We start from the raw sequence: 57,671 nt of genomic DNA on the forward strand, positions 1-57,671 counted from the left end.
CCCCGTACCCCGTACCCCGTACCCCGTACCCCGTACCCCGTACCCCGTACCCCGTACCCCGTACCCCGTACCCCGTACCCCGTACCCCGTACCCCTCAGTAACTTCCACTTTTTCTAACGGACACCAGCGCCGTTATTTATGGAAATCAGCCTGTTTAATCAGGCTAACGGACCGTAATACCTTTATTTCCAGCTCAAGAGTGCTTTTTACGCGGAAAGACAGGAAATAAGGTCGCTGGTGTCCGTTAGCCTGCAGAAACACGCCTTTTGCTGCAAATAAGCGCATCAGAGTCCGTTAGCCCGAACGTTGGTAATAATATTACTTAACTTCGCAACGACATATTGTGTTTAGAACAGCGACGTACCAACCGAGTCCTGCCTTTACAGGAGGTCTGCGCTGCAGGTGAGCATTTTTGTTGCGTACCCCCTATTTTGCAGCCACTACGTCCACAAGCCACGCATACCTCAGCTTTATAAGCTACTCCCATTCCCGCGCCCCAGCCTATCTGCGTACTACGTCCACACGCTACGCATACCTCAGTTCTATAAGCAACTCCCATTGCCGCGCCCCAGCCTCTCTACGCACTACGTCCACAAGCCACGCATACCTCAGCTCTATAAGCTACTCCCATTCCCGCGCTCCAGCCTATCTGCGCACTACGTCCACACGCCACGCACACATCTGCTCTATAAGCTACTCCCATTCCCGCGCCCCAGCCTCTCTACGCACTACGTCCACACGCCACGCACACATCTGCTCTATAAGCTACTCCCATTCCCGCGCCCCAGCCTCTCTACGCACTACGTCCACACGCCACACACACATCTGCTCTATAAGCTACTCCCATTCCCGCGCCCCAGCCTATCTACACACTACTGCCACATCCCACCCACACAACCGCCCCATACACCACTCCAAATTCCAACTCCTGCCAAAGTTACTCAAGCCACCTGCAATCGCTTCACCTAATCTTAAGTTTGGTAAGTAAATTCATTAAGAACTGACGATACTTTACGTTGGCACCGTTTGTTATCATAACCTTGTAAGGGTATTCAAGGGTAAAGGCCTAACCCGGCGGTACCGGTTTCAGCAAGGAATGTAAACGCTCTACGGTTAATGCTTCGCACAATAATATGGAATATTTGGCATACTGGAATGAGAGGCTTTTTTATTCAGAGGCCGGTAGTTCCTTTTATCCGCTTTTTTCAGAATCAGGGAGGGTCTACTATGGACAATCAGAACTTAGCCCGGGAGATTATCCGGAATGTCGGCGGCCGGAGCAATATCAGCCACCTGGAGCATTGTGTCACCCGGTTAAGATTTACACTTAAGGATGAATCCGTCGCCCAGACGGACACGATCAATAATCTGGACGGCGTTATGACAGTGGTCAAAAGCGGCGGACAATACCAGGTTGTCATCGGCAACAAGGTAAAAGAGGTCTATAAAGAGGTCACGGACCAGCTCGGCGGTGCAGTCGTGTCGAATGATGCAGAAGCAGCGCCACCCGGCAAAAAGAAAAATGCCTTTAACCGCTTCGTCGATGTAATCGTAGGCATTATCTCACCGATCATCGGCCTGCTGGCTGCTGCCGGGATTATTAAAGGGATGCTCGGTCTGGCCACTGCACTGGACTGGCTGGCGGCAACGGACGGCACTTATATTCTGCTGAATGCGCTCGGAGACGGGCTGTTCTATTTTATGCCGATTATTGTCGGCTTCTCGGCCGGCCGGAAATTTAACGGCAATCCGTTTATTCCGGCAGCCATCGGCGCCGCGCTGGTCTATCCGTCAGTTATTACCGCCTACAATGCGGGTGACAGCCTGACGTTTGCAGGCATTCCGGTTGTGCTGGCGAGCTATACCTCGTCGCTGTTCCCGATAATCCTTGCCGCCTGGGTTGCGGCGAAGCTGGAGAAATGGTTCGAACGCAAGCTCCCCGCGTCTTTGCGGCTGTTCTTCGTACCACTCTTTACTATACTGATCACCGGGATTCTGACCTTCCTGCTGGTAGGTCCGGTACTGACGGAAGCAAGCAGTCTGCTGGCGGATGCGACCATGTGGATTTATAATCTCAGTCCGGTCATTGCAGGCGTAGTGCTTGGCGGGCTGTGGCAGCTCATTGTCATTTTCGGCCTGCATTATGCTTTTATCCCGGTGCTGATCAACAATATTACAACCCTTCAGTATGATCCGGTGAATGCGATCCTGAGTGCCTCTGTATTTGCCCAGGTTGGTGCGGCGCTTGGGGTATTCCTGAAATCCAGAAATGCGAAGGTGCGCAGCATTGCCGGTCCGGCCGCCATATCTGCCTTTATGGGGGTAACCGAGCCGGCGATTTACGGGATCTCGCTTCCGTACAAAAAACCTTTTGTCATGGCGGGAATCGCCGGGGCTGTAGGCGGCGGTATTACTGCGGCGATGAGTGCGAAGATGTTCGGCTTCGGCGGCGGAGGGATTTTTGCAGCTCCGATGTTCATTAATCCTGCAGGGCTCGACAATAGCTTCTATGCCTATGTCATTGCAAGTGCGGCGGCCGTCGTTATCGCAACCGTGCTCACCTATCTGTTCGGCTTCAAGGACAAGCAGGAGACTCCAGCGGCAGCGCCGGCAGTATCCGGGGCAAGCAGCACAGTACCAGGGGCGGGTACAAAAACCCAGGTCTACAACTCCATACAAGGTAAGATTATCCCGCTCAGCGAGGTGCCGGACGAAGCCTTTGCAAGCGGTGCAATGGGCAGCGGCTACGCCGTCATTCCTGCGGATAATAAAGTTTACGCGCCGTTCGACGGTACGGTGGTAACCGTGGCGAATTCCAAGCATGCGTTTGCGATTGTGTCAGATGACGGGGTGGAGCTGCTGATCCATATGGGGATTAATACGGTTAAGCTGAAGGGTGCACCGTTCGATCTTAAGGTCAAGGAGAATGATCGCGTTCAAAAGGGCCAGCTGCTGGCCATTGTCGACTGGAACATGATCCGGGACAACAATTTCGAGGTGACGACTCCGGTTATCGTAACAAATACAGCTGATCATGAATCGGTTGTGCTTAAGGCAGACCGCAGCCGTGAAGCCAAGACAGGCGAGCTGGTTCTGAGCATCCGCTAAAATACTGCACTACCGGTGCTGCTTGCGGTAATCGCTTGGCGTCTGGCCGTAGTAGGCTACAAATTTTTTGTAAAAGAAACCGAGATTGTTATAGCCGACCTCACCGGCCACTTCCTCCACCGTCAGCGAAGTATTGGTCAGGAGGAGGCCGGCGCTGGTCATCCGCTGGATCTGCACAAGCTCCTTGAACGTTCTTCCGGTTGCTTTTTTCAGATAGGCGCTGAAGTAATTGGGATGGAAGTTGAAATGCCCGGCTACGGAAATCAGGGTGACGTCTCTATAGTGATCCTCCAGATATTTCAGAATTTCGATCAGATTGGCCCTGCCGGCTTCATCACCGTAATCCTTGTCCTGACCGCCCTGGAACGACTGCAGCAGCTTGCTGAACACAATGACCATATAGGATTCGATAATCTCCTTGGAGCAGAAGCCCGGATCAAACGTTTCGCACATCAGGCTCTCCATCGTCTCCTTGAACGAGATTTCATTGCCGGTATGAAAAATAATGTGGCGGTTGTGGTTATGAATCTGCGAGATCGCATTCACGATGAAATTGGAAATGATCCCGGTCGTCGCCAGCCTGCTCAGAAAACCTGTGGTGAAGAACGGCTTCAGCATAATGAGGTTGATGATGATATCGTCCTCGGTCGTTTCGAGAATGGTATGCGGCACGTTAGTGTCGAGCATGCACAGATCGCCCTCCCGCAGGGTGACGTGTTTGCCGTCGATAATCTGCTTGCACTGGCCGGAGTAGACGTAATTGATTTCCACGTAGTTATGGATATGCATCGGAATTTTACTGTAACGGGAATGCTGGCGGATCGTCATCTGGTTGATGTGAAAAGAGTTTGTGGAGTTAGCGGGAAATTTGGAATCTCTCCATGCCCGGGTTGAATAAGGATCCAGATCCAGAATATATACCGGGCTTCCGGTGATGTTTACCGTTTGGTTCATTTGTTCAAATATAAGGAGACCCTTGTCAGGATCCTTTTTATGACGATGCTCACTCTCCGACAGCTCGGACAGCCGCCGTCTTAATTCTTCTCTCTGCATGGCTGTAGTCCCCCTTTGATCAAAGATAAGATTAACTATATGAAGTTAAGTTTGGTAAGTCAAATTAATAGACAGAGAAGACAGGAGTGGAGCCTTTATGAAAAGACTTACTGAGGTTCTGGACAATAAACAGGAAAACTATGTGCTTCCTTTTCTGTGGCTGCATGGAGAGCCGGAGGCGCTTTTAAGAGAATCGGTTGCCAAAATCCAGGAGGCCGGCATCCACGCCCTTTGCGTGGAATCCCGTCCGCACCCCGATTTCTGCGGTGAGGGCTGGTGGCGTGACATGGACATTATTATGGATGAGGCCCGCCGCCGGGGTATGAAGGTATGGCTGCTGGACGACTCCCACTTTCCTACGGGCTATGCGAACGGAAAGATCAAGTCAGATCATCCGGAGCTGGTCAAAAAATATCTCAAAATCCATCAGCTTGATTTCGTTGGTCCGCTGCAGGACGCTTCTTTTCTTGTAAAATGGGGCAGCCCCGGCAACCGGATGAGCCTGACTGCTACCCCTAAGGCCGTTAACGACAAAATTCTAAGCATCATTGCAGCCCGGAGAACTGGCGAGAACAGCGTCGATCCGGCGAGCTTTGTTGATGTCAGCACTTTTGAAGATAACGGTGTGCTGTACTGGGACATCCCGGAAGGAGACTGGCGGATATTCATCCTGCTGGAGACGATCCACGGCGGGGAGCCCCACACCGAAGGCTATCTGAATCCGCTTGATCCCGAGGCTGTAAAGGTGCTGATCAACGAGGTCTACGAATCCCATTATGCCCGTTATGCGGCGGATTTCGGCCGGACGTTTGCCGGATTTTTCTCGGATGAACCGCGGTTCGGCAATATGCACGGGGCCTTCGGCTCGATCGGCCGGGCAGAAATGGTGCTGCCTTGGAAAGCAGGGCTGCAGGAGCAGTTCACTGCGGAAGAACGGCTGCTGCTGCCGCTGCTCTCAACCGTGGAGGCTGAGGGCGCAGAGCACGCCATCCGCTACAAATACATGGACATTGTAAGCCGTATGTATGGTGAAGCGTTCACCGGAACACTGGCAGCCTGGTGCCGGGAGCACGGGGTAGAGTACATCGGCCATCTGATCGAGGATAACAATGCGCATGCGCGGCTCGGTTACGGAGCGGGACATTTTTTTAGAGCGATCTGGGAGCAGGATATGGCCGGCATCGACGTGGTGCTGAACCAGATTATGCCGGGCATGGACAAGGGACCGTTCAAGTCGATGACGGCGAAGGGCTGGGACGGGGAGTTTTTCCATTATGGACTGGCTAAAATGGGGGCTTCCCTTGGCCATCTCGATCCCAAAAAGCGGAACCGCACCATGTGCGAGGTCTACGGGGCTTACGGCTGGGCGGAGGGCATCAAGCTGATGAAGTGGATTACCGACCATATGCTGGTGCGGGGTGTGACCCATTTTGTACCGCATGCCTTTTCACCAAAAGAGTTCCCGGACCCCGACTGCCCGCCGCATCTCGATGCCAGAGGCCATAATCCGCAGTACCGGTTCATGAGCGTGCTGTTTGATTACCTGAACCGGGTAAGCCATCTGCTGAACGGGGGTCAGCATGTGGCGAACGTTGGGTTGCTGTATCATGCGGAGGCGGAATGGCTGGGTGAGTATATGCTGTTCCAGAAGCCGGCGAAGGAGCTGGCGCAGCACCAAATCGAGTTCGACGTCATTCCGGCGGATCTGATTGCACAGGCTAAGCTTGGCAGCGGCACGTATACGATTAACGGACAGACGTTCAACGCGCTGGTCATCCCTTATGCCGAGGCACTGCCGCAGACGCTGCTGGAGCGGGTTAAGGCATTTACGGATGCCGGTATCCGCGTGCAGTTCATTGACGGGCTTCCGGTGAGAAACGAGCACGGGGAGCAGGTGGACGGCGCGTTGCAGAAGCAGGCGGCGGTATGCGGGCTGGAGGAGTTTACGGCTCAGCTGATAAAAGAAGGCCATCACGATGTGCACGCCTCTGAGCATCAGCCGTACCTGCGCAGCTATCATTACCGTCAGGCCGAAGGCGATGTGTACATGTTCTTCAATGAAGAGCCTTACAAGGTGATTGAAACGACTGTAACACTGAGCGGAAATCGTCCGGTTGTGGCCTATGACGGCTTCTCCAATCAGGTTAAGCCGGTATCGCAGTCGCAGATCGATGGTAAAACTGCGGTTCAGCTGATGCTGCATCCGTATGAATCTGTTGTGCTGCTGGAAAGCCGGGAGGAAGCGGAAGCAGCTCCGCAGCAAGCGAATGAGGCCGCAGAAATCGGTGGAGAATGGAGCGTTTCTTTTGCCACAGCCACAGCTTATCCGTCCTTTTCAGCAGAGCAGACGCTGGTTTCGCTGCAGGATATCTCCAAAGTGGAAGGCAAGGCGCGGTTCTCGGGAACGGTGCGTTATGAGCTGGCGTTTATTTTGGAGGAAGCAGCTCCGGCCAATGCCGTGCTTGACCTGGGACGCGTATATGAGGTAGCCGAGGTTACGCTTAACGGCCAGCAGCTGGGGGTCAAAATCTGCCCGCCGTACATCTTTGATGCAGGCAGTGCGCTGGTCGCTGGCAAGAACCGGCTGGTGGTTGAGGTAACGAACAACCTCGGCAAGCAGGAGCAGGATTTCTTGTCCCAGTACATGATCCACGAGCCGTCCGGGCTGCTGGGTCCGGTGATGCTGCGGTAGGTAACAGCTGAAACAGAAGCAGAAGGAGAAGGAGCATAATATCATGTCAAAATATACTTTTCCCGCGGGTTTCCTGTGGGGCGGCGCAATTGCGGCCAATCAGACGGAAGGGGCTTACCGGGAGGAAGGCAAGGGGCTGACGACGGTGGATCTGATTCCGTCCGGGCCGCAGCGCTGGCCTGTGATGGGCGGAAAGCTGGATGCTTTTGAGCCGCAGCCGGGGCTGATGTATCCGTCGCATGAAGCGATCGGCTTTTATCACCGCTATAAAGAGGATATTGCGCTGTTCGCGGAAATGGGCTTCAAGGCGCTGCGTGTATCGGTGTCCTGGGCGCGGATTTTTCCTAAAGGAAATGATGCTGAGCCGAATGAGCCGGGGCTAGAGTTCTATGATAATCTGTTCGATGAGCTGCTGAAATACGGGATACAGCCGGTGGTTACAATCGCACATTTCGATGTGCCGGTTCATCTGGTGCAGACTTACGGAAGCTGGAGAAACCGCAAGCTGGTGGGGTTGTTTGAGCGGTACGCCATTACGCTGTTCACACGATATAAGGACAAAGTGAAATACTGGATGACCTTCAACGAGATCAATATGCTGCTGCATCTGCCGTTTGTCGGCGCGGGGCTGGTCTTTCGTGAGGGGGAGGATAAGCGGCAGATCCAGTATCAGGCGGCCCATCATCAGCTGGTGGCGAGCGCGCTGGCTGTGAAGGCTTGTCATGAGCTTATCCCTGATGCGCAGATTGGCTGTATGCTGGCCGCCGGATCAACTTATCCGTATGTGTGCAATCCGGAGGATGTATGGGATGCGATGAATAAGGACCGCGAATCGTTCTTCTTCATCGATGTACAGTCCCGCGGGGCGTATCCGGGCTATGCCAAAAGATTTTTTAAGGATAATGGAATCACGGTTGAGATGGAGCAGGGCGATGAGGAGCTGCTGAAGCACAATACCGTGGATTACATCGGCTTCAGCTATTATGCCAGCCGGACTGCCAGCACGGACCCTGAGGTGCTTGGCCGGATGACCAGCGGCAATGTGTTTGGCTCGGTCGATAATCCGTATCTGCAGAAGTCAGCCTGGGGCTGGACGATTGACCCGCTGGGCTTCCGCATTACGGCCAATCAGCTGTATGACCGGTACCAGAAGCCGCTGTTTGTGGTCGAGAACGGGCTGGGCGCTGCCGATGAACCCGGTCCCGGCGGAGAGGTAGCCGACGACTACCGGATCGACTATCTGCAGAGACATATTGCCGCCATGGGCGAGGCGATCACGGACGGTGTCGAGATCATCGGCTACACCAGCTGGGGCCCGATCGATCTGGTCAGCGCCTCAACCGGGGAGATGAACAAGCGCTACGGCTACATCTACGTCGACAAGGACAACGCCGGCAACGGTACCCTGCAGCGGAGACGGAAGAAGAGCTTCCACTGGTACAAGCAGGTTATTGCCAGTAACGGCGGGAACCTGTCGGCGGATGGACTGGGCTAGGATAAGCCGCGTATAAGATGAAATCAGAAAAAACACCTTCAGGGGGATAGGCTCTGCCGTTAGGCGAGGTTCCTGGAGGTGTTTTTTTGACGGAATAAGAGTAACTACTGAGAAGAAGCCGCCCCCGCCGCATGGTCAGCTTTTACGCAGTCAATCGCCACTACAATCGCAATCATGATGGCTTCCATCTGTTCATTCAAAATCTGAATTTTGTAGCTATCGCCCCAAGTGAACCACTCCTTGTTGACTTCACCTATAACGGAACCGCGCTGTAAGACCTGAAAGTTCATGTCCCACCAGTTGCCGCGTACCTCAATGCCGGCTGAATCAATCGTATAGCGTGCTTTTAAAAAGGAAAATTCCTTCTTGATCGTCAGCACTTCCCGGCCGTTCACCTCAACAAAAAATTTCGGCAGGAAGCTGAACACCTTTTTCGAAATCAGTGCGACTTCTTCTCTTCGGGCATTCATAATGGAGAACGTTTTGGGAATCTGCATAAAGCTGCCCTCTACAAAATAAACATCCTGCTCCTGCTCGTTCTTTACAGTGAATTTTCCGCTTAGACTGAAAACTTTCTGCTTCATGTAGAGCTGCTTCATAATGAGCCTCCTTCGCGGTACTCGCGCGGTGATTTGCCGTACCAGCGCTTGAACTGGCGGCTGAAGTGGGCGATATCCCGGTAGCCGAGAATCGAGGAGATGTGGCTGACCGGCAGACGGAGATCGTCCAGCAGCACCTTGGCCTCATGCAGCATCTGCTGGGATAAGAACTCTCTCGGTGAGAGGCCGAACACCTGCCGGAAAACGCGGTAGCAGTGTGAGGAGCTGATACCCAGCTCTGCCGCGATATCATCGACGCCAAGCGTCCGGTCTTCCTGTGCATCCTGCTTGAACTGCTGATAGACAAGACCTTGCAGGCGGCTGCGGATCTGATGGGCAAGCTCGACCTTTTCATAGCTGGCAGATGCCTGCAGGTTGGCCTCAACAGAGAAGGCTTCCCACAGCTGGCCGAACAGTTCAAACACAGCAGACTGCAGCATCATCCGCTGTGACATTGTGATGTCACCCTGAATCTGGCGGGAGATATCAACCAGCCGGGTTAGTGAGGGCGTTAACTTATGGGCAATCGTGCTGTCAGCCTTGAACAATACATGATGCAGCCGGCTTAAGAGCGAGATGAGAATTTTATCGTCGATATCAAAATGGATACAAAAATACGTGAACGGCCGCCCGTTGCCGCTCTGGCTGGAGTGTGAATCTCCCGGCCGCAAAAGAACGAGATCACCGGCACGCTGCGTATAGCTGCGGCTGTTGACGATGATCCGCTGTTCCCCGTCCAGCACATAGTTGAACTCATACTGCGGATGGGCATGAATTGGATAACTCCATGCACCGCTTACCATCCGCAGATGCATGCCGAACAGGTTCAGCGTTGTTTTGACGTCGGGGATAATGATTTCACTAATGTTCTGGCCGAGTTCAGGCGGCAAAAAAGCCGAAGCCATAGGCGGTTCCTCCTAGCTCTTCAGGTTCACTGTACGTTTTCAGTATACCGAAGATTGGCTTGATTTGGGTAAAAATCTGCCTGATTTGGCAATGTCCCCGCACAGAGCCCCATGATAGGATGAGGATAGGCAATCTATAAACTGCCAAACTCGCATGCTGCGTACCAGGAAGGAGCCATTATGACAAAATCTAATCCATTCTATAATGTCCAGCATTCACCTATCGGGGCATTTGCAAGCTTTACACTCGGTTTTAAAGGTAAAAACGGAGGGCTCGGGCTGGAGCTGGGCAAACCGGCTGACCAGAATATGTACATCGGATTTCAGTCTGCGGACGGTGAAAGCTATGAGGTGCTGCCCTTTTTTGAGCAGGTGGCAGATGCCGGAGCCAGATATGATATAGAAAAAGCGGATGAGACCGCCAAAATCAAATTGAAAGCGTTTCAAGACGAGGCGATCAGCCGGATGCTGGGAACAGCGAGCGATACATGGCAGGCTGGAGACCTGACCTTCAAGGTGTACTCTCCTGTCCGGTCCGTACCTGATCCGTCCACCGCTGATGATGAATCGCTAAAAGCAGTGCTGCTGCCGGCGGTTTTTGCTGAGCTTACACTCGACAATACCCGGGGCACCTTTGCCCGCAGAGGCTTTTTCGGCTACGAAGGCAGCGACCCTTACAGCTCCATGCGCAGGCTGGGCGATACGAGCGGAGGCGCTTTTCAGGGGATCGGACAAGGCCGGCTGACGGCGGTTGCCTGTGCGGAGGAAGGCGTGCAGTCGGCGCTCGGCTTTACCATGGAAAAGATTCTGGAGGCCAAGCTTGAGCATAATCTGTCCTTTGGACTGGGCGGCACGGGTGCCGTATTAATGGAGGTACCGGCGGGCGAAAAGCGGACGTACCGGTTTGCGGTTTGCTTTTACCGCGGCGGTCTGGTAACTACAGGAATGGATGCCTGCTATGCGTATACCCGCTTTTTCCGGAATGTCGAGGAGGTGGCCGGCTATGCGCTGGAGCATTTCGGCGAACTGACCGCTGCCTGTACGGACGCTGATGCCTGGATTCACTCGGCCGGGCTTAGTGCAGACCAGAGCTTTATGCTGTCACATGCAATTCACAGCTATTACGGAAGCACGCAGCTGCTGCATGACGGGGAGAAGTATCTGTGGATTGTCAACGAAGGTGAATACCGGATGATGAATACGCTCGATCTGACGGCGGATCAGCTGTTTTTTGAGCTGGTGATGAATCCGTGGACGGTACGGAATGAGCTGGAATTGTTCGTGGACCGCTACAGCTATGAGGATAAGGTTGTGTTTCCGGGCGAAACCAGGGAGTATCCGGGAGGAATCAGCTTCACCCACGATGTCGGCGTAGCCAATGTGTTCTCGCGTCCGCAGTATTCCGCTTATGAGCTGGCGGGGCTGGATGACTGCTTTTCCTATATGAGTCATGAGGAGCTGGTGAACTGGCTGGTCTCGGCGCTCGTCTATATTGAACAGACCGGGGACCGTGAATTCGCGGATAACATGCTGCCGGTGCTCCGGGCCTGCTTCGAGAGCATGCTGAACCGTGACCACCCGGACAAGGAACAGCGCAACGGCCTGATGGGACTGGACAGCAACCGGACGCAGGGCGGAGCCGAAATTACCACTTACGACAGTCTGGACACCTCGCTGGGACAGTCACGCAATAACATTTACATGGCGGGTAAATGCTGGGCGGCCTATGTGGCGCTGGAGAAGTTTTTCGGGCAGGAGGGGCTGGCGGTGCTGGCGGCGGAAGCGGGACAGCAGGCGGAGAAATGTGCTGCTTCTATTGCTTCGCAGTTAAATAGTGAAGGATTTATTCCGGCCGTCATTAACGAAAATAATGATTCCCGTATCATTCCGGCGATCGAAGGGCTGATCTTCCCGCTCTTTACCGGCTGTGAGGAGGCGCTTGATCCGGCCGGCCGGTTTGCCGGGTACCTCAGTGCGCTGAACACGCATCTGCAGACCGTACTGGTTCCGGGCGTCTGCCTGTTCGACGATGGCGGCTGGAAGCTGTCCTCCACCAGTAATAACTCCTGGCTCAGCAAAATTTATCTCTCGCAGTTTATCGCCCGAGAGATTCTGCATCTGCCTTGGGAGGAGAGCGGCCGGGCAGCAGACGCCGCCCATGTAAGCTGGCTGCTACATCCCGAGCTGTCCTACTGGTGCTGGAGCGACCAGATTCTGGCCGGCCTGATCGGCGGCAGCAAATATTACCCGCGCGGCGTTACAGCCATCCTCTGGCTGCTGGAAGGCACGGGCAGCCGGTCATTGACGGAACTGGCCGTGCAGGCAGGCGCTAAATAAATTGTGCAGATAAAAGCTGGCACGCTCTATAACTGCAGTTTGTGCAACTAAAAGCAGGGGAAATCCGCGTTTGGACAAAATAGCTGCATTTGGTACAGCTAAACCGGCTGAAATCGGGCTGAACGGGCTTAATCCGCCGATATAGGTGTACGGAGTACACTTAAAACGGTTAGAGGAGCAAAAAGGGCCGGAATAGCTGTATAAAGTGCAGCTAAAGTTGTTAAGTAACAATAATCAGCAACGATCAGGAGGGGATTTCCGGATGAACGAAGCAAACAGGATCAGCAATCGGACACAGGATCATGGCTATAATGCCTGGTTAAGCTATCCCGAGCTTCCGCAGGGCAGCTTGCAGGAGCAATATGTGAAATGGTGCCGAGCGGTGAGCGTTACGGAGACGGATGACACAATCCAGGCTGCGCTGGCGGAATGGAAGCGCGGTGTTGCCTCGATGCTGGGTATTCAGGTACAGGTGCGGGCAGAAGCTGCACCGGCGGAAACAGCAGCCAATGCCCCGGAGCATACTGCCGGGACCGGCTCAGGTCCTGTCGTTGCCTTCGGCACCTTTGGGGGCGGGAACGCGCTGATTAGCAGCGTGTTTGCAGAGGCCGACATCCGCAAGGTTGGCCTCGAAGGCTTCGCCATCCGCACCAGCGCAGAGCATAACTGCATTGCTGTCGGCGCTTCTACACCGGCAGGCGTACTCTACGGAGTATTCCATCTGCTGCGGCTCATTGGCACGCTTCAGCCCATCGGGGCGCTTGATGAGACAGTGAATCCGATCAACAGCCTGCGGATGATCAACCATTGGGATAATTTTGACGGCAGTGTGGAGCGCGGCTATGCCGGCAGGTCTTTTTTCTATGATAATAACCGGTTTATCGGGGATATGGAGCGGGTACGCGATTATGCGCGCCTGATGTCCTCGGCCGGGATCAATGCCATTGCTATCAACAATGTGAATGTGCATGCACTGGAGACACTGTTCATCTCGGAGTATCTGCCGCAGGTGGCTGAAATCGCGGACCAGTTCCGGGTGTATGGCATCCGGCTGTTCCTGAGTGTGAATTTTGCCGGGCCAATGCAGGAAGGCGGGGCGGGTACCGCCGATCCGCTCGACCCGGGCGTACGCCGGTGGTGGCAGGACAAGGCGGCTGAAATTTATCAGGCCATTCCTGATTTCGGCGGATTTGTGGTCAAGGCGGATTCGGAGAACCGTCCGGGGCCGTTCACTTACGGGCGCGACCATGCCGACGGGGCCAACATGCTGGCTGAGGCGCTGGAGCCGTTCGGAGGCATCGTCATCTGGCGCTGCTTCGTGTACAACTGCAAGCAGGACTGGCGTGACCGCAAGACAGACCGGGCAAGAGCGGCATATGATCATTTCAAACCGCTGGACGGCAGATTCAAGGACAATGTCATCCTGCAGATCAAAAACGGGCCGATGGATTTCCAGGTCAGAGAGCCGGTCTCCCCGCTGTTCGGGGCACTTACGCAGACGAACCAGATCATTGAATTCCAGATCGCCCAGGAATATACCGGCCAGCAGCGCCATGTCTGCTACCTGGTTCCCCAGTGGAAAGAGGTGCTGGAGTTCCAGACCCTGGCCAAAGGCGAAGCTTCTCCGGTGAAGCGCATCGTGGACGGCTCGCTGTGGGGCAACCGCCTCAGCGGAATTGCCGCGGTGTCCAATACCGGCAATGACACCAACTGGACCGGCCATCTGCTGGCCCAGGCCAACCTGTACGGATACGGCCGTCTGGCCTGGAATCCTGAGCTCAGCGCAGAAGCCATCGCCGCTGAATGGATTGCCCTGACCTTCGGCAGTAATCAGGAAGTGGCGGATGTAATCAGCAGAATTTTGCTGGATTCATGGGGAATTTATGAATCTTACACGGCACCGCTCGGGGTGGGCTGGATGATCAATCCGGAGCATCACTATGGCCCGAATGTGGACGGCTATGAATATTCGCAGTGGGGCACCTATCATTACGCCGACAATCAGGGGATCGGAGTCGACCGGACGGTGAAGACGGGAACCGGATACAGCGCCCAGTATATCGGCAGCAACGCTGCCCGCTACGAGTCGCTAGAGGAATGCCCGGATGAGCTGCTGCTGTTCTTCCACCATGTGCCGTACACCCATGTGCTCCATTCCGGCAAAACCGTAATCCAGCACATTTACGATACGCATTTTGAAGGAGCGCAACGGGCGGAAGGGCTGTTATCCTCCTGGCAGACCTTGAAGGACAAGGTTAGAGAGGATCTGTATGTGCAGGTAGAGCAGCGTCTTACAGGGCAAGCCGCGCATGCGAAGGAATGGCGTGACCAGATCAACACGTATTTTTACCGCAAAAGCGGAATAGAAGATCAGTTGTCACGTACCATCTACTAAATGGACATGACAATGACTTTCGGAACGATCATTGACTGGCTGACGGCTGGAATTCCCGTGCCGGAGCAGACGGTAGACAGGCTGGAAACAGGAACACCGGAGACGGAGGTGCGGGGAATTGTCACCGCATTTACCGCCTCGCAATATGTGATAGAACAAGCGGCTGCCCTTGGTGCCAACCTTATTATTTCGCATGAGGGGATCTATTACAGCCATCATGACCAGCGGGAGCAGCTTGGGCATGATCCTGTATACCGGAAAAAGTCGGCGTTGATTGCCGAAACGCAAACCGGTATTTACCGTTTTCACGATTATGTGCACCGCTATACACCGGACGGGATTACCGAAGGGCTGATTGCTTCACTGGGCTGGCAGGAGTATGTGACGGAGCACCGCCCGGCGGTGTCCCTTCTGACGCTCCCGCCCATGACGGCCAGAGAGGCCGCAGAGCATGTGAAGGGCAAGCTGCAGATTGCCTATGTGCGTGCAGCAGGAGATCTTTCGGCGGCCTGCAGCACAATAGGCATCCTGGTCGGCTACCGGGGCGGGGGCCAGCAGGTGATTCCCCTGTACGGTGAAGAAGGGCTGGACCTGATTATTGCCGGCGAGGGACCGGAATGGGAGACGCCGGAATATGTCAGGGATGCGCTGCAGCAGGGGCGCAGCAAAGCATTGATCATGCTTGGACATGCCGAAAGTGAGGCCCCGGGCATGAAGCTGCTTGCAGAACGGCTGGCCGCACAGTTTCCGGAGGTGCCGGTGCATTTTATCCAGGATCGTCCGGTGTTTGAAGTGATTTAACTCCTGAACCTCCTTGCTGGCAAGGAGGTTTTTGGTTTTGCCTGAGTGTCATATTAACGGGACAATGCAAGCTTTTTTATGATAATGACAATCCATTTTGCATATTGAACATCGCTCCGGGCGCTGGTTATAGCTTACATTGAAGGTGCATGAAATCGCACAGTATGTTCGCCGGACCAGAATTCACAGTGGAGGTCATCATGTTGATCAAAAGTTGGAGAGAAGGAAGGGCCAGGCATTCAGCCATTTTTTTACTGGGTATTGTCCTGCTTGCCGGAGGATGCGGAGACGCTAATAATGAAAGCGCTTTGAAGACACCTTCGGGCAATCCGTCTGCGGAGCCCGCTGATTTTTCCTATCCGATGCCGGGGGATATCACACTCACCTTTATGAATGAGCAGCTGGGCGGGACGCCGGAGCGTCTGCCGATCGATGACGAGTATGAGCTCAGGACAGGTATCCGGATCAGGCAGCTCGGAGGCACGCCGATGACTGACCAGAAATTCAGTCTGCTGCTGGCATCGGGCGAGCTGCCGGATATTTTTCTCAATACGTGGCTGCAGTTCCCCGGCGGTCCCGATAAAGCGGTGGAGCAGGGCTATATTCTCAAGCTGAACGATCTGATCGGCCTATATGCGCCCAACCTGAAACGGACACTTGCCAAGCATCCGGAAATTGACAAAATGATCAAAACCGACGCCGGCACCTACTACGCCTTCCCGTTCATCCGTTCGGAAACCGGCAGGGTATACGGCGGACCGATTATCCGCCGGGACTGGCTGGACGAGCTGGGGCTTGGCATCCCGGAGACGATTGACGAGTGGCATACGGTACTGACCGCTTTTAAAGAACAGAAACAGGCTGCTGCCCCGCTGACGCTCCGGACGCTGTTTCTGGGTGAGCGGACCGGCGGTTTTGCCGGTGCCTTCGGGGTGATGGGCAATTTCTACGTCAATGACGGGAAGGTAGTCTTTGGGTATCTGGAGCCGGGCTACAAGGAGTATCTGAAGACGATGGCCCAGTGGTATAAGGAGGGTCTGATCGACAAGGATTTTGCCTCCATCGATGCGCCGACTGTAGATAAAAAAATGACCTCCGGCGAAAGCGGAGCGACAATCGGCTGGCAATTTTACATTGAGAGCTACAATTCGGCAGCACGGGCAGCCGGGGAACAGGCAAATTTTGCAGCCGCCCCGTATCCGGCAGCCACCAAGGGGGAGACACCGGAGTTCGGCCAGCTCGACAATGCCTATGCCGGAACTTACTCCGCGGCTATTTCGGCTAATACGAAGCATGTGGAGGCGGCGATGCGGTGGCTTGATTATGCTTTTACCGAAGAGGGCAGTATGCTGAATACCTTTGGCATCGAAGGAATTACGTATACTTTGGTGGGCGGTGAGCCGGTGTACACAGACTTTGTGGCGAATAACCCGGATGGTATTTCCAGTGATAAGGTGATGCTCAAATACTCGCACAGCACGAATTTCCCATGATTCAGCAGGCTGCCTATGAACGTTATCTGAAGCGCTGAGACCGGGCGGGTATCCGGAGAAAAAGATACAGGAGGAGAGTACAGGATGAACACTGCACGTAAATGGAACGGGGGCTGGCAGTTCAGCAAGCAGCCGCTGGGATCTGAGCTGACAAAAGTAATGGCGCTGGCGGACTGGATGCCCGTTACCCTGCCGCATGACTGGCTGATTTACGATACGAATGCGCTCTATGAGAACGGGGAGGGCTGGTACAGCAAGACGCTTACTCTGGATAAAATACCGCCGGAGCGCTGCTGCTCTCTGCGGTTTGAAGGCGTATACATGGATTCTGCACTGTATGTGAACGGACAGGAGGCGGGGGAGTGGAAGTATGGGTATTCCACTTTTGAGTTTGACATTACGCCTTATCTGCAGGAAGGCGATAACAGCATTGTGATGCGGGTCGTCCATGAATCGCCCAATTCCCGCTGGTACTCCGGGGCAGGTATCTACCGCTCGGTGTGGCTGCATGAATATCCGCTGAGCCATATTGCTGCAGACGGAATCTACATTGCTGCACGGCCGGCAGACGGCGGGAACTGGACGGTGGATGTGGATACAGAGCTGAGGCTGGCGGACACTGCACACCGGCCGGGGGAGAACGGGCAGAATCATGCAGCCGGCGGGGAAAAGGCAGCGTACACGCTCCGCCATACAGTGCTGGACGGGGACGGTAATGCTGTGGCCCGGGAGGAGTCCGCAGTGCTGATGGCGGATGGCGGCGGGACCGTGCATGCCCACAGCAGGCTGGCAGTGGAGCAGCCAGCTCTCTGGGATATTGCCAGCCCGAGCCTGTACTGGCTCAAGACGGAACTGCTGGCCGACGGGACCGTTATCCAGGAGGAGTGTGAGCGGTTCGGCTTCCGGACAGTGGAGCTGGACAGTGACAAGGGATTTTTCCTGAACGGCCGCTCCTTTAAGCTGAACGGGGTGTGACAGCACCATGATCTGGGTGCGCTGGGGGCGGCGGTTAATACGGCTGCGCTACGGCGGCAGATCGTGCTGCTGCAGGAGATGGGTGTGAATGCCATCCGCACCGCCCATAACATGCCTGCGGTTGAGCTGATGGAGCTGGCGAATGAAATGGGCGTGCTGATCGTTTCGGAGGCGTTTGACATATGGGAGCGCAGCAAGACGCCTTACGACTACGCCCGTTTCTTCCCGGATTGGTGGAGGAAGGATATTGCCAGCTGGGTCCGGCGCGACCGGAACCGCCCGAGCCTGATCATGTGGAGCATCGGCAACGAGATCTATGATACCCACGCGGGCGAGCGGGGCCAGAAGGTTACCCGGATGCTGCAGGATGAGGTGCTGCTGCATGACCCGCGCGGCAACGGTTTTGTAACGATCGGCTCGAACTATATGCCGTGGGAGAATGCACAGAAATGTGCAGACATCGTCAAGGTTGCCGGGTATAACTACGGCGAGAAATATTATGAAACACATCATGCCGAGCATCCGGACTGGATGATCTACGGCAGCGAGACCTGTTCGACGGTGCAGAGCCGGGGAGTCTATCATTTTCCGCTGGAGCAGCCGGTGCTTGCCGACGATGACCTGCAGTGTTCAGCGCTTGGCAACAGTTCAACCAGCTGGGGCGCGAAAAATACAGAAACCTGCATCACCGGAGACCGGGATGCCAAGTACTCCCTGGGACAGTTCCTCTGGACCGGCTTCGACTATATCGGGGAACCGACGCCGTACCATACCAAGAACTCTTACTTCGGACAGCTGGATACCGCCGGATTCCCGAAGGATTCCTATTATATTTATCAGGCGGAATGGACGGATTACCGCACCGCTCCGATGATTCATATCTTCCCGTACTGGGATTTCTCGGAAGGGCAGCTGATCGATGTCCGTGTCTGCTCTAACGCGCCGCGGATTGAGCTGTTCCTGGATGACGTCTCCCAGGGTACGTATGACATTGATCATGAAAACGGACTGCAGCTGGTGGGGAATTGGAAGCTGCCGTATAAGGCGGGGGTTCTCCGGGCCATGCCTATGATGAACATGGCCAAGTGATAGCCTCGGTGCAGCGTGCTTCCTTTGGCGATGCCGCCTCCCTTGTGCTGGAAGCAGATAAGCGGGAGCTTACAGCTGACGGGCAGGATCTGATCTTCATCACGATTACTGCCGCAGATGCAGCGGGGCTGCCGGTGGAGAACGCCAATAACCGGGTGCGTCTCAGCATTGAAGGGCCGGGACGGCTGGTCGGCCTGGATAACGGGGACAGCACCGATTACGATGCCTACAAAGGCTCAAGCCGCCGGATGTTCAGCGGCAAGCTGCTGGCGATAATTGCCGGCACACTGGAGCCGGGGGCGATTACGCTGCGCGCGGATTCGGCAGGTATTGCCGGTGCTGTGATCGTGCTGCAGTCCGTGCCTGCTGTTACGGATACGGGGGCAGAGCCGGAAGAACGGGTGCTCTATGCGGATTGCCCGCTGGAAGCCGGGCGGGGAGCCGGCTTGAAGGCTGGGCGCGCCAGCGGCGAAGCCTTGCTTGAGGTGCCGGTGCGGAAGCTGGAGATCCTCTGTCCGGAAGGCACGCTGCTGACACCGGATAAGTCCGGCTTGCCCATCCGCGTGAAGCTGCATCCGGGGAACGCCACTTATCATGATGTAGAATGGCGCATCACCAACGCGGCTGGAGTAGATTCCAATATCGCTGCGCTTGAGGTTAAGGAACAGGAAGTGCTGATTACCGCTCTGGGAGACGGCGATGTCTTTGTGCGGTGCGGAGTGCGGAACGGGGCAGAGGGCATCCGGATCTATTCACAGATGGAGATCAAGCTTAGCGGCTTCGGCCAGGCTTATCTGAATCCGTATGAATTCATCTCCGCTGCCTATCATAGCAGCGCCAGCTACAACCTGACCAACGGCAATGAACGCGGCGTAGCGACGGCGCGTGAAGGGGAGAGCCTGATCTGCTTCGAACGGATCGACTTCGGCAGCTACGGCGCAGATGAATTGACAATGCCTGTATTCGCACTGGACAGCGAAGAATATCCGATAGAGATCTGGGAAGGAATTCCGGGCCAGCCGGGCGCAGTGCTGCTGGATACGGTGCTGTACCAGAAGCCGTCCCGCTGGAATGTATACCAGGAGGAGACGTACATGCTCTCTCGGCCGCTGCGCGGAATGACAACCCTTTCCTTCATCCTGCGGAAAAAGATTCACCTCAAGGGCATCCAGTTTGCCCGCCGGCTCAAAGCATTCGCCCGCCTCAGCGCCCTGGAGAACAGCCGGATATACGGCGATACCTTCTCCGTCACAGAGAATGCGGTTGAGGGGATCGGCAACAACGTGTCGCTGATCTACGAGGACATGGATTTCGGTAGGCAGGGGGCAGTGCGTCTGCAGATTTGCGGCCGTTCCGGGCTTGCTAACAATACCGTGCACCTGCTGTTCCTGCCGGGCAGTAACTTTGACCTGCAGTGGTTCCGGTTTTTGCCGAACGGTCAGGGAGACTGACCCTTTGAAATTGAAACAGCGACGGCCATGGACAAGGAAACAGGTCCTGGCTGTCGCTGTTTTTATTGAACGAAAGTTCCTCGTTAGAGTATCAACAACTACCTCTTTTCCTTACCTTTAATCAGTCTGAATATTTTACTTTTCTTCCCCATTGAAGTATTTAATGGATTCCCAAGCGGCGTCTACATTCGATGCATCCGCCGGAATAGCCAGAATCTCAGAACCAAATACATATCCTGTTGACTTCCGATCCTTAGAATCCGCAGGGACCGCAGCAATACTAAGCATAAGCGGTCTATAATTTTTCACTTTACTTTTTGCTGCTTGCAAGGATTGCAGCTGATTGATAGAGGCTACTATCATAGCCGATCGATGACTACGTAACCAAACCGTTCAACCCACTTGAGCGAGCATACGCTCACCGGAGACTGGAACTTCCAGCTTCCTGTGGAGAAAAACTATAGACGAAAAGCCAACGGCCAAAGTGAGCCTTTGTAGAATTCAAAGCAAGTTGTAGTTGACGATGAAGACTCCACCCTAAGGTTGATATGGAGGGACTTCCATTACCTTTAGTCTACCGTCAACTCTTTTAATTGTGTAGGTAAACTTATCAGTGATTATGTCGGACTCCTGTGTCTGGAACAAGGTTCCGTCTTCATGCTGAAACGTAATCACGAATTTATATTCATCCTTGCTTACCTCAGTCTGATCAAGAATTTCTTTAAGAGAGATATTAGGAATCAGCTCTAGATACTGATTGAATAATTTTTGCTCGTTGTCAGGGTCTGTTTCAGGAAATAAATTCATGAACCCCTGGTAGCTACCGCCGTATAACTCGACCAATGTGTCAGCATCTCTATTAACGATGGCCTGCAAATATTGCTCCAACGTATGCTGCACATTCTCATCAGGACTCATCTTTTCTGAGTTTACCCTATTATTGTTGCTGCATCCCGCAAGGAAGAAAGCACAGATGACGCATGCGAATATCATTTTCTTCATCATTCATTTTCTCCTATTCTGTCATTTGATTTTTGCCTTACACATCTTTAGAGTGTGTAACATAATTATATATTTGAAATTCCTGTCTTGTCGCTCGGTTTGGGTGACATATTTAAAGGGAAGGTGACAATTTTATCATTTGGGAGTTGTACAAAAACGGGGCACGAAGCTTTTCTGGACTCCGAATAAGGGAGGGGCGTTAATGGAATTTAATATATTTGTAGTTGAAGATGATCAGGCATTATTCGAAGCGCTGCAAACCGGACTGGAAGCTTGGGCGTTCCGGGTTACGAAACCGGATAATTTTAATGAGGTAATGCGTTCGTTTCTTGATCAGCAGCCTCATCTTGTAATCATGGATATCACGCTGCCTAAATTTGACGGTTTTCATTGGTGCAGGGAGATTCGCTCTGTATCCCAAGTACCCATCATTTTCTTATCTTCCCGTGATCACCCGTTAGATATGGTTATGGCGCTTAATATGGGTGCGGATGATTTTGTCCAGAAACCTTTTCATACGAATGTGCTGTATGCCAAAATTCAAGCAATTCTCCGTCGGACGTACGCTTATGGGGAAACCCAGGCAGATACACTCGAATGGAACGGTGCCCTAATTGATTTAAAGCGGGGTGTGATCCGAAAATCATTCGAGGAAGCAGACTTGACCAAAAATGAATTTTTCTTACTGCTTGCGCTGGTGAAGTTCAACAATTCTGTTATTTCACGTCATGATCTGATTCGTAAGCTATGGGAGGATGAGCAGTTCGTAAATGATAATACTCTTACTGCTAATATCACCCGTTTGCGGCAGAAGTTAGAACCGCTTGGGCTTTCAGATGCAATTGTGACAAAGAAAGGGATGGGTTATATGGCAGTAACTTTATAGGAGGAAAGATGATATGTTAGTACGTTACGTTATTTCAAGAAAAAGCTGGATCCTGCTTTTTATCAGTTTGCTGGGTGTGACTGACCTGTTAATAGTTCTCGATCAGGGAGTAAGTGTTGAACCCGCTTCTTTCATATACTTAAATTCGTTGTATATTATTGTGTTTGTTGTATTTTTCCTTTGGCGGTATAGGAAAGAAACCAGGTATCTGGCAGCAGTTGCCAAACTGCAGGATTTTATGTCCGATGACTGGTTTGAGAGTCTTCCTGAACCTGACAATGAATTAGATAAGATTACGGGCCATGTATTAAGAGAGGCTTCATCCCATTTCAAACGGAAGCTTTCTGGGGTGAAGGACGCGCAGCTGATTGAGAATGATTTTATTGCGTCCTGGATTCATGAAATTAAGACTCCTCTTACCGCTATGAAACTGATTATGGCCGCACGCCAAAATGATCCGGATATCCGCAAAATTGAAACAGAATGGCTGAGGATTCATCTGCTTGTAGACCGTCAGCTGTATATGACACGCCTTCCTGCCCTGGAATCGGACTATGTTCTTGAACAGGTGTCGTTACAACGTCTTGCGACAGAAGAAGTGCGGGAACTGGCTCCCTGGTGTATGGAGAAAAACCTGGCAGTCATTATTGAAGGCAATGATGCTACCGTCGTTACAGACCGTAAATGGTGCCGTTTTATCGTTAGGCAGTTATTGACCAATGCCATTAAATACAGTCCTGCAGACACGTCACTCACATTCAGGACAAATGTTACGGAACAAGAGAAGGTCTTTCTGGATTTAATTGACGAGGGTCCCGGTATTGAGCATCATGACCTTCCGCGAATTTTTGACAAAGGATTTACCGGCGGGAATGGAAGAATTCATAATGCTTCTACTGGACTCGGCCTCTATCTTGCCCAAACCGTTGCAGCCAAAATTGGAATTACCCTTCAAGTCCAATCCAGTCAGCCGCAAGGTACGACAATGCGGATGACCTTTACAGATTCTAATGCATTCGAGACCGTTAGAAGAGGACAAGCGGATCATATCCCGTTATGAACAGCCAAGGTCATCCTGGCTGTTTTTTTGTTAACCTGACGAATTCGTCACCTACCACTGCAACTCGTCACCTGAAACGTGCGACACCCGGGATATATGCGCGTAAACTTAACCTATAATCAAATTTGGGAGGTTCACTATGAATGAAATGAAAGGACAAGATACAGTATTGCATGCCCGGAATGTTCACAAGGCATATGGCTCACGGGGCAGTTCCCAGCATGTTCTCAAAGGTATTGATTTACGCGTTCTTCGTAAAGAATTCGTCGGTATCATGGGTCCCTCCGGTTCCGGCAAGACCACCCTGCTAAATGTACTTGCCACGATTGACCGGACCACTGACGGTACGATATTAATCGATAATGAAGATATATCCGCCATGAACAACGCTGCCCTTTCCGCGTTCCGCCGCAACAAGCTTGGCTTCATCTTCCAGGATTACAATCTTCTTGATACGTTGACGGTAAAAGAAAATATCCTTCTGCCGGTATCTCTCAGCAAGCTGAGTAAAAAGCAGGCAGAGAGAGAGTTTACAGCGATTGCAAATGTACTGGGCATTAAGGAATTGTCGGAGAAATATCCCTTCGAAATATCAGGAGGACAAAAACAGCGCACTGCAGCCGGACGGGCTTTGATCCATCAGCCTTCCATCATCTTTGCAGACGAACCGACGGGAGCGCTGGATTCCAAATCCGCATCATCGCTGTTGTCCGTAATGGACGAGGTGAACCGGACCAGAGAGGTCACAATTATCATGGTCACGCACGATCCGGTCGCATCCAGCTATTGTAACCGCGTGGTCTTTCTGAAAGACGGGAAAATTTATTCCGAATTGTACCGGGGGGAGAAATCCAGACAGTCGTTCTTCAAGGAAATCATTGATGTGCAGGCTGTATTAGGGGGCGATAATATTGACGGTATTTGATCTGGCACTCCGCAGTATGCGGCAGAATGTGAAACATTACTATCTGTATTTTTTCGCCCTGATTTTCAGTATGAGCCTGTTCTTCGTCTTTGCATCACTCAAGTATGATCAGCAGGTACAGAACATGCTGGATTCAAGTGTGAATATCACGACAGCCTTTCAGTCCGCAGCGGTCCTGCTTGTGGTAATCATAGGGATTTTTGCGGTTTCCTCTAACGGTATTTTCTTACGCAGACGCAGCCGGGAAATCGGATTATACCAGCTCATCGGCCTTTCCAAGGGTTGGATTATCCGTTATTTACTCATTGAGAATATCTTGCTGGGTTTAAGTGCTTTAATAGCAGGGATTATCTCCGGAGCGCTGGTGTCCCGCCTGTTTGTCCTGATTTTAATGAAACTGCTCAATCTGGACGGCCTGCCTTCGATAAATTTTTCTGTACCGGCAGCCATAGAAACGGCAGTAGTGTTTATTCTTATCATCTTTATTACTTCCACTCAGATGATAGTTATGATCAACCGCAGAACCCTGCTCGGCTTATTCCAAGCAGATAAGCAGCCTGACCTTGTCAGCAGGCGGCCCTCCATTCTTACGGCTATATTAGCTGTACTTGGTGTTATAATGATCGGCTACGGCTATCAGTTATCGGGACGTATGGTAGATGAGCAGCTAGCAGTTAATGCGATGTTGGTATTGGCATCTACAATAACAGGAACCTATATCTTATTCCGGGTGACAATCAGATGGTGTCTTTACTGGTTCCGCAGACGTAAAAAAGGACACTTAGGCCTGTACAACAGCCTATCGCTTGCCCCACTAATGCACCGTATGAAAGCTAATGCCAACTCGCTCACTTTAATTACTGTGCTCTCAGCTTTAACCCTTACACTGGTTGCCATGGCGTATTCTATCTATTACTCTGTAGAGCAAGTCACCCGGGATGAATATCCTTATGATTTCGTAATTGAGAATAACCAGCGGGATGCAGCTGCGTTTACAGCCGAGCTGGAAAGCGAAGGTATTCATTATAATCACCACACCATCGATACGTTCCGGGTTAACGGTGTTGTCCTGGATCCGATGACTACATCGGGATATAGAACAGGCGTGTTATTATGGCTTCCGGCTGAACAGTTGCAACAAACCGGCAGAGATATCCCTGTACCTGACTATGGCGAGGCAGTAGAATATAATGCTTCTGCACTGAGCTTATATGATGACATTGATATCTCTAAACGTTATCCAACCATGATTGAACTGCGCTCAGACAAACAGACCAAGAGTTATCCAATGAATGAAATATTCTTGGAAAACATTATAAATTCTGGAATTTCAGGCAGACAAATATTAGTGTCTGAAGTAACCATGGAAGAAGTCGAGCGGAGAATGTCAGGCACGGATGGTTTTGAACGGGTTCAGATAGATACAATTCAAGTTCCGGACCGGAATGAGCTTGAGCTTGCTTCCCTCCTCTACCAGAAGTACAAGACGGATGATTTTTATTCGACAGATTACTATTCCCGCTACAGAAGTCTGCTTGAACAATCCGGATTATTAATCTTTATTGCTGCCTTTCTGGGACTTGCCTTTCTTGCTTCTACCGGCAGCATTCTGTACTTTAAACAGATGAGCGAAGCCGAGCAGGAGAAACAGAGCTTTAGAACATTGCGTCAGCTTGGTTTTGATGAAAAGATGATCATGAAAGGCGTTTTGAGGAAGCAAATGCTGGTGTTCCTGCTCCCGCTGTTCATTGGAATATTACATTCAATTTATGCAGTCAAGGCGAGTTATTTCATAACTCTTTCGGACGATACGATCCCTGCGATGATTGCGATGGGAGCTTATGCCGCAATTTACTTTATGTTCGCTTTCTTCACTCTTGGGTATTACAAAAAAATCGTGAAAAACGCTATGTTATAACAACTACTAATGGAGGTAAATAAGCATGAAAAAACCTGTGATTATTATTCTGATCGCGCTGGTTGTGTGCTCGGTCCTGTATATAACTTTTAAACGGGAGTTTGATCAGTTCAACCCATTGTATAAGGAACAATATGTATATGCTGTAATTAAAAAGCCAGCCAAGAAAGAAGGTAAAAATGAATGGATTCGCTACAGATACAATCTGACAGGTTACACAGGTGAAGGAGAGAAGGAAAAGATCACTTTCTCTTCAGACAAAGAACAGCAACCGGAAAGCTATGTCAGGGTGCTTGCTAAGGGAGCCTATACGAAAGAATGGATTATAATCGAAGAGGAAGTGATTCCGGAGAAAGTCTTAAACCAGCTACGTTCCCATTGATAGCGGAACAACAAACCTCTCTTTAGAAGCAAAATAAATTTAATAGCTTCTAAAGAGAGCCTGCCTAGCCCCGGATATAATCCGCAAAATTCTCCTGCAGATACAGGGAATTAATATCCTCCCGCAAATGGTGGTGGATCAGCGCCTCCAGCTTGTCGGTTTCCCGCCGGGTCATATATTCCAGAATGTGCTGGTGCTCGTTCCAGATTTCCTCCAGCTTTTCTTTTCTCAGCATGTGCAGTCTGCGGTAGCGGACATAATGCACATTGGACTGCTGAATCAGGTTCCACAGGTACTCCCGTCCGGCCAGCCGGAATAAGGCGGCGTGAAATGCATCGTCCAGGTTGAGGAACGGTTCGGTGGCATTGTCTTCACGGATGACGGCCTTCTGGCGGTCCAGTATATCCTTCAGCTCATGCACGCCTTTCAGCGCAAGATGCTCCGAGAGATATTTGATGATCTCCTTCTCCAGCACACTCCGCAGAAAAATAATCTGCTCCACCGACTCCAGATCAATGAAAGAGACCAGATTCCCCTTTTTGGGATAAATATCGATATACGATTCCAGACTGAGCTGCTTCAGCACATCGCGCAGCGGGGTCCGTGAAATCTGGAACCGTTCGGACAGGACAGTCTCACTGAGGATAGTGCCCGGCTTCAGGGTCAGGGTGAGGATTTCCTGCTTCAGTGTCTTCATAATTTCTTCTTTGATTGACATGGCTACTTTTGCTCCATCGTTTGTATTTTAAGAACTAGTATACATCATGCCAAGGGTTAATAAAAGAATACATTCAGGACTCTTGTGAAAAAAGCCGCAAATTCCGCCGGTGTAAGGGCATACATATACGATTTTAATTGGGTATTGACAACTTTAGAAGGTTTAAATTATGATCAAGTCGAACTTGTATACAAGATATCTTGTGTGTCAGTCTTACCTTTGGCAGCTCGCTGTGAGTCTAATTGACACAATGCTTATTCATTTTGCTTTTTACATCATAAGGAGGGGTTATTTATGAACATGACATGGAGATGGTACGGCGAAGGGAACGACAATATCACTCTGGACCATATCCGGCAAGTTCCGGGGGTAATGGGCATTGTGTGGTCGCTGCATCATAAGGTGGCCGGTGAAGTGTGGGAGATGGAGGAAATCCAGAAGGTTGCGGATCAGATTACGGCCAAAGGCTTCAGTACCGCTGTAGTAGAGAGTGTTAATGTTCATGATGATATCAAGATCGGCCTGCCGTCCCGCGACAAATACATCGACATTTACATTGATACGATCCGCAAGCTGGCCAAAGTCGGCGTAAAAGTCATCTGCTACAACTTTATGCCGGTGTTCGACTGGACGCGTACGGAGCTGTACAAGGAGTTGCCGGACGGATCGAACGCCCTCTTTTATGAAAAGGCTGCCATTACCGATAATCCGCGTGAAATGGTTGACCGTATCCTCAAAGGCGCAGGCCAGTTCACGATGCCCGGCTGGGAGCCGGAGCGTCTGGCTAAGCTCGATGATCTGTTCGCGGCTTATGCCGATGTGACAGAAGACAAATTGTTCGAGAACCTGGTGTACTTCCTTGAGCGTATCATGCCGGTATGTGAAGAAGCCGATATCAAAATGGCCATCCACCCCGATGATCCGGCCTGGCCGATCTTTGGGCTGCCGCGCATCATCCGCAGCCGCGATACGATCCGCCGGATGCTGGATGCCGTAGACAGCCCTTACAACGGACTGACCTTCTGCACCGGTTCGCTCGGCACAAATCCCGAAAATGATCTGCCCGCGATGATCCGCGAGTTCCATGACCGGATTTATTTTGCCCATATCCGTAACGTTAAGGTATTCGACAATGGGGACTTTATCGAAGTGTCACACCGCGGCCGCGACGGCAGTGTGGATGTGGCTGAGGTGGTAAAGGCCTATCATGAGAGCGGGTTCACCGGCTATGTGCGTCCGGACCACGGCCGTCACCTCTGGGGAGAAGAGAAGAACTGCCGTCCGGGCTATGGCCTCTACGACAGAGCGATGGGTATTATGTATCTGCTTGGCGTATGGGATAGCCTGGAGAATGTAAAGGAGGCGAAGTAATATGCTGCGCCTGACCCGATCCAGTATCCGGAAGGAAGCGGCCTCCTGGGAGGCCGCCGGTGTAGAGCTTCCCAAGTTCGACTATGACACAGTAGCGCAGAACACGCTGGTGAAGCCGGAATGGGTGCATTTCGGCGCAGGCAACATCTTCCGCGGATTCGTGGCGAATGCCCATCAGAAGCTGCTCGACAGCGGAGCGGCGGACACGGGGATCATTGCGGCGGAGACGTTTGATTTTGAAATGATCGACAAGGTCTACAAGCCTTATGACAATCTGACCCTGCTGGTGCTGATGAATGCGCGCGGCGACTTCCGGAAAAAAGTGGTCAGCAGCATCGTGGAAGGCATCACTGCCGACAAAACCCGCGAAGCGGATGACCGGCGGCTGACGGAAATCTTCGAGAACCCGAGCCTGCAGATGGCCAGCTTCACGATTACCGAGAAGGGTTATTCCCTGACCGGCCCGAACGGCCAATATCTCGGCATCGTGGAGAAGGATATCGCCGGCGGACCGGAGCAGCCGGTCCATGCGATGAGCATCGTGGCTGCCCTTGCATACAAGCGGTACCTGAAGGGCGCATACCCGTTGACTTTTGTCAGCATGGATAACTGCTCGCATAACGGGGATAAGCTCAAGAACGGGATCGTTACAATTGCCAAGGAGTGGGCGGCAAAAGGCTCGGTGGAAACAGGCTTCGTGGACTATCTGCTGAATGAGCAGCTGATTACCTTCCCGCTGTCGATGATCGACAAAATCACGCCACGCCCGTCCGAAACCGTTCAGGCTGCATTGCTGGAGCAGGGCATCGGCGAAATGGATGTCATTGTTACCTCCAAAAACACGTATACAGCTCCGTTTGTGAATGCCGAGATCAGCGAATATCTGGTCATTGAAGACAAATTCACGAACGGCCGTCCGGCGCTTGAGCAGGCGGGGATTATTTTCACCGACCGGGATACGGTCAATAATATAGAAACCATGAAGGTAACTACCTGCCTTAATCCGCTGCATACGGCCCTTGCCGTATCCGGCTGCCTGCTTGGCTACACCCTGATCGCTGATGAGATGAAGGACGATACGCTGCGCAAGCTGGTTGAGATTATCGGCTACAAGGAAGGGCTGCCGGTTGTTGTGGATCCGGGTATTATCAGTCCGAAGCAGTTCCTGGATGAGGTGCTGAAGGAGCGCTTCGCCAATCCGTTCATTCCCGATGCGCCGCAGCGGATCGCGACAGATACCTCGCAGAAGGTCGGCATCCGCTTTGGAGAAACGATCAAGTCCTATGTCCGCAGAGAGGACCTGGACCCGGCTGACTTAACGGCTATTCCGCTGGCTATTGCAGTATGGTGCCGTTATCTGCTGGGCGTGGACGATAAAGGCGAAGCCTTTACGCTTAGTCCTGACCCGCTGCTTGATACACTGCAAGGCCATCTGCAGGGCGTGAAGCTGGGCGACACCGCCTCTAATGTACGCGCTATTCTCGAAGATGAGCAGTTGTTCGGCGTGAAGCTGTATGACATCGGGCTTGGCGGCAAGATCGAGGGCATGTTCTACGAGCTGCTGGCCGGACCGGGAGCGGTAAGAAGCACACTTGAGAAATACGTGAAATAAAGGCAGGGGGGCAAACGTAATGAAGGGATTAATTCAGGAGGATTTTCTGCTGCAGTCCGAGGAAGCTCGGATACTGTACCACGAGTACGCCAAGGCGCTGCCGATCATTGACTATCACTGCCATCTTGATCCACAGGCCATAGCAGAGAATAAACGCTTCAGCAGCATCACTGCTGTCTGGCTGGGCGGGGATCATTATAAATGGCGCGCGCTGAGAACATTTGGTGTGGAGGAGAAGTATATCACGGGCCCGGCTTCAGATGAAGAGAAGTTCGCCAAGTGGAGTGAGGTGCTGCCCTATACAATCGGCAACCCGCTGTACCACTGGTCCGCGCTGGAGCTGAAGCGCTATTTCGGCGTGGAGGAGCAGCTGAATCTGCAGAGCTGGCGGGAGATCTATGGCCACTGCAACAAGCTCATAGCGACAGAGGGCTTCACGGCCCGGGGGCTGATCACAAGCTCTAACGTGAAGTGGATCTGTACGACCGATGATCCGGTTGACGATCTCAAGTATCATGCTGAAATAGCGGCGCAAAAAGAGTTCAAAACCGGCGTCACGCCAACCTTCCGCCCGGATAAAGCCCTGTTAATCGGAGCCGAGACGTTTCCGGCTTATCTGGCCAGCCTGGAGCAGGCGGCAGGATACGCGATTACCAGCTATGCGCTGATGGAACGTGCTATGCTTGAACGGATCGAATACTTCGACAAGCACGGCTGCATGATCTCGGATCACGGCTTCACCGATCTGCCGTTTGAGGAAGCATCAGCCTCCGACCTGGAAGCCATCTTCAGCAAGAGGCTGAGCGGACAAAGCCTCAGCAAGCTGGAGTGTGACCAGTATGCAGCGGCTCTGTTCCTGGCAATGGGCCGGGGATATGCGGAGCACGGCTGGACGATGCAGCTGCATATCGGTGCGCTCCGCAATCCGAATACCCGGATGTTCCGGAAGCTCGGGCCGGACACCGGCTTTGATATTATCGGCGACCACAGCTATGCCGAGCGTCTCTACAAGCTGCTGGATGGTCTTGACCGGACAGGCGAGCTGCCGAAGACGATTGTCTATAATCTGAATGCGGCGCAGAATGATGTGCTGGCGGCGATGATTGGGGCTTTTCAGGGCGAAGGGATCAAGGGCAAGGTCCAGTTCGGCTCCGGCTGGTGGTACAACGACCAGAAGGACGGCATGATCAAGCAGCTGACCTCGCTGTCTAATCTTGGCCTGCTGAGCTGCTTTGTAGGGATGCTGACCGACTCCCGTTCCTTCCTGTCCTACACGCGCCATGAGTACTTCCGCCGGATTCTCTGCAACCTGATCGGCGGCTGGGTGGCCAGCGGCGAAGCACCCAGGGATCTTCCCTTCCTGGGCGGCATTGTGCAGGACATCTGTTACAACAATGCAGAGCGCTATTTTGGCTTAACTGAAAGATGCTAATATATTGAACTTGAAAATTTAAGTAAAGGGAAAAGTGGCGGAGGGGAATTTTGGAACTGGAGGAGCGATAGCGACCGCCTGAAAGCTTTTCGCAGAAAAGCTCGCTACGGAAGCATAAGCTGTCTGCGGATTTCAACCGCGAACAGCGGTACAATTGAAGAAATCTGCAGACAACAGCGGCCGGAAGTCCAAACATTCTCTGGAGTCACGGCTGATCCTGAAACAGAAAGGCCATTAGTTCAATTCACGCAGAGCCCGAAATTAACGGGTTCTGCGTTTTTTTTTTCATGTATAATTAGTTTCGTCTAGAAAGAATAGTCATAGGGAGCGGATAAAGAAATGAATGCTGGAGAGTTTCAACGGTATGTGAGAACGTTTAGTGAAGCTAAGGGCTTTGATACGAGTACGATCGAACAGCGGATGCTGTATTTGATGACCGAGGTCGGCGAATTGTCCAAGGAAGTGTTGTCGGTCTCCTTTCATCCGGATGAAGAGCTCAAGGCCAATCTGGGCTATGAGATGTATGATGTGGTATGGAACATTTTTGATCTGGCGAACAAGCTGGATATTGATCTGGAGCGGGCTTTCCGCGAGAAACGGGAGATTAATGACCGCAGAAGCTGGGATTGATCTGAAGGTACAGCAGGAATATATGGATTGGAAAGGACGAGCGGGATATGTTGAAAACAGAATACATTGATGTATTGTCGGTGATTTCCGGTAAATTGTATGCTTCTGCAGCACATGTGATGGACACTGCAAGCAGGCTGATTCCGGCCAATACATTTTGTATCGCCAATCTGGACAGTCTGTCAACTAAGGTGCTCAAGTCCTTTAACCGGGATAAAATCATACTGGTCGAGGGTCTGGTGGTGGACAATAAGGAATCCTATTGTGCGCTTGTCACTGAACATGCACAGGGACCGCTTGTCATAGACAACAATATGACCCATCCGCTGACCAGGGATATGGATGCAACAGCATTTGTCGGCGGATGTTCGTTTATCGGAGTGCCGATCCGCAATGAAAAGGGGGAGTTCTACGGATCGCTGTGCTCGTTTGATCATGGCTTCTATCAATATCAGGAGCGCGATGTGGAACTGCTGGTATCCTTATCCGCCTTTTTCACCAACCTGCTGGAAATGGAATCCGCTCTTACTGAGTTGCGGGCGGCAGAGGAGAAGGCTGAACGGGTGCTGGAGGATAAAAAAAATCTGCTCGCCGTGCTCAGCCATGAAATCCGCACGCCCATGAACGGAGTGATCGGCATGACCAGCCTGCTGCAGACCACGGAGCTTACGGAGGAGCAGCTGCTGTATGTCGATATCATTGAGAAGAGCAGCAATAATCTGCTGTCCATGATGGACCAGATCCTCGATTACTCCAGAATGGAAGCCGGCACGATGAAGCTTGCGCTGAAACCGTTCCGCATCCAGGAAGCTGTAGAACATGTGCTGCAATTGTTCACAGCCGATGCCGAGAAAAAGGGGATCAGGCTGCGCGCGGTATATGACAGCCCCGACAGCCCGCTATTACTGGGTGACAGCCCAAAGGTCACTCAGATCTTGATTAACCTGGTCAGCAATGCACTGAAATTCACGGAGCGGGGCGAGGTCGGACTGGTTGTACAGCATGCAGGTGCTCAGGATGACCGCGTCACTGTGACCGTTGAAGTAAGGGATACCGGGATTGGGGTGCCGCCCGAGCTAAAGGACTGCCTGTTTCGCTCGTTCTCACAAATACATGAGCACCGTTCGCCGGGTAAATATGGCGGAGCGGGGCTCGGGCTCTCCATCTGCAGGCAGCTGGTTAAGCTCATGGACGGCAAAGTATGGCTGAAGGAGACAAGTGACAAGGGCTGTATCTTTGCCTTTGCGATCCCCTTTGAGCGGGCAGAAGCCTGAAATTTTTCCAGAAAAGTAACCTGATGCAAAAATGCCGTTTTAAATATCCGGCAACGGGTAAATTGGAATTGTGAAGCGCTATCCTGCATCAGTAGCTGCTGACAAACACACTATAACACCGGTCATGCAGGGGAGCCTCACAAAATCCCGCCTCTGTCAGCCGAAAGAGAAAGCAGCGTCAAAGCGCAGGCAATGTCGTCGGATAACTGAATAAGCGGGACGGGCGGTATGCCGGCATTGTCCGGTATACCGTTTTTTCTGTTGTAACGGAATTAGTGTCGGAAGACAAGCAGGCTGATTAATCGAACTACTGTGGATTTACGTAAGTAAAAGCTTAATTCATTATGTACACTCCCTTTGTGACGTTTAATAGAGCAGACAGCTGAGATATTTTATTAGCTGTCTGCTATTCCTTAAAACCTCAGCGTTTATGATTCTGTAAGTTATGTCTCTTTTTTAAAAAGTGAAATCAATTCGGTTATTAATGTTTGTTTCGCATCCTCGTAGGGCATCCTCATATATTTACTGAGGTATAAAATATCCTGCTCGAATAAAGTGAGTAATCTTTCTATAGCCTTCTTATCATTTCCCCTAGCTGAAGCTAGTAACTTTATAAAGTCCTCTTCTGATATAGAAAGGCCAGCATTTTCTTTTTCCATTTACTCACCGCCTGTTGCATAAAAAGGCTCATCCAGTTAAGGATGAGCCTAAGTGCTGATATAGTTATAGTTTATTTCATTAGTTCATCTGGATAACCAGGATAAGGAGTATTTTGAAGCTCAGTTTCTGTTCCTACAAAAAAGCTCTGCACAGTAGGACCATTGTTTTTACCGTTATTATCTACCGATTCGCCTTTACCAATATTTTGACCGTGGATCATTTTTTCCACATCTAATTTTTGCTGCTTATTTTGTTCATCATAGTAGTAAAATTCATCGGAAGCTACTCCATATTCAGCATCTGGAGCGGATGTTTTTAATACTCCGGATTCAGGAATGCTAAAAATGTTTCTCCCATTATCCTTTTCAATAGCTTTAAGCCCTTCTTGATTATAAATAATATGTACCCAACCCACATAATTTTGTGGAATAAGATAAGTGTTTGGACTGCGCTTATTAGAGCTGCAGGATTCAAGGACCAATAACAATGGTATAAGAAGCAAAACTGCTTTTTTCAATTTTTTAACCTCCGTAAATTTACATTGTATATATTTATATTACACTTTTTGCTAGTTTAATTATAGTTTCGAACAGCTCAACAAATTAATGCAGTCTAAGACTTTATAGCTGCTTCATTTATTGGAACTGTCTAAGACTCACTTACAGCTCTCCGGCCGCCTTGTTCCGGAAAAGATAAACCGCATTGTCCTCAGACGGCGGCACAATCAGCGCTGACAGGCGCTCGTCTAACTCCATTGTGAACTTCTCAGCGTTATGGTAAGCCTCGAAATCACCGGTTGTCTGCGGGTTTCTGGTGCCAATCACGATATAGAGCTGCACGGAATCCGCCTTAAACACATGTTTCTCATAAGGGTTCTTCGGCACGGGCCAGGAGCACAGCACCACTTCGGGGCTGTATTTAGCCAGCGCCGTTTTGGCATCAGCCTTCTCCACGTAAGCCGGATAGTTGATATAATGCTTCCAGCTGTAATCATCGGTAGCGGTGCAGACCGTACCCGCCTCATTCAGAAAACGTGTCAGCGTCCCATCTCCGGCAGCGATCTCCAGGCAATTCCGTTCCCCGATCAACGCTGTCAGCTCTTTGATCAGTTCTTTGGAGTAGAAGCAGTAAATCCCCTTTTTGTTCGCGAGCGGCATCAGAATCTTTTTATCCTTAATGAATCTCCAGAAAAAGCGGAACAGGGGCAGCGACACGGGCTTGCGCTCGAACCCTTTGCGGAACAGCAGCCTTTGCAGGATGGTTCCGTCCCAGCGGTTAAAACGGACATTGCCGGCAGGTGTTTTGGCGGACACGGCAATATTCAGCTGCTCCAGCAGATAGACTGCAAACCGCGCCTTGATAATATTCGGCAGAAAAGCATTCACGGTGGCTTCATTCATCCCGCTTTTGCTGATTTTGGTATTGGCTGTTTTGGCGCTGGCCGTGTACCGGTCGATGATGGCCTGTACGACATTCGCCGCGGCTCCCTTCCTGATTTCACCCAGCTCACGCAGCACCTCATCTTTATACTCCGGATACTGCTTCAGCAGTGCTTCGACACTGATCTCATTAGCCATAATTTTTTTTGCGGTTTCAATCGTAAACTTCCTCATTGTTTAAGCTCCAGTGCTTTGTTTTTCTTTATTATAAAGAAAACAAGGAGCCGGTCCAAGACCAGCTCCTTGTTAAGTAGTGCAAAAGGATTATTCGCTGCGCAGAGCCACAACAGGGTCTTTCTTCGCCGCGAATTTGGCAGGGATGAAGCCGCCCAGCATGGTCAGGCCGACACTGAGTACAACGAGTCCGAAAGCATGCAGCGGATTCAGCTGCGCAACATTCGATAGATCGGTAATCGACTTCAGAATGATGTTGACCGGAAGGGTAAGCAGATAGGCGATACCGATCCCGAGCAGGCCGGAAAGCGAGCCAATAATGCAGGTTTCTGCATTAAATACGCGGGTGATATCCTTCTTGCGGGCACCAAGGGCACGCAGGACACCGATTTCTTTCGTCCGTTCCAGTACGGAGATATAGGTGATAATACCGATCATGATCAGGGATACAACCAGCGAGATGGAAGCAAAAGCGATCAGCACCATCGTAATTCCGTCCATAATGCCGCTGGACAGGCTGGTTACCATCGCTGCCAGGTCGGTGTACACGATCATTTCTTCCTTGCTGTGATCGTCATTCCATTTATCGAGATAGGCCACTAGGTTCTCTTTGGCTCCAAAATCCTTCGGATACAGGGAGATCGAGGACGGCGTCGCTACAGCGCCAAGCGCAGCTAGCGCCGCTTCCTGGGAGTTTGCATTGCCCGGATCCGTGCTTGCGCTTGATCCGCCCATGCCCATTCCCATACCCATCTGCATGCCGCTCATGTCCACTCCGCCGATCTGGGAGAACACTTTGCCGGTCAGCACATTGACCTGATCCTGCTGCTCCTGGGCCTGCACTATGGCTGAGCCCTGAGCATTCTCAATGAACTGCTCCGCGAGGCTATCGGAGTAAGCGATGCCCGCCGACATGGTGGACATCGGGGAGTCCTGCTGCTTGCGGATAATTCCCGAGATTTTCAGCGAAACGGCGTTAGTGCTGTTGTACATTTCACTCAGATCGGCGGCGTTGCCGTTCAGCTTGAACATGCCGTCTGCTTCCGTATAGAAGTCATCATTATAGATCAGCTTGAACTCACGGCCCACAACATCGTCGAAGCTGACATTGGCAGCATTGTAATCAAACCCAAGCGCTTCAAGAATGCTCTGGTTCATCCGGTTGTATTCATCAACAACCATTACCAGATCGGTTGGCTGCTCAGGCAGGGTTCCGGCAAGCAGATCATAATAATCTGCCAGATAGCTGCCTTCGGTACCTTCCGGCTTATCCGGGTAGGTGGTGAAGTTCAGGCTGGCAGTATCAACGGGAACAGCGGTTTCGCCGTCTGAACGGAGGATGTTCATGTTGACCTTGCGGCTGTAGGATACGCCATCCAGCAGGGCGGGGTCGATGTTGTCCAGATAGTCCAGATATTCCTGACTCAGCTCATTCGTATGCAGAACCGTGTTGGCGGTTGGATCATACGGATACACTTCAGCGGCATCCGTGAATTCAGTCCACTGCTTGTCGGCCTCCTCCATTTGTGCTCCCGGGGGATTGGACATATCAATCTGCGCGGCCGTTTCGCTGATCGTCACCGGAAAGTTGGATAACGCTCCGGATTCATAGCTGCTGATCTGTTTGTCGAAACCGTTCGACAGGGAGAGAATCAGCGCAATCCCGATGATGCCGATACTGGAGGCGAAGGCAGTAAGCGCGGTTCTCCACTTTTTGGTCGAAATATTTTTACCGGACAATTTGAGGGCGGTAAAATAGCTCATCGCCGTCTTTTTCAGCTGATAATTCGCGTTGGTCTTAAGGTCGGCCGGAGGGTTGGTATCGGAGATAACCTTACCATCTCTGAACTGAACAATCCGGTCTGCATAGGCTTCCGCCAGCTCCGGGTTGTGTGTAACCATGACGACGAGCTTGTCTTTGGCGATTTCCTTGATCAGCTCCATAATCTGCTCGCTGGTTACGGTATCAAGCGCACCGGTCGGCTCATCGGCGAGAATGATGTCGGGATCATTGGCCAGCGCTCTGGCGATGGCGACACGCTGCATCTGTCCGCCGGACAGCTGGCCCGGCTTTTTGTGGATATGATCCTTCAGCCCGACCTTCTCGAGTGCCTCTACTGCCTTGCGGTGCTTGACCTCGGCACTCACGCCGCTCAGGGTCATGCCCATTTCCACGTTATCCGTGATGCTCAGGTGGGAGATCAGATTGTAGCTCTGAAAAATAAACCCGACACTGTTGTTGCGGTAAGCATCCCAGTCACTGTCCTTGAACGCCTTGGTTGAGGTTCCGTTAATAACCAGATCGCCGCTATCGTATTGGTCAAGCCCGCCGATGATGTTCAGGCAGGTGGTTTTACCCGAACCGCTGGGGCCGAGAATGGCCACAAATTCATTTTTTCTGAAATCGAGACTTACATCATTAAGTGCCGTTTGCGTGAAACTGCCGGTGGTATAGCTTTTGGAGATGTTTTTAAGCTGCAGCATACCGTTAATCTCATCCTCTCTTCATCCTTGAATCTCTGTGTTTGTGCAAAGCGTAACATACATTTATGAACTGAACATCAACTCGTGCCGGCTCCGGACAGCGTGGGAGCGGCCGATACATAGTAAGTGATACGCGCTAAAGTTCATAATGGGTTCATATAAATATTGTACAATGTGAACAGGCATTGGAATTGCAGGGGCGGTTGTAATGACTTTTCAGAGATTGCAGGTGTATGGATGATTAACATATTGGTAGTTGAAGACAACGGCAAGCTGCGGCAGCTGATCGGCACGGTGCTGGCGAAGCACGGCTATAATCCGGTGCTGGCCGAGGACGGTCAGCATGCGTTGGAGCTGCTTGATACACACTATATTGACCTGATTATTTCGGATATTATGATGCCGAATGTGGACGGCTATGAGCTGACCGCTCGGCTGAGAGAAGCGGGCTATCACACCCCGGTGCTGATGGTTACGGCAAAAGAGAGCTTTGAAGACAAACAGCGCGGCTATCTCGCAGGCACGGATGACTATATGGTGAAGCCGATCGACGTGAACGAGATGATTCTGCGGGTCGGGGCGCTGCTGCGCCGGGCGCAGATTGTGAATGAACGCAGGCTGGTGATCGGCGAAGTCATTCTGGATTCGGATTCGCTAACGGTACACCGGGGGGAGCGGAGCGCACTTTTGCCCCAGAAGGAATTCTATCTGCTGTACAAGCTGCTGTCCTATCCGGGCAAAATCTTTACCCGCCAGCAGCTGATGGACGAAATCTGGGGTGTGGACTCGGAGACGGATGCCCGGACCGTGGATGTGCATATCAACAGGCTGCGTGAACGCTTCAAGGACAGCCCGGAGTTTGAAATTGTGACCGTGCGCGGACTGGGCTACAAGGCGGTGAAGCATCTGTGAGCAGACGGGGTAAAAGCAGAAATCTGTGGGGTGCGCTGGTGCTGAGTGTATTTCTGATTCTGCTGTGCAACGGGATACTGATGTTTGGCCTTAGTATGCTGATTATCAAATCCGGACTGATTGATGTAGGGCGGTTTCATATCTTTTGGCTGGTTTCAGTGCTGCTGCTTGCCAGTGTGCTCACCGGTACAGCCATTACTGCGATTGTCGGCCGGAAGCTGCTGGCTCCTCTTAATGATCTGAGCGATGCGGCAAAGCGCGTAGCCAAAGGGGATTTCGGTGCCAGAGTGGCATATGAGGACCATAAAGTGGATGTGATCGGTGAGATGGCGGTTAACTTTAACAGCATGGTCCATGAACTGGGCAGTATGGAGACGCTGCGCAATGATTTTATCGTCAATGTATCGCATGAATTCAAAACGCCGATAGCGGCGATCGAGGGCTACGCCACACTGATGCAGGACCAGGACCTGACGCCTGAGGAACGTGCGGATTACAGCCGGCTGATCATTGAGAGCACCCGGCAGCTGTCCTCCCTGTCCAGTAACATCCTCAAGCTGTCCAAGCTGGAAAACCAGGAGGTCGTGGGCGGCAAAACAGAGTTCGCACTCGACGAGCAGCTCCGCCAGGCGTTATTACTGCTGGAAGCCCAGTGGAATGACAAGGGGATCAATCTGGATTTGACGCTTGAACCGGTTGTATATTACGGCAATGAGGAGCTGCTGATGCAGGTGTGGCTGAATCTGCTGGGCAATGCGTTCAAATTTACAGATAACGGGGGGGAAGTAGCAGTCAGCCTGTTAGGTACGGAGGCAGCTATAATGGTGCAAATCTCGGATTCCGGTACCGGAATGACGGAGGAAGTGATGAAGCGGGTCTTTGAGAAGTTCTACCAGGGCGACAAGTCACGTTCAGCAGAGGGCAACGGCCTCGGGCTGCCGCTGGTGCGGCGGATTGTGGAGCTGAGCGGGGGAAGCGTATTGGTGGAGAGCACGCCGGGGAAGGGCTCGGTGTTTACGGTTAGTTTGCCGGTGTGAGGGGAATGCATTCGTCAATCCACCCCGCTGTACGGGAATAACTGCACTCTGTGCAACTAAAAACAGCAAAAACCTGCATCTGCGCCGTATAACTGTATTCCGTGCAACTAAACCGGCCCGAATCGGCTAAAAAGGCCGTTTTCGGCTTTTTTAGTTGTACCAAATACACTTAAAGTGCTGTTGGAGCAAAAAAACAGGGATAATAAGTGTATAAGTTGCAGTTAAGTTGCTAACCAGTCGATAGAGATGCAGCGGAGGAAATAAAGCAGACTGCGGCGAATGACATTATATCTAGAATAAACCAAATTATTCTTGTACCCTGGATAAATGTTGTCTAGTCCCCACTTTTATAAGGAGGCTGTATATGTCCTATAACTATGTCAGTAAAACAATAACCACGGAACGGCTGCTGCTGAGAATGTTTAACTCATCTGATGCAGCAGCGGTAGCTAAGCTGTGCAACAACTATAATATATACAAAACAACAATATACCTCCCGTATCCCTACACGATTGATGATGCCCTGAGTTGGATTGACCGCCATGGAGCTAACTTTGATGCAAGGCTGTCGTACGAGTTTGCCGTAACAGACAAGATCAGCGGAGCATTATATGGTGCGATAGCCTTGTCCTGCAATGAAAAATCCAACAACGGCGAATTGGCTTACTGGATTGGTGAGGAGTTTTGGGGAAGAGGCTATGCTACTGAGGCGGCTGAGGCAATGGTGAAGTTTGCTTTTGAAGACAGGCTGTACCATAAGGTATTCGCTCGTTACTTCAGCTCGAATACGGCCTCGGGTAAGGTAATGGAGAAAATAGGCATGAGTAAGGAAGGGGTATTGAGGGAGCATATCAGAAAAGATGGACGGTACGAGGATCTGGTGCATTACGGGATTATCCGGCCATAAAAAAATTCAGCTTCCTGTAAGCTGCTGAATCAGCATATAAACAAAGAAAAGAAAGGCATCCGGTGCCGTTCTTTTCTTTGTACATTAGAGGAGTGAGTTACGTCAGCACTCTCATTTTGCGCCTTTATTTTTCAGAATTTCCTGCACCCGGCTGACCATCGCAGTCCCGTCTGTACGGGTGATCGGGTCTTTCGGGTTGAAATTGCCGCCTTCGTCCAGGCTGACAATCTTCAGGGCAAGCGCCGTCTGAATTGCTCCTGAGTTCAGAATATCCATTTGATCCTCGTCCGCAACGACGACGGGAATAAGCTTATACATCGGCAGCTGGCCGCTTGTCTGCAGCGTATTAATCAGCAGGTAAGTGAAGGATTCTCTGCTCATGCTGGCAGCCGGGGCGATCTTAATCTGCAGATCCGCTTCAGGTCCTACGGCTTCCATAATCAATTGAACGGCTTCTTCTGCGGTAAGGATCTCGTTCTGGGCAGCCGGTGCCGGATGTGCTTTCAGGTAGGCCAGCGCATTGCTGATCTCTACCGCAGCTTCAGCACGGGTAATCTGCTGCTTCGGATTCAGCTTGCCGCTGTTATCCAGCTTCACTACCCCGTAGGCCAGGGCGCGCTGGATCGAGCCGGAATACTCAGCCGTAACCTGATCCTGATCTGCGAATTCCACCGGTGCGATCTTGATCATCGGCAGCCTGCCGCCCAGCTCAATCGCATCAATGAGCTGATGGGTGAAGGCTTCGCGCGTCAGCTTGCGGCCCGGCTGCAGATCAGCCGGCAGGTCCAGCCCGTGGACGCCTGCAATAATGAGTGCCTGCGCATACCATGCGGTATCACTCGCATTTACAAAATAATCCGAAGCCTTCGGCGCCTTCACAAACCGGATTGTATCCAGATTGAGGCCGGCGGCATTGACGATCATCTGCACGCCTTCCGCCTCAGAGATAGGCAGATGCGGGCCGAACTTCGTTGCGCTGAGCCCTTTAATTAACCCCTGATCCTGCAGGGCGATGATTTTTTCTTTATCCGCTACATTGTTCAGATCGGTAAAAGCGGCGGCGGAAGCAAATTGCTCCCCGGCAAAGCTGAACGCAATTGCAGCAGCGGCGGATAGTGTAACGAGCTTGAATGATTTTTTCATTAGAGTTCACCTCAGGGTGTAGTTTGTGGTCATTTGTTTTCATAGACGGACGATGATACAAAAAGGTTACAGCAATTATTTTATCCTCTGAATGAACGATTCCCCCTGGCTGTACGTATTACAGTTAGTTGTTTAACAGTATGGGAGAGGTGAAGGCATGCTAACCATCAGAGGATTTTCCAAAAGCTATAAGGGCGGTAAGAAGGCCGTACATAATCTGAATCTGACAGTCGAGCAGGGGGACATTTACGGCTTTATCGGGCATAACGGGGCAGGCAAAACGACAACGATCCGGGCGGTCGTGGGCGTTATGGATTTTGAAGAGGGCGAGATTGAAATTGACGGCATTTCGATGAAAAAGGACCCTCTGGCCTGCAAGTCGCGGATCGCGTACATTCCTGATAACCCGGACCTGTATGATCATCTCACGGGCATTCAGTACCTTAATTTTATCGGCGATCTGTTTAACGTATCCCGGAAGGACCGTGAGCTGCTCATTGCCAAATACGGCGGCGCTTTTCAGCTGACTCCCCATCTCGGAGATCTGATCTCCGGGTATTCCCACGGCATGAAGCAGAAGCTGGCGATTATTTCTGCGCTGATTCACAAGCCGAAGCTGCTGGTGCTGGATGAGCCTTTTGTCGGACTGGACCCGAAGGCGGCTCATACGCTGAAAACAATCATGGCGGAGGTGTGCAGGGAGGGCAGTGCAATTTTTTTCTCCACGCATGTGCTGGATACGGCAGAGAAGCTGTGCAACAAGATTGCGATTATCAAGGAAGGCCGGCTGATTACAGAGGGCAGAACTGAGGATGTAAAAGGGGAAAATAGCCTGGAGGACGTATTTATGGAGCTGATTGATTATGGTTAATATCTGGAGACTGACGAAGCTGCAGCTGATCTCGACCTTTGGCTTCAATAAAGCCCTGCATACCAGGGATGCAAAAGAGCGGCGCAAGCTGCTCCTGCTCAGCATCGCCATTCTGCTCGGTGTGCTGCTGATTGCCGTTTTTTCGTTCGGGTACAGCTATGCGATGGCAACAGCTTTTGAGCAAATCGGCCGGTTAGACCTGCTCCTGGCTATTATGATGGCTGTCACGTCAGTTGTCGGGTTCTTCACCACGGTGTATAAAGCGGGCGGCGTGCTGTTCAGCTATAAGGACTATGATCTGCTGATGTCACTGCCGGTGAAGACGAGTCATGTGGTGGCGAGCCGGGTACTGCAGCTGTATGTGCTGAATCTGTTTTTTACCTTGATGGTGATGCTGCCGGCGGGAGCAGTCTATGCGTTAAAAGTGCATCCGGAAGCGTATTACTATCTGCTTTTTGTGCCGCTGCTGCTCTGCATTCCGTTAATTCCGATCATTGCAGCGACCGTGATCTGCGCACTGATCAGCTGGTTCTCCTCCCGGTTCCGGGCGAGCCGGATGATCAGCCTGGTATTGACCCTGCTGTTCGTGGTTGCTATGATCCTGGGTTCATTCACACTGGACGGGAACGGGGCGGAGCTGGCTGATCTGGGAACAGGGCTGGCGGATACGATATTCAAGCTATACCCGCTTACAGAGCTATATGTGGATGCTGTGAGTGCATACCGGATGGATGCTTTTCTCTTGTTTATATTGCTGTCCGTGCTCGCATTTGTAGTGTTCTGCACCGTGCTGGGAACCCGCTATAAAGCGATTCATACCGGTCTGACTACCAGCCGGGCAGGCGGGAAATATACGATGCAGCCGCTCCAAGCATCCACAGCCTTTCAGGCTCTGTACCGCAAGGAGCTGCGCCGTTATTTCAGCTCTTCCAATTATGTGCTGAACACCGGGATTGGCATGGTGCTGCTGCTCATCATGTCAATCTCCCTGCTGTTTACCAGTCCGGAGCAGCTCGGACAGCTGGCCGACATTCCGCAGCTGCAGCGGTATCTTAATACATTAGCGCCGCTGTTCGTGTCCTTATTCGTAGCCCTTAGCTGCACTACGTCCAGTTCCATATCCCTGGAGGGCAACAATCTGTGGATTCTGCGGAGCTCTCCAGTGCCTAAGCACATTATTCTGCTCAGCAAGGTAGCGGTGAACCTGACCATTACGGTACCTGTAACGGTTGTGAGCTGTGTGCTGCTGATGATCTCACTGGGCACTGGTTGGGCAGACAGCCTGCTGCTGTTCGTGATCCCTGTCATCTACGCCTGCTATACCGCACTGATGGGCATTATCGTTAACCTGAAGCTGCCCAAGCTGGAGTGGACTAACGAGGTTCAGGTCGTCAAGCAAAGTGCAGCTGTGCTGGTGGCGATGCTGCTGGGCTTCATCAGCCTGATTATTCCAGCGGGACTGTCGTTTGTGCTGACCAGTGTGGACGGCAGGGTAATTATGCTCGGGGCCGGGGTAATCCTGGCTGGAGTGTGCGCCGGGATGTACAGGTATGTTAAGGCGCAGGGAGAAAGATTGTTTCTGAGGTTGTGAGGAAGAGCCAGTCAATATATAGAAAAATCCCATTCTCAATAAAGGTGCGATAAATGTTCGGTGATGAACCGGCTTCTCGCACCTTCTTTAATTTGGAAGAGGGCGCTGGATTATAGTGAATAAGGTGAAATTTGTGCCTGCTTTAGCTTTAAAGGAAAATGATAACTCGGCTAATACTTTTATTTACTATGTGGCGCTCTCCTTCTTTATATTGTTGATTCCGTTTGCATTTGTTGGTTCTTTTAACAATGTTTCGTTTTTGGTTTCATTCGCATTTTCCGGCCTGTTTTTTATCTTGTATGATATGGTTGCTAGAAAAAGTGGCCTAATGTTGTTCTTGGGAATCTTATTTACAGTCATCATTCCGCAAATTTTACAACTAAAAGGAATTCATCGAACTCTCAGTTATCTGATATTGAAGTTTAATGAATGGTTTGCCTTTGACATAAGTTCATCTTCAATAAGCAATGCACTGACAATAGCGAGTTTAGGTCTAGTTCTGTTTAGTTTATCCAATAAAAATGAGAAAATTAAAGAAATGAGTGTTGAAAACAAAAAGTTGAGTGAAACGTTAGATCAGCAAGAGGATTGGACGAAATAAAGGGGAAAAGTGGCGGAGGGGAATTTTGGAACTGTAGGAGCGTTAGCGACCGCCTTTGTCTGCGGATTTCCACCGCGAACAGCGGTTAAATCAAGAAATCTGCAGAAGGGCAGCGGCCGGAAGTCCAAACATTCTCTGGAGTCACGGCCAAACCCAAAATACAAAGATCACCCATCTAATTCAATAAAAACCGGTTCAGCTGCCCATGGGGGTAGACAGCTGAACCGGTTATTTATAATGCCGAATTAATTGCGGATCAGATAATCGAATGCTCCCAGGGCGGCTGTAGCGCCGGAGCCCATGGAGATGATGATCTGCTTGTAAGGGCTGTTGGTGCAGTCGCCAGCGGCGAAGACACCCGGAATGCTGGTTGCGCCATGGTTGTCGACGATAATCTCGCCGAAGCGGGTGCGTTCCAGTGTCTCGGCCAGCCAGTCGGTGTTCGGCACAAGGCCGATCTGGACGAACACACCTTCCAGCTCGACATGCTGTTCCGTACCGGTATCGCGTTCAATATAGGTAATGCCGTTCACCTTGTCGGTTCCGGTAATTTCCTTGGTCTGAACGTTCTTGTGCACGGTTACGTTAGGCAGGCTGTACAGACGCTGCTGGAGTACGGAGTCTGCCTTCAGCTCAGGCATGAATTCCAGAACGGTTACATGGCTGACGATACCTGCCAGGTCAATCGCCGCTTCGATACCGGAGTTGCCGCCGCCGATGACAGCGACATGCTTGCCTGCGAAGAGCGGGCCGTCACAGTGCGGACAGTACGCCACGCCTTTGTTCTTGAACTCGGCTTCGCCGGGAACACCCACATTGCGCCAGCGGGCGCCGGTGGAGAGAATGACCGTCTTGCTCTTCAGCACGGCGCCGTTCTCCAGCTCAATTTCGATGAGTTCCTTCTTCTCCAGGCGCTTGGCGCGCAGGGTCTTCATCACATCGATCTCGTATTCCTTCACATGCTCTTCCAGGCTCGCTGCGAGCTTCGGACCTTCGGTGTACTTCGTGCCGATGAAGTTCTCGATGCCGAGCGTCTCCATGATCTGGCCGCCGAAGCGCTCGGCGACGATGCCGGTGCGGATGCCTTTGCGGGCGGCATAGATAGCTGCACTCGCACCGGCAGGACCGCCGCCGACAACCAGCACATCAAATGGTGCCTTGTCGGATAATTCGGAAGCATCCGGTCCGGTACCCAGCTTGGCGAGGATTTCTTCAGCGGTCATCCGGCCGCTGCCAAAGAACTCGCCGTTCAGGTAAACGGACGGCACTGCCATAACATCCTTGCTCTCGACTTCGCTCTTGAAGGCGGCGCCGTCGATCATTGTACTGGTTACGCCGCTGTTAAGTACGCTCATCAGGTTAAGCGCCTGTACCACATCAGGGCAGTTGTGGCAAGTTAAGCTGATGTAGGTCTCGAAGTGGTATTCACCCTTGAGGCCCTTGATCTGATCGATGGTTGCCTGCTCCGCCTTCGGAGCTCTGCCGCTTACTTGCAGCAGTGCAAGCACCAGCGAGGTGAATTCGTGGCCGAGCGGAACGCCGGCAAAGGTAACGCCGGTATCTTCACCCGGACGATTCACGCTGAAGCTTGGCGTACGCGGAAGTGCAGTATGTTCTACTTTGATATTGGCCGACATTTCGGCCAGCTCATTCACCAGAGACAGCGTTTCTTGCGAAACGCTGTCGTCTCCGGCGCTGACCTTCAGCAGTACCTCGCCCTCCATGAGCTGAAGATACTGTGCTAATTGTGCTTTGATATCCGCATCAAGCGCCATGTTTCATCCGCTCCTTAGATTTTGCCTACGAGGTCAAGGCTTGGTTTCAGGGTTGTGCTGCCTTCCTGCCATTTAGCAGGGCATACTTCGCCCGGGTTGTTGCGTACGTATTGTGCAGCCTTGATCTTGTTGACCAGGATGCTGGCATCGCGGCCGATGCCGTCAGCATTGATTTCGATAGCCTGAATTACGCCGTCAGGGTCAATGATGAATGTTCCGCGGTCAGCCATACCGGCTTCTTCAATCAGAACGTCGAAGTTGCGGGAGATGGTGTGGGAAGGGTCACCGATCATGATGTATGTGATCTTGCCGATGGCTTCGGAGCTATCGTGCCATGCTTTATGTGTAAAGTGGGTATCGGTGGAAACAGAGTACACTTCAACACCCAGGCTCTTCAAAGTTTCGTATTCGTTCTGCAGGTCTTCCAGCTCAGTAGGACATACGAAAGTGAAATCTGCAGGGTAGAAGCAAACTACGCTCCATTTTCCTTTGAGATCAGCTTCGGATACATCGATGAAACTTCCATTGTGGTAGGCGGACGCTTTAAACGGCAGGACTTCTTTTCCAATCAGAGACATTTTTATTTTCCTCCTAAAATTGTTTTCTGCACAAGAGCGGGCTTGTAGGCCATCCTTGTATAGCAGTTCTTTGTTGATAATTATTATCATCTAGAAATTATTATTTGTCAAGCGTACGTTGTGAATTTCACAAGTCGTTCATCTTTCATAAGAGGACAGACGGTAAACCATAGTTATCCAATAATAAATTACCCTGCAGCAGCCCTGATAATTGTGTAGAATGTTTGAACAATTTGACAAGCCCCTTATTTTCTTGTGAAATATCGAACAAAGTCTCCTTATCATTCGTAATGTAAGATGACAGAGCAGACGGAGGGAGAGAATGATTAGCGACAGACAGCTTATAGAAAGCTATAGATCCGGTCAGCAGGAGGCTCTTGAGCATCTGATCAACAGGTACAGGGATAGTTTATTCCGGTTTTGCTATCATCTTTCCCTGGAAAAGCAGGAGGCAGAAGATCTGTTTCAGGAGGTGTGGGTACGTGTACTCCGTAAGCTGGAGAAGTATGATCCGGAGCGGCCGTTTAAAGCCTGGCTGTTCCAGGTGACCCTGAATATACATAAAGACCGATACCGGAAATGGAAAAAGCTGCGTGAGCGCCTGACGCTGGCCTGGACCGACGAAAGCGGCAGGTTTAAGGAAACCAGGGATGCTGCGCCGTTAACAGAAGATTTTTTGATGAAAAAAGAAGAGGTTCTATACCTGGAGCAATGTCTGCGAACACTGCCCAAGCGTTATCTTGCCCCATTGATTTTGTTTTATTATGAAGAATTCAGCTATGAAAGTATCGGAGAGGTGCTGGGTGTTCCGCTGGGGACGGTAAAATCCAGACTGAATCAGGGAAAAAAGCTGCTTAAAGCAGCAATGGGGGAGCGAGAGAATGAACGAGCCAATGGAAAATGAACAGCTGTTAAAAGAATACTTCAACGCACCTGTGGCCGCACCGCCTCATTTAGCCGAGGGCACACTGCGGAAGCTGGGCGAGAGTCAGCCTCTCGGCTTACTGATAAGTGCAGCTGCTCTGAATATCATTGTAGCGCTGGTTCTCGCGTTTATTCTGCTGGCCGGTCCGCTCTTATTACTCTGGAAAATAGTGATACTGCTGGTTTTTACACTGTTTCAAGCCATTGCCGTAGCGCTTCTGGTTTATAACCTTTCCGCAAATTCTTTTGAGACCTCGGCAAATTAAAATTAGAACGATACCATTTCGGGAAAGGAGTACTATGAATAACCGGATAGGGCTGGAAAAGTGGATTTTTTGGGTGTTGACGGCAGTTGTTGTACTGGGATTTGGCGTTTTTTTCATTGTAATGGCGCCTTCCATGTATGAAGTTTTTAGTGACGACTATGGATGGATTCTTGTGATTGCAGGACTTACGCTGCTATATATAGCTTTGAATGTACTGATTGCCGTGTTCATCTATAAAGATGCCTCCAGGAGAAAAATGAATCCCTGGCTGTGGATGCTGGCCGTCATCTATATTCCCAATTTTATCGGACTGCTGCTTTATCTGTTTGCCCGCAGACGGCAGCATATTCCTGCAGCGGCTGATCCGGGAAATAATCCCGTGCAGTGTCCTCATTGCGGTAATCTAATTCACCCATAAGGAGTGTCAAAAATGATGAACAAGAAATGGGTTGTAACGGGAATGCTGGTGCTGGTGATTGCAATGCTGCTTAGCGCCTGTGATAAAAAAATAATGTACGTGGGTTCGGATTTCGGTTCTAAAGTTAAGGCTTCATACAGGCTGTTCACCGGTACAGATGAGAAAAAGGTTAAGCTGAAGAGCGGAGACACCCTTGTTGTGGACTACCGGTCCAAGGTGGAAAAAGGGGAACTGACGATAGAGCTATACGATCCCGATGGCCAGCTGGTGAAGGAACTGGGCACGGGCGAGTCAGGAAGTGAGGAAATTGAAGCAGACAAGGATGGAAAGTATAAGTTTGAAATCACAGGGAAAGGTGCCAAGGGCAGCTATGAAATAAAGTATAGCATTGAGTAATACAGGGGATTATTAAAAGCAAACAGCGACTGCCGGGGCCGGGAAGATCAGGTCCGGGTAGCCGCTGTTTTAAAAGAAATACATTAATTATGCGTCCTCACTGGAGTAATCAAGAACAAAGCAGGCATAGTGGAATCAGCTGGAAGTACAACAATGGGACTGGTTTTCCCGGTGTATCTTATCCGGACACCTGTACAATTACTGTTACGGAGCATATCGATTAAAAACTTTCCGTTTAGGGATACATTAAATTCTTCTCCGCGCATCTCCAGTAATAAAACACCATTTTCGATATCTCCAACTTCAGCTGTTCTGGATGATAATTTCAATGTATCTCCTAGTGCAGCTAACCTAATTACATTTTCACCAGCCATTACAGTTACGCATTCAACTGCCTTCATCAAGCATGCTTTATCAACTAATATCTCACATAAGTAGGATTGAGGGGTGATATTCGTTATGGATGGAAAAATCCCTTCGATAAGAGCTAATTCTACCTTCAGTCCCTTTCTTGAAAATTTCATTCGGCTATTACTTACTTCAATCTCCGTCAGTTCATTTGTGTCACCTAACATCTTGGATACTTCATAGAGATTTTTTGCCGGAATAATAGCTTCGATACTGTTATATGTATAGCCTTCTGAATGTATAGTATGTGAAGCAAGGCGTACTCCGTCTGTAGCGGTAAGGGTTAAGAGGTTACTGTAGCATTTGAAGGAGACTCCTGTTAATACAGGCCTGCTCTCGGATGTTGAGGCCACTATCGCTACTTGCTTAATAGCCGATCTTAGCGAGGTGTTATTCACTTGTAATTTACCAGGAGAAGGTCCTTCACCACTATCATTACAGGGGAATCCTGCTGAGTCCATTCCGCATAAACGTATTTGATAATGGTCTGATCTAATCAAAAGAATGGATGGCTCTTTCATTTCGAGAACAACCATTTCATCATTAAGCTTATGAATAATCTCGTAAAAGTAACGTGAGGGTATAACGAGGCTACCCGTTCTTTTAACAGACATAGTAACACCGTCTTGAGGAATCATTGCCTGTATCGTCATACTTGTATTACTGGCAGTAAAACAAACTTCATCTGCACCTGCCTGAATATGTATTCCTTGAAGTATAGATATTGGACTATTTACGGCTACTGCTTTTATTACGTGCCGCACTGCATCCATAAGAGAATTTTTTGTTACCTCAACCAGCAAAGACCTCACCTGCCCTGAACAGAATTATTCTGAATAGTAGGACTCAAGTATGTTACGAATAACCTCCGAACGGGACAGTTTATTGTCAGTACAATGATCTTCGATTTTGTTCCATATTTCCTCTGTCAATGTTAATGATACTTTTTTAGTTACACCGATACTCTTTCTTCCTGAACCTTCCCTAAGACCACCTCGCGAAAAGATAAAACCTAACTGGCCTTCTTTATTAGAGACACCAACTTTAAGCTTATTATGATCCAATTTTTTTGCTCCATTCATTTGATTTAGGTAACCTAATTCAAAAACTTCTTACACTCATCTTATCACAGTCCTTCATAGGTTTACCATATTTTTATAATATTATTTATGTTGACTATGCTTCTATCAACGAGCCGCCAATATAAAACAGAGCACCCGGGGGAAGGCCCCGGATGCTCTGTTTTTATTCTTTTATGACCAATTCAATCCTATAAATCTTCTGCACCGGCAGGCCGGTTTTTACTTGCTGCATTTGGCTTAGTATACATTTTATTCAGTATAATCGTTTGCGCGATAATGAATATGCCGCCAACCGCCCAATATAGCGGTAACGCGGCGGGCATCTGAAAAGAAAATATACCCATCATCACCGGTGACAACAATCCGAGGAATGCCATTTGTTTATTTTGATTTTGCTGAATCTGCGCTGAAGCGGATTGAGACACGCGGAACTGAACGTAGTACACCGCAGCGGCAATTAGCGGCAAAATCAGATCCGGTTTCCCCAGGCTAAACCATAGAAAATCGTGAGCTGCGATCTCCGGAGTGCGACGAATGGCGTAATAAAATGCAAGCGTAATCGGCCATTGAAGCAGCATCGGTAAACACCCCATATTCAGGGGATTAAATTGATGTTTCTGGTACAGCTGCAGCATTTCGGCCTGCTGCTGTTTTTTTGCATCCACACTACTATCGTTCTTATACTTCTCGTTAAGTGCAGCTAATTCCGGCTGCAGGACGGCCATTTTTTCTTTCATGTCCGTTTGCTTCCTGGCTTGATTCATCATGAGCGGCATGATCGCAAGTCTGATGATGAAGGTCATCAGCACGATCGATAATCCGTAGTTTCCGTGAAGTGCATCCGCGAAGAATTGGATCATGACCGAAAAGGGATAAATCAAAAAGTGATTAAATAGCCCTGCTGAATCGGCATTGATCGGGTCTGATGGGGATGCCGCAGAACATCCGCTGAGCACAATGACCGGAAGAACTCCAATCAGCATGACGAGAATGGGCTTGGCCCATTTTTGGAGCAATACAATCTTTTTCATCGTTGTCCTCCCTGATTGAATGTATGAAATATCAATGTGGGGAAGGACAATTGTCGTCTTCATCAGGTGCTTTTCTTCGTCTGGCGATACGTATGATCCAGCGCTGAATACTGCTTACCTGCGGCAGTCTGACAGCTGCATACCAGGCTGAACCGGCTGCAGCAGTTTCATGACTCCAGTGTATCTTCTGAGCAGAAAAACAGGCGAATGGAAGTAAAACTAAGGAAGAAAAGAGGGCAATTGAGAATGCCAGTTGAACCAAGTCATAAAAATGCTCCAGTCAGGTTCACCTCCGCATGAGCCGAATGGGAATAATTTGAATAATGATCATACGTCAGAGCAACTGCACGGTTTCATTAACCTGCTTAAATGGGAAACGATAGTATCTGCTTCTAGCCTTCCGCTGAAAAGCTATCTGCTAGGATGTCGAAGTCACATCATGTTATAACGGTGTTACTTTTAATAACATAATATTAAGAAAATTTAAATTTTAAGCTTGCAAAGTGCTTATTCCTTGCTATAATTATGAATAAATCAGAATAGGAATAACCGAAATAACAACAAAATGTAATATTAAGTAACACTGAATCTTGTTTATATTTTTTTTGATCATAAAAAAGAACGCAGTTCCGCAAATAAGAACAATTGGACAATGGAGAGGTTGTTGCTGATGGAATCAGAATCTAAGCCAAAAACGAAGCCCAAGCTGGAGACAGCGCACCGGATGCTGTTGCTGCTCGAATGTTTCACTGATGCCAAGCCGGAATGGGGAGTAACAGAACTGAGCGAGGAGCTCGACTGTTATAAAAGTGTGGTTCACCGCATGCTTTCCACTCTGGAGGAGCGCGGATATGTTACCCAGAATCCAGTGAATAAAAAATACTCCCTTGGCCTGAAGCTGTTCGAGCTGGGTATGGTAGTATCCCGCGGTATGAACCTTCGGACCTTATCCAAGCCGGAGCTAAAAACGCTGGCCGAACAGACCGGAGAATCCGTGTTATTGACGGTAGTGGACGGACACTCCGGGGTATGTATTGAGAAGTTCGAGAGCCACGAGTCGATCAAATCAACCTCCCAGCTCGGAAAGAGAGTGCCGCTCTACGCCGGAGCCCCGACCAAGCTGCTGATGGCCTTTTTACCGGAGCCGGAGCAGGAAGAGATCATTGCCGCCGGACTCCATGCATTTTCTCCTTTTACGGAGACCGACCCGGATACCCTCCGCGAAGCCCTAGCTCAAATCCGCAAGCAGGACTACAGCTGGACTTTTCAGGAAGTGGATATGGGCTCGGTAGGAATCGCCTTTCCTGTAAGAAATCATGAGAACCAGGTTGTGGCCTCGATATCCGTGCTTGGCCCCCAGTTCCGGATGGAGGACAAGATGGAGAAATGTCATGAATGTTGCAGACAGGCTGCCCAGACGATTTCCTTGAAGTTAGGCTCCAAGTGGGTTTATGAAGCCCGGATCGCGGAAGTTTAGAACTGCTCCCGAGGATACAGGGACTGCAGCAGGAAGGAGGACATATGGAAAAGGCAAACCGTTTTCTGATGATTTTTGGACGAGGCCGGGAACAGGAGAAGAAGGATGGAGGGCTGCGAAAAGGCGGGCTGCTGGACAGGCTGGATCGTCTGAGTGATACTTCGACAGCCTATCTGTATTTAATGCCTACGCTGACACTTATTTTGTTAACAGTAATTGTACCAATGCTATACGCGCTGTTCATCTCATTTAGCAAGGTCGCTTTTACTCAAGGCAGCATGACCTATGATTTTGTCGGACTCAGCAATTACATGCAGCTTCTGCGCGACGCCCGTTTTCCGAATGTGCTCTCCAACACTGTGTTCTTCACTGTCACCAAGGTCGTAGCTACGCTGGCTATCGCCTTCGGCATTTCACTGACCATATATTTCGGGGTATGGGGGGCAGGTTTTTTCAAACGGATCTTCCTGATTCCCTGGGCGCTCTCCAATGTAGTCAATTCCCTGATGTGGCAATGGATGTACAGCGGAGATTACGGCATCTTTAACGAGATACTGCTGAGACTTGGCTTTATTGATGAATATCAAATGTGGCTGGTCAACGTACATACGGCCATGTCGGCCGTTTTATTCGCGGACATATGGAAAAGTGTCCCCTATGTGGCCTTGCTGCTGCTGGCAGCCATGCAATCCATCCCCAGAGAGCTGCACGAAGCGTCCAAAGTGGACGGCGGCGGCCCGATAACCGCTTTCTACCATATCATTTTGCCTCATATCAAACCTGTCATCATGGTTCTGCTCGTCATTGAGACGATGTGGACCTTGCGGGTGTTCGACCTGATCTGGCTGCTTACCAAAGGCGGGCCGCAGGACAGCACCATGACCCTTAACGTATTCGCCTATGAACAGGCATTCCGTAACTTCGACCTCGGCTATGGAGCCGCAATCAGCTACTGCATTACGATTTTGACTCTGATATTCACCTTTTTCTATATGAAAACACTGAAAGTAGAGAATTAATCAAAATTTATGGATACGAGAGGAGATTGCAGGATGAAAAAGGAATGGTGGAAACTGAAGAAATTCCCGGCAATTGCAGGATTGGCATTGGTTACGGTGGTTTCGGGCTGCAGCGGATCAAATGCCGGAGACAACGGCGAAGCAGGCGCAGCGGATGACGGTGAAAAAGGGGAGATTACCGTTTTGTATGTCGGAGACCAGTTCTGGCAGGATCAAGCTAAGGAATTTGAGCAGGTCTCCGGCATTAAAGTCAATTATGAAGTGGTGAACTTTACCGAGCAGCATGACAAGCTGGCCACCGCCTTCGCCGGCGGAAGCACGGAATATGACATTGTGCATGTCCGTGATGATTTTGTAGCCGAATTTGCCCCGAAAGGCTTCCTTACCCCGCTTGATGATCTCATTACAGAAGATATGAAAGCTAACATTTCCGATAGCTACTTTACTCCGATGATGAATGGCGGACAGATCTATGGATTTCCCCGCTACCTGTGGCCGTGGCAGTTCTACTACAACAAGGCACTGTTTGCTGAGGCAGGCATAGAGAATCCGCCGGCAACCTGGACCGAGTTTACCACTGTTGCCGAGAAGCTGAAAGCCAAGGGAATAACGCCTTATGCCGAGCCTTGGGGCGAAACCTTCTCCTATACACCGTTTATTGTTCATCTGCGGTCAGAGGGCGGGGAATTCTGGGATGAGGAACAGGATCTGCCGACCTTTAACAGTCCGGAGGGGGTACGGGCGCTTCAGTTCATGGCGGATATGAATTTGAAAGACAAGATCATCAGTCCGCAATCTGTGCAGTATGACAGTACTGCGCCATTAGCCGATGCTTTTGCACAGGGGACGATTGCCATGATGATGAATGCCCCGCATACCTATCCTTTGGCCAACAATCCGGAGACCTCCAAGATTACAGGACAGGTTGGGGTAGCCCTGGTGCCGGGAGCCGAGCTTAAGACTGCCTCCTATGCTGAGACAGGCGGCCTTGCGATTCCGGCAGGCTCGAAGAACAAGGAGCAGGCGATGGAATACATCAAATTCGTGACTTCTACAGAACAGGAAAAAGCGATGGCGATCGGCATAGGACGAATTCCTGTGGATAATGTGGCGCTCCAGGATGCTGAGGTGCAGGAAGCGAATCCTCATTTTGCTTCTGTAGCGGAGCAAATGGAGTACCCTTACGGAATGTTCAAGCATGAAAAGGCCGCTGCGATTTCCACTGAAGTGTCCAGACATATTTCGGCTGCAGTTGCCGGCCGGGAAACTCCTGAGGAAGCGCTGAAAGCTGCCGAAGCTAACGTGCTGAAGATTATCGGGAAATAACGGGCGCTGCACAGCTAATAACGAGGAGGTACGGAATATGAATTACACGGCAACGCCCAGACGTACCCTCCGGCGTGCTGTTAAAGGCATTCTGGTTCGGGGCATTTCGCTCAGTCTGATGTTATATGTGCTCTTTCCCTTTCTGTGGCTGGTGCTGTCCAGCGTGAAGCTGCCTGTAGAACTGCTGTCGCGCCCGCCTGTCATCATCCCGGAGAAGCTTACGTTTAAATATTATGCCAACCTCTTTGAGAACGGTTCGTTTATGACGGCGGTATGGAACAGTCTGATCGTTGCCGGGTTTACCACCCTGCTGTCACTCGTTCTGGGCGTGTTCGCTTCCTATGTATTCGCAAGGCTGAAGTTTCCCGGCAGGAAGACTGTATTTCTGACGATACTCGGCTCACAGATGCTGCCGCAGATGGCTTTGCTGATTCCATTGTTTATATTGATGCGGATGACCGGGTTGCTGTACAGCTTTCAAGGCCTGGTGCTGGCGTACATTACCTTTTCGCTGCCTTATGTGGTATGGATGTATTACTCCTTTCTGCAGTCTCTGCCGCATGAAATCGAGGAGGCTTCCCGGATAGACGGCTGTACCCGGCTGCAATCCATCTTCAGGATTATGCTGCCCCTGTCAGCAACGGGCCTTACGGCCACTGGAGTATTTGTCTTCATCGGAGCGTGGAATGAATTTCTGCTCGCTTCGGTACTTACCGATTCCGGGAGCAGAACGCTTCCGTCCCGTATTTCCGAATTTATCGGCCAGGACCGCATCGCCTATGAGCTGATGTTCCCGGCCGGGGTAATCTCCTGCATTCCTGTTCTGGTGCTTGTGCTGTATTTCCAGAAATATATCGTTCAAGGCCTGACGGAAGGCGGAGTGAAGTAATCAAATCCTGATGAAACACCTTATTCTGAACAAGAAAGGGATTCCTTATGAGAGAACCGGCAGATTTATTAATTACAGATTGCAGCCTCATGACACCTGAATTCGATATTCTGGACAACCAGTACGTAGCCATCCGGGACACCCTGATTATCGCGATTGGCAAGGCTGAAGAGATCAAGGACAAGTACGAGCCGAAGGAGGTCCTGGAGGGCAGGGGCAAGCTGCTTATGCCCGGGCTGGTGGATGCCCATACGCATACCTGCCAGCAATTCCTGCGGGGCCGGACTCTTGGCGAATATCCGATGATCTGGTCGCGGATCCTTGTGCCGTTCGAGAGCAGCCTCAGTGAAGAGGATACTTATCTGGGGGCACAGGTAAGCTGTCTGGAGATGCTGAAATCGGGCACAACCTCCTTTGCTGAATCCGGCGGAGTCCATATGCACAAGGTGGCCGAAGCGACGATCGAATCGGGACTTAGGGCGGCAATCACCTGTTCGACTATGGATACAGGCCCGTTCATACCTGAATCCATGCTGGCATCATCGCCTGAGGAGGCCGCTTCGCGGATCGAGGAGCTGTACCGCGCCTATAATGGTGCGGGTGAAGGGCGGCTGCGTATCTGGTTTGCATTACGGCAGGTAATGACAAGTACACCGGCT

At 50.9% G+C, this 57,671-nt stretch carries 50 protein-coding genes (1 of these 50 running past the window's edge); 35 read left to right on the forward strand and 15 right to left on the reverse strand.

Translation table 11 applies throughout. From position 1 onward, the window contains the following. The first annotated feature begins 1,228 nt into the window (after positions 1–1,228). Complete coding sequence (locus M2108_RS06625) at positions 1,229–3,109, forward strand: beta-glucoside-specific PTS transporter subunit IIABC (protein WP_277468753.1); 1,881 nt, start codon at positions 1,229–1,231, stop codon at positions 3,107–3,109. 9 nt (positions 3,110–3,118) lie between these two features. On the opposite strand, the gene M2108_RS06630 is transcribed toward M2108_RS06625, so the two are convergent. Next, on the reverse strand, positions 3,119–4,162 hold the full coding sequence (locus M2108_RS06630; protein WP_277468752.1) for an AraC family transcriptional regulator: 1,044 nt from the start codon (positions 4,160–4,162) through the stop codon (positions 3,119–3,121). A gap of 97 nt (positions 4,163–4,259) precedes the next feature. On the opposite strand from M2108_RS06630, the gene M2108_RS06635 reads away from it, so the two are divergent. Together M2108_RS06635 and M2108_RS06640 are read left to right on the forward strand one after the other, a co-directional pair. Further along, positions 4,260–6,854 carry a glycosylhydrolase-like jelly roll fold domain-containing protein gene (locus tag M2108_RS06635; protein WP_277468751.1) on the forward strand — a complete coding sequence of 865 codons (2,595 nt, stop codon included), beginning with the start codon at positions 4,260–4,262 and terminating at the stop codon, positions 6,852–6,854. Positions 6,855–6,897: 43 nt separating this feature from the next. Next, complete coding sequence (locus tag M2108_RS06640; protein WP_277468750.1) at positions 6,898–8,349, forward strand: 6-phospho-beta-glucosidase; 1,452 nt, start codon at positions 6,898–6,900, stop codon at positions 8,347–8,349. 104 nt (positions 8,350–8,453) lie between these two features. Here M2108_RS06640 and M2108_RS06645 read toward each other — a convergent pair whose 3' ends face one another. After that, positions 8,454–8,948, reverse strand: a complete 495-nt coding sequence (locus M2108_RS06645) for an LURP-one-related/scramblase family protein (RefSeq protein ID WP_277468749.1) — start codon at positions 8,946–8,948, stop codon at positions 8,454–8,456. Next, entirely contained in the window at positions 8,945–9,853 is a 909-nt protein-coding gene (locus M2108_RS06650) for an AraC family transcriptional regulator (RefSeq protein ID WP_277468748.1), read from the reverse strand. Before M2108_RS06650 ends, M2108_RS06645 begins: the two co-directional genes overlap by 4 nt. A gap of 180 nt (positions 9,854–10,033) precedes the next feature. Between M2108_RS06650 and M2108_RS06655 the strand changes: the two genes are divergently transcribed. From M2108_RS06655 to M2108_RS31410, 7 genes are all read left to right on the forward strand, one after another. Then, complete coding sequence (locus M2108_RS06655) at positions 10,034–12,190, forward strand: glycoside hydrolase family 52 protein (protein WP_277468747.1); 2,157 nt, start codon at positions 10,034–10,036, stop codon at positions 12,188–12,190. A gap of 262 nt (positions 12,191–12,452) precedes the next feature. Next, positions 12,453–14,585, forward strand: a complete 2,133-nt coding sequence (locus tag M2108_RS06660) for an alpha-glucuronidase family glycosyl hydrolase (protein WP_277468746.1) — start codon at positions 12,453–12,455, stop codon at positions 14,583–14,585. 6 nt (positions 14,586–14,591) lie between these two features. Beyond that, a complete protein-coding gene (locus M2108_RS06665; protein WP_277468767.1) occupies positions 14,592–15,386 on the forward strand; it encodes a Nif3-like dinuclear metal center hexameric protein in 795 nt (264 codons plus the stop codon). A 200-nt stretch (positions 15,387–15,586) separates the two neighbouring features. Further along, on the forward strand, positions 15,587–16,879 hold the full coding sequence (locus M2108_RS06670; protein ID WP_277468745.1) for an extracellular solute-binding protein: 1,293 nt from the start codon (positions 15,587–15,589) through the stop codon (positions 16,877–16,879). An 84-nt stretch (positions 16,880–16,963) separates the two neighbouring features. After that, positions 16,964–17,854 (forward strand): glycoside hydrolase family 2 protein, encoded by an 891-nt coding sequence (locus M2108_RS31400; protein ID WP_346780547.1) that lies wholly within the window; start codon positions 16,964–16,966, stop codon positions 17,852–17,854. A 63-nt stretch (positions 17,855–17,917) separates the two neighbouring features. Further along, positions 17,918–18,943, forward strand: a complete 1,026-nt coding sequence (locus M2108_RS31405; RefSeq protein ID WP_346780546.1) for a DUF4982 domain-containing protein — start codon at positions 17,918–17,920, stop codon at positions 18,941–18,943. Continuing rightward, positions 18,940–20,394, forward strand: coding sequence for a hypothetical protein (locus tag M2108_RS31410; protein ID WP_346780545.1), 1,455 nt, complete (start codon positions 18,940–18,942; stop codon positions 20,392–20,394). Before M2108_RS31405 ends, M2108_RS31410 begins: the two co-directional genes overlap by 4 nt. A gap of 537 nt (positions 20,395–20,931) precedes the next feature. Here M2108_RS31410 and M2108_RS06680 read toward each other — a convergent pair. After that, on the reverse strand, positions 20,932–21,399 hold the full coding sequence (locus tag M2108_RS06680) for a hypothetical protein (protein WP_280776938.1): 468 nt from the start codon (positions 21,397–21,399) through the stop codon (positions 20,932–20,934). A 199-nt stretch (positions 21,400–21,598) separates the two neighbouring features. On the opposite strand from M2108_RS06680, the gene M2108_RS06685 reads away from it, so the two are divergent. The 5 genes from M2108_RS06685 to M2108_RS06705 all read left to right on the forward strand — a co-directional run bounded on the left by M2108_RS06685 (position 21,599) and on the right by M2108_RS06705 (position 26,567). After that, positions 21,599–22,282 carry a response regulator transcription factor gene (locus M2108_RS06685; protein ID WP_277468742.1) on the forward strand — a complete coding sequence of 228 codons (684 nt, stop codon included), beginning with the start codon at positions 21,599–21,601 and terminating at the stop codon, positions 22,280–22,282. 13 nt (positions 22,283–22,295) lie between these two features. Then, on the forward strand, positions 22,296–23,342 hold the full coding sequence (locus tag M2108_RS06690; protein ID WP_277468741.1) for a sensor histidine kinase: 1,047 nt from the start codon (positions 22,296–22,298) through the stop codon (positions 23,340–23,342). A gap of 139 nt (positions 23,343–23,481) precedes the next feature. Beyond that, a complete protein-coding gene (locus M2108_RS06695) occupies positions 23,482–24,267 on the forward strand; it encodes an ABC transporter ATP-binding protein (RefSeq protein WP_277468740.1) in 786 nt (261 codons plus the stop codon). Then, positions 24,254–26,185 carry an FtsX-like permease family protein gene (locus M2108_RS06700; protein ID WP_277468739.1) on the forward strand — a complete coding sequence of 644 codons (1,932 nt, stop codon included), beginning with the start codon at positions 24,254–24,256 and terminating at the stop codon, positions 26,183–26,185. The genes M2108_RS06695 and M2108_RS06700 overlap by 14 nt, the downstream gene beginning before the upstream one ends. A 25-nt stretch (positions 26,186–26,210) precedes the next feature. Further along, positions 26,211–26,567: a YxeA family protein gene (locus M2108_RS06705; protein WP_277468738.1), complete on the forward strand. Its 357-nt coding sequence runs from the start codon at positions 26,211–26,213 to the stop codon at positions 26,565–26,567. Between the two features lie 64 nt (positions 26,568–26,631). On the opposite strand, the gene M2108_RS06710 is transcribed toward M2108_RS06705, so the two are convergent. After that, positions 26,632–27,285: a GntR family transcriptional regulator gene (locus M2108_RS06710; protein WP_277468737.1), complete on the reverse strand. Its 654-nt coding sequence runs from the start codon at positions 27,283–27,285 to the stop codon at positions 26,632–26,634. Between the two features lie 294 nt (positions 27,286–27,579). Between M2108_RS06710 and uxuA the strand changes: the two genes are divergently transcribed. From uxuA to M2108_RS06735, 5 genes are all read left to right on the forward strand, one after another. After that, complete coding sequence (gene uxuA, locus M2108_RS06715; protein WP_277468736.1) at positions 27,580–28,656, forward strand: mannonate dehydratase; 1,077 nt, start codon at positions 27,580–27,582, stop codon at positions 28,654–28,656. Between the two features lies 1 nt (position 28,657). Continuing rightward, positions 28,658–30,268, forward strand: coding sequence for a mannitol dehydrogenase family protein (locus tag M2108_RS06720; RefSeq protein WP_277468735.1), 1,611 nt, complete (start codon positions 28,658–28,660; stop codon positions 30,266–30,268). Between the two features lie 19 nt (positions 30,269–30,287). Further along, positions 30,288–31,700 carry a glucuronate isomerase gene (gene uxaC, locus M2108_RS06725; RefSeq protein ID WP_277468734.1) on the forward strand — a complete coding sequence of 471 codons (1,413 nt, stop codon included), beginning with the start codon at positions 30,288–30,290 and terminating at the stop codon, positions 31,698–31,700. Positions 31,701–32,039: 339 nt separating this feature from the next. After that, positions 32,040–32,330, forward strand: a complete 291-nt coding sequence (locus M2108_RS06730; RefSeq protein WP_277468733.1) for a MazG-like family protein — start codon at positions 32,040–32,042, stop codon at positions 32,328–32,330. 47 nt (positions 32,331–32,377) lie between these two features. Further along, positions 32,378–33,604, forward strand: a complete 1,227-nt coding sequence (locus M2108_RS06735) for a GAF domain-containing sensor histidine kinase (RefSeq protein WP_277468732.1) — start codon at positions 32,378–32,380, stop codon at positions 33,602–33,604. 443 nt (positions 33,605–34,047) lie between these two features. On the opposite strand, the gene M2108_RS06740 is transcribed toward M2108_RS06735, so the two are convergent. From M2108_RS06740 to M2108_RS06755, 4 genes are all read right to left on the reverse strand, one after another. Continuing rightward, complete coding sequence (locus M2108_RS06740; RefSeq protein WP_277468731.1) at positions 34,048–34,263, reverse strand: helix-turn-helix domain-containing protein; 216 nt, start codon at positions 34,261–34,263, stop codon at positions 34,048–34,050. Between the two features lie 71 nt (positions 34,264–34,334). Continuing rightward, on the reverse strand, positions 34,335–34,781 hold the full coding sequence (locus tag M2108_RS06745) for a DUF6843 domain-containing protein (RefSeq protein ID WP_277468730.1): 447 nt from the start codon (positions 34,779–34,781) through the stop codon (positions 34,335–34,337). Positions 34,782–34,923: 142 nt separating this feature from the next. After that, the gene (locus tag M2108_RS06750; RefSeq protein ID WP_277468729.1) at positions 34,924–35,877 is read right to left on the reverse strand and encodes a hypothetical protein; all 954 of its coding nucleotides are present in this window, start codon (positions 35,875–35,877) and stop codon (positions 34,924–34,926) included. A gap of 90 nt (positions 35,878–35,967) precedes the next feature. Continuing rightward, the gene (locus M2108_RS06755) at positions 35,968–38,361 is read right to left on the reverse strand and encodes an ABC transporter ATP-binding protein/permease (RefSeq protein WP_277468728.1); all 2,394 of its coding nucleotides are present in this window, start codon (positions 38,359–38,361) and stop codon (positions 35,968–35,970) included. A gap of 237 nt (positions 38,362–38,598) precedes the next feature. On the opposite strand from M2108_RS06755, the gene M2108_RS06760 reads away from it, so the two are divergent. The 3 genes from M2108_RS06760 (at position 38,599) to M2108_RS06770 (ending at position 41,217) form a co-directional block, all read left to right on the forward strand. Continuing rightward, complete coding sequence (locus tag M2108_RS06760) at positions 38,599–39,273, forward strand: response regulator transcription factor (RefSeq protein ID WP_277468727.1); 675 nt, start codon at positions 38,599–38,601, stop codon at positions 39,271–39,273. Further along, positions 39,270–40,310: a sensor histidine kinase gene (locus M2108_RS06765; RefSeq protein WP_277468726.1), complete on the forward strand. Its 1,041-nt coding sequence runs from the start codon at positions 39,270–39,272 to the stop codon at positions 40,308–40,310. Before M2108_RS06760 ends, M2108_RS06765 begins: the two co-directional genes overlap by 4 nt. A 364-nt stretch (positions 40,311–40,674) precedes the next feature. Further along, positions 40,675–41,217 carry a GNAT family N-acetyltransferase gene (locus M2108_RS06770; RefSeq protein ID WP_277468725.1) on the forward strand — a complete coding sequence of 181 codons (543 nt, stop codon included), beginning with the start codon at positions 40,675–40,677 and terminating at the stop codon, positions 41,215–41,217. A 111-nt stretch (positions 41,218–41,328) separates the two neighbouring features. Here the strand turns inward: M2108_RS06770 and M2108_RS06775 are convergent, their stop codons facing one another. Beyond that, positions 41,329–42,360, reverse strand: a complete 1,032-nt coding sequence (locus M2108_RS06775; protein WP_277468724.1) for an S-layer homology domain-containing protein — start codon at positions 42,358–42,360, stop codon at positions 41,329–41,331. Positions 42,361–42,517: 157 nt separating this feature from the next. Here M2108_RS06775 and M2108_RS06780 point away from each other — a divergent pair, with 157 nt between their 5' ends. From M2108_RS06780 to M2108_RS06790, 3 genes are all read left to right on the forward strand, one after another. Continuing rightward, positions 42,518–43,231: an ABC transporter ATP-binding protein gene (locus M2108_RS06780; protein WP_277468723.1), complete on the forward strand. Its 714-nt coding sequence runs from the start codon at positions 42,518–42,520 to the stop codon at positions 43,229–43,231. Continuing rightward, positions 43,224–44,822, forward strand: a complete 1,599-nt coding sequence (locus M2108_RS06785) for an ABC transporter permease (protein WP_277468722.1) — start codon at positions 43,224–43,226, stop codon at positions 44,820–44,822. The genes M2108_RS06780 and M2108_RS06785 overlap by 8 nt, the downstream gene beginning before the upstream one ends. Positions 44,823–44,937: 115 nt before the next feature. Continuing rightward, on the forward strand, positions 44,938–45,423 hold the full coding sequence (locus tag M2108_RS06790) for a hypothetical protein (RefSeq protein ID WP_277468721.1): 486 nt from the start codon (positions 44,938–44,940) through the stop codon (positions 45,421–45,423). Between the two features lie 245 nt (positions 45,424–45,668). Here M2108_RS06790 and ahpF read toward each other — a convergent pair whose 3' ends face one another. Continuing rightward, entirely contained in the window at positions 45,669–47,198 is a 1,530-nt protein-coding gene (gene ahpF / locus M2108_RS06795) for an alkyl hydroperoxide reductase subunit F (protein WP_277468720.1), read from the reverse strand. A gap of 14 nt (positions 47,199–47,212) precedes the next feature. Next, positions 47,213–47,776 carry an alkyl hydroperoxide reductase subunit C gene (ahpC, locus tag M2108_RS06800; protein ID WP_277468719.1) on the reverse strand — a complete coding sequence of 188 codons (564 nt, stop codon included), beginning with the start codon at positions 47,774–47,776 and terminating at the stop codon, positions 47,213–47,215. Between the two features lie 322 nt (positions 47,777–48,098). Here ahpC and M2108_RS06805 point away from each other — a divergent pair, with 322 nt between their 5' ends. Genes M2108_RS06805 through M2108_RS06820 form a run of 4 tightly spaced genes read left to right on the forward strand, consistent with a single transcriptional unit; the run spans position 48,099 to position 49,780 of the window. Continuing rightward, positions 48,099–48,680: an RNA polymerase sigma factor gene (locus M2108_RS06805; RefSeq protein ID WP_277468718.1), complete on the forward strand. Its 582-nt coding sequence runs from the start codon at positions 48,099–48,101 to the stop codon at positions 48,678–48,680. Next, a complete protein-coding gene (locus M2108_RS06810) occupies positions 48,670–48,966 on the forward strand; it encodes a hypothetical protein (protein WP_277468717.1) in 297 nt (98 codons plus the stop codon). Before M2108_RS06805 ends, M2108_RS06810 begins: the two co-directional genes overlap by 11 nt. A gap of 34 nt (positions 48,967–49,000) precedes the next feature. Further along, on the forward strand, positions 49,001–49,384 hold the full coding sequence (locus tag M2108_RS06815) for a PLDc N-terminal domain-containing protein (protein ID WP_277468716.1): 384 nt from the start codon (positions 49,001–49,003) through the stop codon (positions 49,382–49,384). 12 nt (positions 49,385–49,396) lie between these two features. Beyond that, complete coding sequence (locus M2108_RS06820; RefSeq protein WP_280776940.1) at positions 49,397–49,780, forward strand: flagellar hook assembly protein FlgD; 384 nt, start codon at positions 49,397–49,399, stop codon at positions 49,778–49,780. 83 nt (positions 49,781–49,863) lie between these two features. Here M2108_RS06820 and dnaN read toward each other — a convergent pair whose 3' ends face one another. The 3 genes from dnaN to yidC form a co-directional block, all read right to left on the reverse strand. Next, positions 49,864–50,991 (reverse strand): DNA polymerase III subunit beta, encoded by a 1,128-nt coding sequence (dnaN, locus tag M2108_RS06825; RefSeq protein WP_277468714.1) that lies wholly within the window; start codon positions 50,989–50,991, stop codon positions 49,864–49,866. A gap of 24 nt (positions 50,992–51,015) precedes the next feature. Then, positions 51,016–51,270: a ribbon-helix-helix domain-containing protein gene (locus M2108_RS06830; protein WP_277468713.1), complete on the reverse strand. Its 255-nt coding sequence runs from the start codon at positions 51,268–51,270 to the stop codon at positions 51,016–51,018. 188 nt (positions 51,271–51,458) lie between these two features. Beyond that, on the reverse strand, positions 51,459–52,301 hold the full coding sequence (gene yidC / locus M2108_RS06835) for a membrane protein insertase YidC (protein ID WP_277468712.1): 843 nt from the start codon (positions 52,299–52,301) through the stop codon (positions 51,459–51,461). Positions 52,302–52,971: 670 nt separating this feature from the next. Between yidC and M2108_RS06840 the strand changes: the two genes are divergently transcribed. The 5 genes in view from M2108_RS06840 to M2108_RS06860 are tightly spaced (at most 47 nt apart) and all read left to right on the forward strand, a layout consistent with a single transcriptional unit that may run on beyond the window. Continuing rightward, positions 52,972–53,778: an IclR family transcriptional regulator gene (locus tag M2108_RS06840; protein ID WP_277468711.1), complete on the forward strand. Its 807-nt coding sequence runs from the start codon at positions 52,972–52,974 to the stop codon at positions 53,776–53,778. A gap of 44 nt (positions 53,779–53,822) precedes the next feature. Further along, positions 53,823–54,797, forward strand: a complete 975-nt coding sequence (locus M2108_RS06845) for a carbohydrate ABC transporter permease (protein ID WP_277468710.1) — start codon at positions 53,823–53,825, stop codon at positions 54,795–54,797. A 33-nt stretch (positions 54,798–54,830) separates the two neighbouring features. Next, positions 54,831–56,123 (forward strand): ABC transporter substrate-binding protein, encoded by a 1,293-nt coding sequence (locus M2108_RS06850; RefSeq protein ID WP_277468709.1) that lies wholly within the window; start codon positions 54,831–54,833, stop codon positions 56,121–56,123. A 37-nt stretch (positions 56,124–56,160) separates the two neighbouring features. Further along, positions 56,161–57,012: a carbohydrate ABC transporter permease gene (locus M2108_RS06855; RefSeq protein ID WP_277468708.1), complete on the forward strand. Its 852-nt coding sequence runs from the start codon at positions 56,161–56,163 to the stop codon at positions 57,010–57,012. Positions 57,013–57,059: 47 nt separating this feature from the next. Then, positions 57,060–57,671 carry the 5' portion of an amidohydrolase family protein gene (locus M2108_RS06860; protein WP_280767964.1) on the forward strand. 735 nt of this gene lie beyond the right edge of the window, so the window shows 612 of its 1,347 coding nt (coding positions 1–612); it begins with the start codon at positions 57,060–57,062; its stop codon lies off the right edge, out of view.

It is taken from the genome of Paenibacillus sp. PastM-3 (assembly GCF_029893965.1).
Lineage (GTDB): Bacteria > Bacillota > Bacilli > Paenibacillales > Paenibacillaceae > Paenibacillus_AQ.

Bases quoted from the DNA above. Each gene is read 5' to 3' on its own strand.
- M2108_RS06625 (WP_277468753.1), top strand. From the start codon at position 1,229: ATGGACAATCAGAACTTAGCCCGGGAGATTATCCGGAATGTCGGCGGC.
- M2108_RS06630 (WP_277468752.1), bottom strand. From the start codon at position 4,162: ATGCAGAGAGAAGAATTAAGACGGCGGCTGTCCGAGCTGTCGGAGAGT.
- M2108_RS06635 (WP_277468751.1), top strand. From the start codon at position 4,260: ATGAAAAGACTTACTGAGGTTCTGGACAATAAACAGGAAAACTATGTG.
- M2108_RS06640 (WP_277468750.1), top strand. From the start codon at position 6,898: ATGTCAAAATATACTTTTCCCGCGGGTTTCCTGTGGGGCGGCGCAATT.
- M2108_RS06645 (WP_277468749.1), bottom strand. From the start codon at position 8,948: ATGAAGCAGCTCTACATGAAGCAGAAAGTTTTCAGTCTAAGCGGAAAA.
- M2108_RS06650 (WP_277468748.1), bottom strand. From the start codon at position 9,853: ATGGCTTCGGCTTTTTTGCCGCCTGAACTCGGCCAGAACATTAGTGAA.
- M2108_RS06655 (WP_277468747.1), top strand. From the start codon at position 10,034: ATGACAAAATCTAATCCATTCTATAATGTCCAGCATTCACCTATCGGG.
- M2108_RS06660 (WP_277468746.1), top strand. From the start codon at position 12,453: ATGAACGAAGCAAACAGGATCAGCAATCGGACACAGGATCATGGCTAT.
- M2108_RS06665 (WP_277468767.1), top strand. From the start codon at position 14,592: ATGACAATGACTTTCGGAACGATCATTGACTGGCTGACGGCTGGAATT.
- M2108_RS06670 (WP_277468745.1), top strand. From the start codon at position 15,587: ATGTTGATCAAAAGTTGGAGAGAAGGAAGGGCCAGGCATTCAGCCATT.
- M2108_RS31400 (WP_346780547.1), top strand. From the start codon at position 16,964: ATGAACACTGCACGTAAATGGAACGGGGGCTGGCAGTTCAGCAAGCAG.
- M2108_RS06680 (WP_280776938.1), bottom strand. From the start codon at position 21,399: ATGATGAAGAAAATGATATTCGCATGCGTCATCTGTGCTTTCTTCCTT.
- M2108_RS06685 (WP_277468742.1), top strand. From the start codon at position 21,599: ATGGAATTTAATATATTTGTAGTTGAAGATGATCAGGCATTATTCGAA.
- M2108_RS06690 (WP_277468741.1), top strand. From the start codon at position 22,296: ATGTTAGTACGTTACGTTATTTCAAGAAAAAGCTGGATCCTGCTTTTT.
- M2108_RS06695 (WP_277468740.1), top strand. From the start codon at position 23,482: ATGAATGAAATGAAAGGACAAGATACAGTATTGCATGCCCGGAATGTT.
- M2108_RS06705 (WP_277468738.1), top strand. From the start codon at position 26,211: ATGAAAAAACCTGTGATTATTATTCTGATCGCGCTGGTTGTGTGCTCG.
- M2108_RS06710 (WP_277468737.1), bottom strand. From the start codon at position 27,285: ATGTCAATCAAAGAAGAAATTATGAAGACACTGAAGCAGGAAATCCTC.
- uxuA (WP_277468736.1), top strand. From the start codon at position 27,580: ATGAACATGACATGGAGATGGTACGGCGAAGGGAACGACAATATCACT.
- M2108_RS06720 (WP_277468735.1), top strand. From the start codon at position 28,658: ATGCTGCGCCTGACCCGATCCAGTATCCGGAAGGAAGCGGCCTCCTGG.
- uxaC (WP_277468734.1), top strand. From the start codon at position 30,288: ATGAAGGGATTAATTCAGGAGGATTTTCTGCTGCAGTCCGAGGAAGCT.
- M2108_RS06730 (WP_277468733.1), top strand. From the start codon at position 32,040: ATGAATGCTGGAGAGTTTCAACGGTATGTGAGAACGTTTAGTGAAGCT.
- M2108_RS06735 (WP_277468732.1), top strand. From the start codon at position 32,378: ATGTTGAAAACAGAATACATTGATGTATTGTCGGTGATTTCCGGTAAA.
- M2108_RS06740 (WP_277468731.1), bottom strand. From the start codon at position 34,263: ATGGAAAAAGAAAATGCTGGCCTTTCTATATCAGAAGAGGACTTTATA.
- M2108_RS06750 (WP_277468729.1), bottom strand. From the start codon at position 35,877: ATGAGGAAGTTTACGATTGAAACCGCAAAAAAAATTATGGCTAATGAG.
- M2108_RS06755 (WP_277468728.1), bottom strand. From the start codon at position 38,361: ATGCTGCAGCTTAAAAACATCTCCAAAAGCTATACCACCGGCAGTTTC.
- M2108_RS06760 (WP_277468727.1), top strand. From the start codon at position 38,599: ATGATTAACATATTGGTAGTTGAAGACAACGGCAAGCTGCGGCAGCTG.
- M2108_RS06770 (WP_277468725.1), top strand. From the start codon at position 40,675: ATGTCCTATAACTATGTCAGTAAAACAATAACCACGGAACGGCTGCTG.
- M2108_RS06775 (WP_277468724.1), bottom strand. From the start codon at position 42,360: ATGAAAAAATCATTCAAGCTCGTTACACTATCCGCCGCTGCTGCAATT.
- M2108_RS06780 (WP_277468723.1), top strand. From the start codon at position 42,518: ATGCTAACCATCAGAGGATTTTCCAAAAGCTATAAGGGCGGTAAGAAG.
- M2108_RS06785 (WP_277468722.1), top strand. From the start codon at position 43,224: ATGGTTAATATCTGGAGACTGACGAAGCTGCAGCTGATCTCGACCTTT.
- ahpF (WP_277468720.1), bottom strand. From the start codon at position 47,198: ATGGCGCTTGATGCGGATATCAAAGCACAATTAGCACAGTATCTTCAG.
- ahpC (WP_277468719.1), bottom strand. From the start codon at position 47,776: ATGTCTCTGATTGGAAAAGAAGTCCTGCCGTTTAAAGCGTCCGCCTAC.
- M2108_RS06805 (WP_277468718.1), top strand. From the start codon at position 48,099: ATGATTAGCGACAGACAGCTTATAGAAAGCTATAGATCCGGTCAGCAG.
- M2108_RS06810 (WP_277468717.1), top strand. From the start codon at position 48,670: ATGGAAAATGAACAGCTGTTAAAAGAATACTTCAACGCACCTGTGGCC.
- M2108_RS06815 (WP_277468716.1), top strand. From the start codon at position 49,001: ATGAATAACCGGATAGGGCTGGAAAAGTGGATTTTTTGGGTGTTGACG.
- M2108_RS06820 (WP_280776940.1), top strand. From the start codon at position 49,397: ATGATGAACAAGAAATGGGTTGTAACGGGAATGCTGGTGCTGGTGATT.
- M2108_RS06830 (WP_277468713.1), bottom strand. From the start codon at position 51,270: ATGAATGGAGCAAAAAAATTGGATCATAATAAGCTTAAAGTTGGTGTC.
- yidC (WP_277468712.1), bottom strand. From the start codon at position 52,301: ATGAAAAAGATTGTATTGCTCCAAAAATGGGCCAAGCCCATTCTCGTC.
- M2108_RS06840 (WP_277468711.1), top strand. From the start codon at position 52,972: ATGGAATCAGAATCTAAGCCAAAAACGAAGCCCAAGCTGGAGACAGCG.
- M2108_RS06845 (WP_277468710.1), top strand. From the start codon at position 53,823: ATGGAAAAGGCAAACCGTTTTCTGATGATTTTTGGACGAGGCCGGGAA.
- M2108_RS06850 (WP_277468709.1), top strand. From the start codon at position 54,831: ATGAAAAAGGAATGGTGGAAACTGAAGAAATTCCCGGCAATTGCAGGA.
- M2108_RS06855 (WP_277468708.1), top strand. From the start codon at position 56,161: ATGAATTACACGGCAACGCCCAGACGTACCCTCCGGCGTGCTGTTAAA.